Here is a 57,671-nt window from a genome sequence, read left to right on the forward strand (position 1 = left end):
GGGGGCCCGTCCCATCTGCCAGAGGCTGTCCCAAAGCTCTCTGCCTTTTGTTCGGCGGATCTCATGGGTAATTTTTCCCTTGGGAAAATAGTGTTCAACGCTGGCCTTCAAGGCTTTTTTATCGGCAACCTTTACCGCACCTGAACTGCAAACCGCGACCCCTTTGAGCTTTTTATACCCCATCAGGGCACCAAACCCGCAGCGGGCCGCCGCCCGGCCCCGTTTGCCGTCATTCATCACACATGCAAATTTAACCAGGTTTTCACCGGCTTGACCAATGGCGGCCGTACTGAGTTTACTGCCTTCCAGTTCCTTGAGCGCATCCTCGAATTCATAGCAGTCCATGCCCCAAAACGGTTCAGCGTCTCTGAGCTCAACGCGATCTGCTGAGATAAACAGATATTGGGGCGCACGGGCCTGCCCCCGTATAACAACGCCGTGATAGCCAGCGGATCGCAGTCGAAAGGCCCAGTGCCCGCCGGAATGCGCTTCACCGTATATACCGGTCAACGGCGACAGCCCCGCCACAATATGCCGGCCGCCATAGGGAACTGCGCCGGTCAAAGGGCCGGTCATGAAGATCAGCGGATTTTCGCCGGATAACGCCGGGGTTTCAGCGGAGGTTTCATGCCAGATGATCTTGGCTGCCAATCCGGCACCGCCCAGATATTTGCGGGCCACATCGGCTTTGACATAAACGGTCTCGATAGCGCCGTTGTCCAGGTCAACGATAAGCAAGCGGTGTGAAAATCCCTCACCCGGCTTCTCTGCATAAATTTGCTCTTGCGGTTTTGCTGCCATGGTTATTTCTCCTATTCGAAAGGCGACATTCAATAAGTAAAGTCCGGAGAGGTAATCGATAGCAGGCAGGAAAAATTTGGAAAGTCTATCTTTATTTAGGTTTCAGGTGTCAGGTGTCAGTGTTCAGCAATCGACCAGTAGACGTTTCAGCATTGTCAAACCTGACACCTGAAACCATAGACATGGCATTGTTTGTAACAATATAAAATAACTTTTGAAAAATTGATGCGGCACATGCCACCAAACGATCAGGTGGTTAGCCACCTCACCGTCGGATTATCCTTGTATTTGTCCACCAGATAGCGAAAAAACTGGGCCATCCCGCCGGCATAGAAGATCATGATTAAAATCAGGATGAGACCATAAATGAGCAAGTTGATCCCCGGCAGATAGTCAAAATTGGATCGCAGCATTTCCGTAAACCAGATAAACGGAAAGGAAACGGCAAATCCGCCCCACAGGGTTCCCCGGCCACCGATATAGGCGATCACCAGAAACTCAACCGTTTTGGCGGTGTGCAAGAACTCGGGCGTCAGAATACCGATGAAGTGGGCGTAAAAGGCCCCGATGAATCCGGCCAGCGCACAGGAGACAGTAAAATTGAGGATACGGTACTTTGTGGGATTGATGCCCGAGGTCTTGGCAGCGTCCATGTTCTGACCGATCGCCTTGAAGGCCAGGCCAATGTGGGAGCGCGCCATTCGCTTCAGAATAAACCATGTCAACAGCGACACACCCAGCACCGGATACCAATAATAAAGGTTGGAGACCCCGGGTTCAAAAAAATAAGGCACCGGCAGCCCCAACATGCCGCGTGTCAGCCAGACCATCTTGATGGCCAGACCCATCAGGGCAATCCCGATGAACCAGGTCAGGCAGATGGCAAACATTCCCCGCATGCGCAGGCTGATGGCACCGGTAAAAAAACCCAGCAGCGCCGATGCAAAGGCCCCGCAGAGCATGGCCACCGGAAGCGGAATGCCCCAATGGGTGGCTGTAAGGGCCGAGGTATAGGCACCTAAGCCAACGAAAGCGGCAAACCCAAAATTGACCACTGCAATGTAACCGGCACTGAAATCAAAGGCCATCGCCCCGGCGCCCATAATGGCCGCCAGGATGAACCATCGGACCAAATAATCCTGGTTAAAGGGCGGAAAGAGCGGAACGACCATCAGGATGATAAACCCGATAGCCCCCAGGGGGGTCAGGCACAGATAGTCTAAGAATTTAGCAATCCCCTTCTTTTGCACATCGTATTCATTGGCCATAATCACTTCCTCTTCTTATTGATCCCAGATCGTTCTGACTTTGGTCGCAAAGATGCCGGACGGTCGAAAAATGAGGATAAGCGAAATCAGCAACACCGGCACCACCGCCTCCCAGCCTTCACCGAAATAGCTGCGCGTCACCACCTGAAAAAGCGCAATCATAAAACCCCCCGGAATGGAGCCGGCCACATTGCCAAATCCCACCAGAATGATAATAAACCAGGAGTTATACAACGGCATGACGCCCACGGTCGGATAGGACGGAAACATAAACAGCAGGCTGGCGCCGGCCAGGCCGGCCAGGCCGCAACTCAAGGCAAAGGTCATGATATGAACGGCATCAACCGAAATGCCCACTATGCGGGCGCCGTCCTCATCCTGGGATACCGCCCGAATGGTTTTGCCGGAAGTTGAGAACATCATAAACATGTAGAACCCGATCATGGTCAGGATGGCGATGAAAAAGGCGCAGATCCGGTCCATCGAGATATAGACACCTAAAATCGGCACTGACGGTAAATCCCAGAAGGCCAGAATCCCTTTATAGTTAGCCCCAAAGCCAAGCTGATGGACGTTTTGAAAAATGATCGAAAGACCGATGGTAATCAAAAAGCAGTTGAGCAACCACCCCTCACGGTTGCGCATGCGCAGCTGTTTGAACACCAGCCGCTCAGTGAGAACGCCTAAAAATGCACACATCAATGCTCCGGCCAAGATAGCGATCAGGGGGCCCACATACACCATGAAGGATTCCGGGTTATCCAGCGTGTATTTGCTGATCGGCAGCATCACAAAATAGGCGGTCAACGAACCGGCCATGAAATATTCGCCGTGGGCAAAGCCGGCAATGTTCATGACGCTGAAGAGCAATGCCAGGCCGATGGCCATCAACGCCCACATCCCGCCGGTGATCACCGTATTCACCAGGATATAGGGTCCCTTGTGGATGGAAGCCACAAGGGCAACTAAAACGGTTATACTAATGGTCATACCCGCTGCCGAGAATAACCACCGAGTCACTTTCTGTGCCGTGGAATCGCTGATTTCTTGCTCAACTTTATCGATGGCCGATTCATCAATTGTTGATTCGGTTGCAGTATTTGCCATGAAACTGCTCCTCCTCATTTAATGTCCCAAGTAGATCTTTCTGACATGATCGTCGTCAGCCAGGTCCTCACTCTTGCCGTCTAATACAATTTTACCCTTCTCAAGAATGTAGGCCCGTGAGGTATTCTTGAGGGTTTTGCCGACGTTTTGTTCCACTAAAAGAATCGTGGCGCCCCGTTCGTTAAGGGCCCGCAGGGCTTTGAAAACCTCGTTGGTCAGCATGGGCGCCAGACCCAGGGACGGTTCATCCACCAGCAGCAGGCTCGGACCGGACATCATCCCCCGGCCGATGGCCATCATCTTGCGTTCGCCGCCGCTCAAGGTTCCGGCATACTGGTTTTGTCTTTCATAAAGCCGCGGAAAAAGCTCATATACAAATTCCAGGTGTTCTTCCTGCTTGGCGGGATCCTTGACCGTAAACGCCCCCATCTCGAGATTTTCCTTGACGGTCATGTTCACAAAGAGATTCAGTTCCTCGGAAATATAGGCAACACCCTTGCGGCAGACCAGGTGTCCTTCCAGCCCGCCGATATCATCACCCTTAAAAATGACGTTGCCCCCCTGAGGCTCGAGCAAACCCGATATGGTCTTGAGCGTCGTCGATTTTCCGGCTCCGTTCGGTCCGATCAGGGCCACAAATTCGCCTTCCTCGACATGAAAGGAGACGTCCCATAGCACCTGCAAAAAACCATAACCTGAATCAAGATGCTTGACTTCTAATAGCACTTTTCCCTCCCCTGCTTAGTCTTCCTCAACCCCGAGATAGGCTTCAATCACCTTTGGATCTTGTGATACCTCTTTGGTCGGTCCTTCGGCAATCTTGTTGCCGAAATTGATCACCGCCAATCGTTCGCATAATCCCATGATCACGTCCATGATGTGCTCCACCATCAGAATCGTAATGCCTTGATCGCGTATCTTCGCGATAATATTCATCAAGGGCTCGAGCTCGCGCTCGGTCAGGCCGCTGGCCAGCTCATCCAGCAGCATCACTTTGGGTTGGCTCGCCAGCGCCCGGGCCAGGTCCAAGCGCTTCAACTGGACCGTATTCAATTTCTCCGATATCGTATCTTCGGGCAGAGCAAACTCGACAAAGTTGAGTTGCTCACGGGCATGGGCGACCGGATCTTTGACTTTGGGATTATTGCCAAAAACTGCGGCCACCATAACGTTATCAAGGACGGATAATTTGGGAAATGGTACGGGGATCTGGAAAGTTCGGGACAGGCCCCGGTGGCACATCTCTTCAGGTGAGCAAGTTGTGGTTTCCTCCTCCATAAAATGAACCGACCCTGAAGTGGCGTTATTCAGCCCGGCGAGGGCATTGAGCAAGGTGGTTTTACCGGCGCCGTTAGGACCGATCAGTCCCATGATTTCACCCTCTTTAACAGTCATGGTGACCCGGTTAACTGCCACTAGACCGCCAAAGCGCTTGGTCAATTCCTTGGTTTGAATGACAACATTATTGTTAGCCATATGTCCCCACTACAATGTGCAGCATATTAATAAAAATAGGGGAGGGGCGATGATTTGCCCCTTCCCCGGGTCAATTATTGGCTTTTATTTGGGTACCATGAAGTCCATTTCTTTTTCGGCCAGCGGAAAGATGGTGTAAGCCTTGCCGCCTTTGTATTGGATAACCGGCATGAACCAATGGTCGCCATCCGTCACCGGATCCGGATAGAGATCAGGAGTGAACTTGTACTCCTTCATCATAATGGCGCCGTCGTTAACGCCATAGGTCAGCTTGCCGGTGGCCATCTCCTCAAGCATGACTTTGTGGATAGATGCGCTGTCCAGTTTGCCTTCTCTTTCAAGGGTACGGTTAAGAACCTTGAGAAACATACCGGCTGCATCGTAGGAAATACCACCAGCTGAGGCGGCTGGTTTAAACTTATATGTTTTCTCAAACTTCTGGCGATAGGCTTCGGAGCGGGGGCCCCATTTGACATTCATGTCAACGATGCCATTGGAGCTTCTGCCGGTCAGCTGGTACCATTCCCCTACCCATCCCAGACCATCGACGATCAGAAGGGAGTTCAAACCGACCTCGCGGGCCTGTTTGATAAAAGCGGAAACGGATGCGGCGGCGGTGTTGGTGATGGTCACCAGCGGAACGCCGGCCTTTTTATACTTGGTCAGCAGGGGATAAAAATCGGTCTGGCCAATCTGCATATAGTCTTCCTCTTTGATTGTCCAGCCATAATCTTTGATGTTCTGCTTGGCAGCCACAATCCAATCCCGTCCCCAGTCGGTTTCTTCGGCCGAAACACCCACGAGTTTATTACCGGGTTTCCAGGTTGTATTCTTTGAGGCCCAGTTGACGAAATCAAAATAGAGCTTCGCGGACAGCGCCGGATAGGACCAGAATTTGAACCAGTAACCTTTATATTGCTCATTGCCGCGGATCTTATCGGTGATGGTTTTGGCGGCACCCATGGAACCCATATGGGGAATCTTATATTTGACGGACTGATCGACACAGGCCATGGCCACCGAGCTGTGCCACCCGCCCAGACCGACCTGCATGCCTTTTCTTTCGATGGCTTCAACGTAGGCATTGGTCGCTTTGGCCGGGTCACTCTGGGAATCGATGAAAATGATTTTCAGTTTGTAGTCGCCGACCTTGTTGCCCGCCTCTTCCAGCTTCATCAGCAGGCTGTTTTTAATACTGGCACCGGATTGAGCCGCCGGACCGGTGAACGGTCCCATCAAACCAACCACGAGCTCCTTTTCCGCGCCTGCATTCACTGCCACAAATGACATCAGAAAAAATGCAGCAATAACGATTGATAGAAAGCGTTTTGTGCGCATCGTGAATCCTCCTTTTGCTATGTCCTCGGTTAATGAAATGTATGCTGAGCATCTATCCATCCCAAAACAAATCGCACGTATAATTAAGGATATGGCGGCTGAGCACATTTCTTTCCAAATTCAATATCAATGATTGCTGTGGGTATCACCTCCTTTTCATGATTTACTTTTATTCATTTTTGCGTCTCGTCACGTATTCGGTAAGCATCTGTTCGATATCTGAATCTATGTCAGGTTTTACGTATTCTGCAAGTCTTTGTTCTAGCAGCGCCGTGGCTGATTCCTTCAGCGTTTTTTTGCCGGCATTCGCCCAGGATTCGTAATCAACGCGGCTCATCAGACTGGGCAGATAAAATTCGGAGCGGCAGTGTTCGAAAGTTCGGTCATGGGTAAGATATTCGCCGCCGACGCCCACTTCTTTGATGGTGGGTAGATCGATGCGATCATTGCTCACATCAAGAGGTCTTAGGTATCGTCGCAGCATTCCGCACAATTCTTCATCCGCCAGAAACTTTTCGTAACTCATGGCAATGTACGAACCCAGGATGCCGCAGGCGTGTAAAATGAAATTGGCACCACTCAGGATGGTTTGGGAGAGTGCAAAGGTGGACTCGATGCCGGCTTGCATATCCGGGAAATGGGCATCGGTAAGGCCGCCGCTGCCCCTGCTGGGCAGGCCATAAAATTGGGCCATCTGCATAGTGGCATTTTGAATCATGGCCAGTTCGGGCGCCCCGATGGCCAGCGCGCCGGTTCTCATCTCGGTGATCGTCGACGTTGTCCCATAGACAACCGCAGACCCGGGATTCACCAGTTGCGCCAAAATGATACCGGCCAGAACCTCTGCATTTTGAACCGCCAGAAGACCGGGAAGCGTTACCGGGCCGGTGGCGCCGGCTTGCATCAAAAGGGCCACCATATTCGCCTGTCCGTGGCGTGCATATTCGATCAGGGCACCGGCCATTTCAGCGGAATATTGCAACGGCGAAAGCGAACTGATGATGCCCATCAGGACGGGCCGGTCTTTAATTTTGTCTTTCCCGCCCCAGGCGATACCGGCCATTTCAATGGAATCGATGGCCGCCTGGCGCGATACCGAACTGCCCAGACAGGGTTTGTCACATAGAACAAAATTCGAGAAAACCTGATCCAGGTGTGCGGTTTCGGCCGGTCGATCCGATGGCTCCACCATCAGGCAGCCATTCATATCAACGTATTTGGAGGTCTGCACCAGTTTACAAAAATTGTCATAATCGTCCATGACGGCTTCTCTTTGTTCGCCGTCCTTGCTGATCATAAATGGGCTGCCGTAACCGGGCGCTATGACAAGGTTATCGCCCCCGATAGTAACACTTTTATCGGGATTGCGCCCTTCGATCACAAATTCAGTAGGCGCTGATTCCAGTGCTTTGTCAACGAGGTCTTCTTCGAAAAAAACCACATTGCCATCGATGCGCGCACCGGCCCCCTTAAAGATTTCCAGTGCTTCGGGTTCATGGAAGGCAACACCCAAATCCTTGTAAATCTCAAGTGTTGCCCGATGCAATTTATTGAAATCTTCTTTACTTAGTAGATGCATCCGCTCATACATAGTACTCCACCTATCACTAATGCGACAATTTTTTCAAGGGAATTATAATTTTTATTTTAAGTTAAATGATTGAATGTTATTTATTTATCAAATTTTTACCTAATCTTTTATGTCACTGCAAAAAAGGAGCCACAGATATCGTTTATTGCTGACCCAAAAAAATTTGGACCGAAAGTGGTCCAAGACATTTTTCAACAAGATAAATCACGCGATATGAATGACTTAGCGAAGAATCGGTTTAGAGTCCGCGTTGATTTAAAGGATCAAATTTGAATACCTGAAACCATGTTTGCATAAAACTGATTCATAAATGCATCATCTTCTTTTTTGCTTTTGGCAAAATGCTGTAGGTAAAAGACTATCAGTTGTGTATTTTAAGAACTGAAGAACGATTAATGGTTTTATTTTAAAAATATAAAAATTGATTCAAAAATGAATCAATTCAGATTCATTTTGAGTCGCCGCCTTAGGGTTAATGCCTTTCTATATTTTGGACAGCCTGAGAAACAGGCGCCTATCGTTTGACCTGCAGCGTATTTGCTGCTACCCAGAATCTTTAGCGCCAAAAGGCGCTGCCAAACGCGGTCAACACCCAACAGCTAAACAATGGATTAGGCCATTTAGCTATAAAGGACATCATCATGCAGAATATCACCTACGAGCATATCTTTAACTCGACCAGCAACGGTGTCATCGCTATCGATGCGAGCGGACGCATTGTTTTAATCAATCATCAGGCCGCAAACATTCTGCAGTTGGATCAAAAAGATGTTATCGCTGCCCAGATTACAAATGTGTTACCGCTGACCGGGCGTCTGATGATCAAATGTCTCGAAAGCGGTCAGCCGCAATTGGGACGTCACATTGTCGGCAAAAAAATAAGTCTGGTTGTGAGCGTCACGCCTATCAAGGACGGAAATCGCATACTGGGCGCAATGGGGAATTTTCAGAAATTACAGGACTTTGAAGATTCGGCCCAGCAGTTGGAATCGTATCGCCGATTGAATGTCCAACTGGAGGCGATTTTTAAATCCTCATCCGATGGCATTTGGCTGTGTGACGGCAACGGCAAAATACTCAATATCAATAAAGCCTCTGAAAAGATCAACGCCATTAAAGGCAAGGATGTTGTCGGCAAAAATGTGCGTGAAATCGTGGCAGAAGGCCTGATAGATCGATCGGTAACGCTGGAGGTATTGGAGACCGGACGGCAGGTCAGTCTTTTGCAAAACCTCAAAAGGACGAACAAATATTTGCTGGTTACCGGCACACCGGTCTTTGATCAGCGCGGGCAAATTTCTCTGGTGGTGGTCAACGAACGTGACATGACCCAACTGAACACGATGAAAGAACAGCTGGCCCAAACACGCATGGAAACACAAAGATTTAAAGACGAACTTGTGGAATTAAGCTTGTTGGAACTGAAGGAACAGGAAATCATCGCCCAAAGCGAAGAAATGCGCCAGGTTCTAAGGGTCGCGATTAAGCTCGCTAAAATGGAGGCCTCTGATATTCTGATCTTAGGCGAAACCGGAACCGGCAAAGGACTATTGGCGAAATTTATCCATCACTACAGCAACCGGAAAGATAAAGCGTTTATTCAGATCAACTGTGCGGCGCTACCCGAAACCCTGTTGGAGGCCGAACTTTTCGGTTATGAAAAAGGGGCGTTTACCGGTGCCCGGGAAAGCGGCAAAATCGGGCTTTTTGAATTGGCCCATGAAGGCACCCTATTTTTAGATGAAATCGGCGAGCTGCCGCTTTCGGTTCAGGCTAAACTTTTAAAATACCTGGACGACCATGAAATTATGCGCCTGGGCGGCATTAAACCCAAAAAGGTAGACTGTACTATCATTGCGGCCACCAACCGTAACCTGGAAGCCCGTAGTCGTCAACGTAAATTCCGGCAGGATTTATTTTTTCGCTTAAATACATTTGTAATGCAAATTCCGCCGCTAAGAGAAAGGCCGGATGATATTTTTGAAATGGTCAATCATTTATTGGATAGATATAACCAGCAATACCGACTCAAACGCCGAATCTCCCCAAAAGCCATGCAGTATCTAAAATCACATTCTTTTCCCGGCAATGTGCGCGAATTGAAGAACATCATGAAAATGGCTGTTCTTATGAGTGAAACGGATTCTTTGGATGAATATATCTTGCGGAATTTAAAAATGCCTGTATTCGAACAGATCGAAAACGGTCAGAGGCCCGGGAGCCAGAAGAGTTTAATAGAGGAGACCAGCGCCTATGAAAAAAGATTATTGCAAAACGCCATGACCAGCTATAAAACGACGCGTGAAATGGCCCGTTTTCTGGGAATCAATCAATCGACGGTTGTTCGCAAAATGAAAAAGCACGCTCTGTCGTGGTAACCATACAGTCGGGCAAAATAAAAAAGTGTATCAAAATTAATTTAAAATAACTGAATTTTACAGGTTAAGCCCGTTACCCGCTTGTCCGCCTCAGGCGGGTTGGCCCGTTTGCCAGTTAGTTAAAAAACCTACAATTTCCCCTTTTCAATGCGCTCTACGTGCTCAATACCGTTTTGTGCGAAGATTCGGCCGGCTCAACCGGCTCAACGGGCTCAACCGGCCAACTTATAAAGTTGAACAAATAATTTATATCTTCTAATAGAAAAAACTAATCTCTAGAAACTATCTCCTAAAGTGAAAGAAAGGTTGAAATATGGACCACGTACTCTGGTGCAATAAACATCCGCTGTTTCTGCCCGATATTGCTAAAGGTGAGGGCTGTTACCTGTATGACCTTCAGGGCCGCAAATATCTCGACCTGGAATCGGGAATATGGTGCCTACCGCTGGGCCATTGCCATCCTCAAATTAATGCTGCCATCAGGGCGCAGTCCGATGAGATCATGCATTCCGGTTACACCTATGGCAATCCCATAATTGAAGAGGCATCGCAGGCGGTACTTGATATTCTAGATCTGCCGGACGGCAAGTGTGTCTTTTTGAGCTCCGGCAGTGAGGCTGTGGAATTCGGCGTTCAGGTTATCCGGAAAATTTCGGACAGGCCGCTGGTGCTCACCCTTTCCGACTCCTTTCTGGGGTCCTATGGATCAGCTGGCAAAAAGCAGATAGAGGAATGGGTCCTCTTCGACTGGCAGCGGTGCCGTACATGCAGTTCTTCAGAGGAATGTGACCCGCAATGTCCTTATTTTTCCGAAATTCCGTTCAGCCGCCTCGGGGGTTTTGTGTTTGAGCCCGGCAGTTCATCGGGTCTTGTGCGTTTTCCGCCAAAAGCATTTATTCAAAATGTCGTCAAATTTATCCGCCAGCACGATGGCTTCATCCAGATAAATGAAATCACAACCGGACTCGGACGCACCGGCAAATGGTTTGGATTTCAACACTATGACATCAAACCGGATATTGTTTCCATGGGCAAAGGATTGGGCAACGGCTATCCGGTCAGTGCCATAGCTATGACACCGGACATCATCGCGAAGTTAAGCGAAATGGGTTTTTACTACTTCCAATCACACCAAAACGATCCGCTCGGATGTGCCGCCGCAAAAGCCGTCATCACCACCCTGCAAAAAGAAAGCATCATTGAAAAGAGTAAATCCGTTACCGAATATCTCAACGACAGGCTGCAACAATTGGCTGAAAAACATGCCATTATTCAGGAAATCAGAGGCAGGGGATTGATGATTGCGATTGAATTCAGCGACAAGCTGCCAGATGATGTCTTATCGGACTTATATGCCCAATGTATTCAGCGGGGTCTTATTTTAGCAAAGCGCCCGGGATTGAATGTATTTCGCATCGACCCCCCCTTGATTATCCAGAAAGAAGATATTGATCAGTTTCTGGAAACCTTTGATCAACTATTGACGAACATGAGTTGATGATGGATCGTCGATGAGGCATTTTCATGCATGACATCGCGTCGATTGCCGGTAAATTAGCCGGCGTCATATCGCTTTCGGCATATGCTCCTTATATCCTGTCGATATTGCGAAAGGAGACAAAGCCCAACCGGGCGAGCTGGATCATCTGGGCGATTGTCAGCACCATCATTGCGTTGAGCTATCGAGAGGCCGGTGCCAGTTATGCTTTTCTGGCACCCGTCGGGTATGTGATTGGCTCGACTATCGTATTTATCCTTTCCATCCGACATGGTGTCGGCGGGTGGACACCTTTTGATCGCAGATGCCTGATCGGGGCGGCAATCAGTCTGGTGCTATGGTGGGTTTTTAATTCTCCGATGAGCGCCCTGTTGATCAATCTGTTCATTAACCTTCTGGGTACCCTGCCAACAATGCGCAAAGCCTGGTATCAACCCGAAACCGAAAGCAAGGTGGCATGGAGTTTGTTTTCCCTGGGAAGCATTATCAACCTGTTTGCCGTTGAAAGCTGGACTTTTTCCATGGCCGTCTATCCGGTATCAATGATTTTTTTAATTGGTATGGTGACGGTTCCTGTATTGTGGACGAGGAGGCCCCGGGTTATGGGCAATAATTTGGACTGGGAAAAATGTCCGTATCGTGCCGAAATGAATGCGGAAGGCGGAACGGTATGCAGATTCGGGTTCCCAACTTTTGAAGCGTCCGTAAAAAATGACGCGCCAAACGGCAGGTTGAATGCAGGCGATTGGGTCAAAAAGGGCGTCGATTTATATAAATCTGGTGATTATCAAAAAGCAATTCATGCCTTTTCAATCGCTATTGATTTAGATGTAGCTTTATCTGAGGCTTATTTAACCCGGGCAGTGGCTTACTACAAACTTGGGGATAAAAAACAGGCGATTAAAAACTTGGCGGTTGCAGCAAAGTTAGACAATAAGAATGCGCGCGTCTTGTTGAAGAAGCTCACCGGTTAGCCCATCATCTTTGCAATATACTGCTAATTAAAAAATACCCTAATTGAGACTAATAATGCAATAAGCTAATGATATTCTGTGACTTTATTTTTATTATATGCAGGGACCAAAGACAAGATCGTATAGGGGGAATTGACTAGAAGTGGTTTCAAAACCTCAGATCAGGTTCAAGGGCAAGGCGGCCCGCGAATTGAAAGTGGAGCGTACACGTTAGTACGTGAGCATTTCAATTTGCGGGGCAACGCAGCCATTGGGCCTTAGTCCGCCGGAGGCGGATTGAAACCACTTCTAAGCGTCAATACCTTTTTCTCTTTCATAAAGAGCCACGATATCCTGCATGCGATCGGCTGCACCCTCGGGCAGCGCCCTGGGCTCGTGATGAGATAGCAGTTCAGTCGCCTTTTCTTTAGCGCGTTCATACATGTCCTGCCTTCCTGCGCCGACCCACTGCTCAAATCCTGTGCGACAGAAAAGGCCACCTGGCGTCATTTCGCGCATGTGATTGAACGTATGATCATGGGTCAGAAAATTGCCGCCGGGTCCCACCTGATCGATCACATCAAGGGCCAGCGTCTCCTCGTTGATCTGGATGCCTTCGATCATCTTGCGGATGTAACGGAACATTTCATGGTCGATCACCATTTTGGCATAATCAAAGGTGAGAATGGAGTTGATGCTGCCGCCACCCATAATAAGGTTCCCACCGGCAAGGGCTAAAAACATAGCGTTCATGGTCCCTTCAAGAATCGCCTGGGCGTCAACGATCTTGCTATCGTTGTAGCCGGCACCACCGACCCAACAGGGCAAGCGATAGTATTGGGCCAGCTGGGCGCTGGCCGCATTGATCAGTCCGGTTTCAGGGGCGCCCAGCGCGCCGAGGCCGGTTTTAAGGTCCATCATCACGCTGGTCTGAGAATATGTATAAGGCGCCCCTCTTTTGGCCAGCTGGTTGAGCACCAGCAGGCTGAGAATTTCAGCATTGGATTGCACCAGCGTACCGGCCAGCGTCACCGGCGAGGTCCCGCCGGCCATCGTCATGGAAATACCGACCACATTAACGCCCTGGCGGGCAGCGGCTATGGTGATGTCCGAGCAGGTGGCTAGAATGAATAGCGGCGAGCTGACCGTTAGATTCATGGTAATGCAGGGCCGCTCGTTGAAAATCTCAGGTCCACCGCAACATGCTGCTGCCATCTGAACAAGACAGTTGAATTTTTCAACACTTCCGGCACAGCCCAAAATATGCTTGGAGGTGTTGGTCAGCATGGCTTCAAAATTATGCAGTTGGATGCTTTCATTCGGACAATCGGTGGGCAACCCCGCCCGCTCAAAAACCATTATTTCATCCAGCGCATCGCACAATCGGGCGACATCGGCGCTATCCTGCTTTGCAAACGGCCGCGTTTCACCGCTTTTCAGATCGACGACACTGGGGACCACGCCAACGTTTTGGAAACTGAAGCGGTTGGGTTCGGCTACAAAATCATCTTCAGGCGTACGGCCATAAAATGTGATGGTGCTCGGAGCGGACTGGATGCTGTCCTCCACCATGTGGGCTGGAATTTTTACCAGGGCATGCCCATCACTTTGCTGCACTTCAGCACCACCGGATTGAAATAAGTCGGTTGCCTGTTGGCTTTCGACTTTGATACCCGTTTTTTTGAGTACCTGCAGCGTGGCATAGTGCAGGGTGTCGAGCTCATCATTGGATAACAATTTTAATCCGCTGGTTGTCATTGAATCAAACCCTGACTTTGTTCCGTATTTGGCCATGGTGATTTTCCTTTCTTTGGGTTTTACCTCCGTTAAAGTGCCAACTGGAGCAAAAATCAATTAAAAATCGGCCTAAAAATGGGCTTTATACTACAAAGCGTTAACGGTATTTCAAGGTCAAAATCACAAGATATCGATGCCATATTGCATCATAACATTATTAACTAGCTAAAAATAAGCAAGTTAAGAATTTTTACCATTGATGCCATATTGCATCATAGGAATATAGCAGCATTTTAAAGCCTTATTTCATCATTGATGCGAATTCGCATCAAAACTCAGGTTGCATGTTTGTTAAGTAATATTATAACTATATGAAATTATATTAAATATTTAATTAGCTGCCCCTTGGCATGTATTTTGTTTATAAATTTGTTGCCAGCATCAACATTCACATTTTTCCTAATATCAAATAATGGGTTTTTCGACAATGAACCAGAAAGGCTCCCGTAAACGCCGAAAGCATTTAATCATCGGCAATAGTGCGGCAGCCTTGAATGCGGTTAAGGCCATCCGCGAAACCGATTCTGCCAGCCACATTACACTGGTTTCCGCCGAGAATCATTACGCCTACTCACCGGTTCTACTAACCTACTATGTTGCTCAAAAAATCAAGCGCTCAGCACTGTTTTTGGCAAATGAGGACTTTTATAAACAAAATGGCGTCGAGCTGATCCTGGGTAATCCGGCCATGCAAGTCGATCCGCAAAACCAGCAGGTGCACCTTGCCAGTGATGACATTCTGGCATACGACAGGCTACTGATTGCAACCGGATCTTCCGCCAAACCGCTGGGCATACCGGGTGAAGATTTAGCGGGCGTATTTACCTTAAAAACCATCGACGATGCCGATAAACTGGTCAAAGCCGCCGCTAAGATGAAGGACATTGTCATCATGGGAGGCGGCCTGATCGGCTTGCAGGCGGCCAATGCGCTATACCGGGAAGATCGCAACATTAAAATTATCATCGGCTCCAAACAGCCCCTTTCGCGCAACGTTGATCCATCCTGTGCGGAAAATGTCTGTCAGGGTATTCGGGAGTGCGGTATGTCCATTTTATTTGAAACCCAAGCCGTATCCATTGATAAAGCCAAAAATAAACTAGCCGTTACGCTAAGTTCAGGTAACCATCTCGAGGCTGATGCCGTTATTATCGGCAAAGGTGTCAGCGCCAACGTGCAGCTTGTTGCCGAAAGTGAAATTGAAGTCAATTACGGCATTATCGTGGATGAAACCATGCGCACCAATGTCCCCAGTATCTTTGCCGCCGGTGATGTCGCCGAGGGCCTCAATTTGATCACCGGCCAAAGACAGGTGATTGCCACCTGGCCCAACGCCTGTTCCCAGGGCCGCACCGCCGGCATCAACATGGCGGGCGGCCTGGAGCGTAACGAGGGCCTCAGCAGTAACATCTGTGGCTTTTTGGGAAGTGCCGTCGCATCGGTGGGCATCACCAATCCGGATAATGGCGACTTTGAAGAAGTGGTCTGCGAGGATCCAATCAAAATGCGGTATCGCAAACTGGTCTGGAACAAAAAAGACGAATTGGTCGGCGCCGTTTTAATGGGCGCGGTTGCCGATATCGGGGTGATCACAAACCTGATCCGAAATCGCGTTAAAATTCCCAGAGAAAAGCGGGATCTAATGGTTCGTTCGCCCGTCAGATATGGGGATTGGTTTTCAGAAAAAACCGGACACTTCTTTTAGTTTGGCTGCTGGCCTCTCGCTTCTGGCTTCTGGCCAGTAGCCAGTGACCAGGGGCAGGAACCTGATGACTGAACCATAATGTAACGTTTCTTCAGGTTCTACGATATACGGAACCAGTGAAAAGAATAAGATGATCTCAATCAGCGTGAAAATCCACCACGGTTTTAAAAAATTATTACCGGCCGGCATCAAAACGGGTGAATCTTTTAACGTATCCATTGAGGACAATACGGCTGTGGGGGATTTGTTGCGGGATAATATCAAATTCTCAGCCGATATTCCGAAGATGATTTTGATCAATGGCCTGCACAGCAAAGAACAGCAAACCCTGAAAGATGGTGATAAAGTCAGTTTATTCATGCCGATGGCGGGGGGCTAAAGGCAGATTTGCCATCTGATTATCACCATTAATACTTGGGCACAGCAGTGACAAATTCAACTTCTCATTAAGTATCATGGATATTCTAGAATTAATTTTAGATAAAAGTGGTTTCAAAGCCTCAGATCAGGTTCCCCGCTTGAAAGCGGGATTTCACGTCTGATTTCTTAAACTTGATGTGTTCAACAAAGCAAGGCGCCCCGCAAATTGAAAGTGGAGCGTACACGTTAGTACGTGAGCATTTCAATTTGCGGAGTAACGCAGCCATTGGACCTTTGTCCGCCGGAGGCGGATTGAAACCGCTTTTTAATGAAAGGAGTGTAAACATGTCAAAGGCGCTGATCGTTAACCTGGATAAATGCACGGGCTGTAGATACTGTGAATTAGCCTGCTCGTTCGCACATCACCGGGAATACAATCCAGCCAAATCCAACATTCAGGTCAGTATCTTTACCGAAGACGCCTTCTATGTCCCCATGGTTTGTACCCAGTGCAACAGGCCCTTCTGTGGTGAAGTGTGTCCGACCGGTGCGATTTCTGCGGATGAAGTCAATGGGGCTTATGTGGTTTTGGTGGATCCGGAAAAGTGTGTCGGATGCAAGATGTGCACGATGGCCTGTCCTTTTGGTGCGATTACCTACCAGAGCTCAGGAATCGTGCAAAAATGCGATTTGTGCGGCGGCAAACCCGAGTGTGTCGAATTTTGCGTCCCCAATGCACTGGAATTTAAAGACGTTGAATTGACCAATGTTCGCAAATGCCGGGCATATGCCAAAAAAATCTACCATCAGAAGGAGGAAGACTAATGGACGCATGGGTGGGTAAGATTTTAAGAGTGAATTTAACCAAGGGCGCTGTATCGGTTGAGGATTTAGATCAGAAAAGTGCTCATGATTATATCGGCGGACGCGGCTTAGGGATCAAATACCTTTACGATGAGATCGACCCCAAGGTCGACCCGTTGAGCCCCAGCAACAAGCTCATCATGGTCACCGGCCCGATGACCGCAACGGGCGCCTTGGCGGGCGGTCGCTATACCGCCGTAACCAAATCACCTTTAACCGGAGCGATCGCAAACTCCAATTCAGGCGGGTACTTTGGGGCTGAATTGAAGTATGCGGGTTACGACATGATCATACTGGAAGGCAAGGCCAAAACGCCTGTTTATCTGTGGATCGAAAATGACAGCATCGAAATTTGCAAGGCCAAACATCTGTGGGGCCTGGAAACCCAGCAGACCACCGAAGCGATACTATCCGAAACGGATGCGGAAGCCAAGGTGGCCTGTATCGGGCCGGCGGGTGAGAAGCTGGTCAAATTTGCATGCATTATGAACGACACGGGTCGCGCTGCCGGACGATCGGGCGTCGGCGCGGTGATGGGATCAAAGAATCTTAAAGCCATAGCGGTCAGAGGCACCCAAGGCGTGACAGTTGCCGACCCTGAGGGATTCAGGGCCGCGGTGTTGGATGCCATCAAGGAATTTTACGACCCGTATATGTCCGAAGTTCTGGGGCAGTATGGCACTTCAGATGTGGTCGAGTTTTCAAATGAGGTCGGCCTGCTGCCCACGCGCAATTATCAGACCGGTGTATTTGAGGGGGCCGCTAAGATCGGCGGTGCAGTGATTGCCAAATACAATCTCAGAGGGGCCGCCAAAACCAAGGGCTGTTTTGGCTGCCCGCTGGCCTGTGGCCGGGTAACGCGTATTCCGGAAGGAGAGTTTAAAGGCGCGGGGGAAGGACCCGAATATGAAACATTGGGCGCTCTTGGCTCTGCTTGCGGAGTCGATAATCCTGAAGCCGTCATCCAGGCCAATTATCTTTGCAACCGCATGGGCATGGATACCATTTCCACCGGCGTCACGATTGCCTGTGCCATGGAACTTTTTGAAAAGGGCTATCTGACCAAAAAAGATGTCGGTGGTGAGCTGGCTTTTGGTGACGGCAAAACGGTGGTTGAACTGGTGGAAAAGACCGCCCGGCGTAAGGGATTTGGTGACGCGCTCGCCGAAGGGTCCTACCGGCTGGCGACAAAGTACGGCCATCCCGAGATGTCCATGACTGCCAAAAAACTTGAATTTCCCAGTTACGACCCTAGAGGCGGACAGGGTTTTGCCCTGGCCTATGCTACCTCAAACCGGGGTGGTTGTCATATCCGCAACGAAGTGCATTGTGTCGAATTTTTCGGCATCTCGCTGATGGGTATCGTCAAAACAGGGGATAATTTGGATCGTTTCACAACTAAAGGCAAGCCGGCGGTGGCCAAAAAGGTCCAGGATTTTTACAGCATGATCGATTCATCCGGAATCTGCAACTTTATCGTTATCGGTTCACCGGATGCCAAGGTCTTCATCAATCTGATGGAAAAAGGGACTGGCATGAAATTCGGCGGATTGAAGGGTTTTCTCAAAACCGGTGAACGCATCTATAATCTGGAAAGGCTGTTTAATCTCAAGGCCGGCCTGACAGCCAAAGATGACACCCTGCCCAAACGCATGCTCAAAGAACCGATGCCTGAAGGCCCCGGCAAAGGCCAGATAGTGCGCTTGGATAAAATGCTGCCGGAATATTACAAACTGCGAGGCTGGTCCGCTAAAGGAGTTCCCTCTGCCAAGAAGCTGTCAGAGCTCGGAATCGCTACTTAGCCGGAGGCGAAGAATTGACTTGTTAAACATCGACATAGAAGAAGACTCGAAGAAAGGAGGTGAAAGAGGACTCGCGTATTAGGGGACAAGTGATCAGAGACACTTTCAAATGAGCAAATACTGATTTTAGGGGCAGCTGACTGATCATTCATTTGATTGTAAATTTTATCCTTTGAATAAGAAAAACCTAAAAAGGAGTACAAACCGATGAAAGCAAATCGTCTTTTTATCATTGCGAGTTTAGCTGTTGTGGTTCTATTTAGCGTCCAGGTAATGGCGGCGGAGCCGATTAAAGTGGGCGCACCCAATCCGCTTACGGGTTATTATGCTTCTGACGGCAATGTGATGTTGAACGCTACAGAGATGGCCGTGGCCGATATTAACGCCCGGGGTGGGCTTTTGGGGCGACAACTCAAAGTGGTCTCGTTTGATGTTGAAGATATGTTGCCTGAAAAACTGATATCCGCTGCGGAAGTCCTGGTCGTAAAGGAAAAAGTTGATGTGGTTGTCACCGCCTGCAATGCCATGGGCCCGGATGTACAGGCCTTTGGCAAGTACGATGTCCCTTACATCAACAATAATGCTTCCACCGTTGCCACGGGTATGGTGAAAGATGATCCCGCTCAGTATTGGAATGTCTTTCAGGCCGGTGATAATGAGCCGGCTTATGTTTCAAAAACCATCGAAACCTTCATGGGGTTTGGTTACAAACTGCCTAACAAGAAGATGGCCGTGGTTTACAGTGAATACGATTGGGACAAAAAAATCGCGGCTGCTCTGAAAGAGCAGGCCAAACAATACAATCTAGACCTGGTCATATATGAACAAACGCCTGCAGCCACCAATGCCTGGGGACCCATTCTGACAAAAATTCGGGCCCATGACCCCGCGCTGGTATTTTTGAGCATTTACGCTCCTGAAAGCATTGCCGCTTTTGCAGATCAATACCTGCAAAACCCGACCAATTCTCTGGTGGACCTGGGTTATGCAGTCTCCATTCCCTCCTTTATGGAGGTCGCCGGCAAATATGCCGATGGGTTTAGCGGTTACGCGGCCCTGGCGATTCCACCTGAGGCGACGCCCGAAGGGCGCGCCCTTGAAGCCCGATACAAAAAAATGTTTAAAACCGATAGCATGCCAATCAGCGTTGTGCCCTGCGTGTATGACGGCGTAATGGCTTGGGCGGCGGCGGTTGAAAAGGTTGGCGATGTAAAAGATTACAAGGCCGTTTCCGCCACCATGAAGACCAACCGCCATAAAGGCATCGGCGGGGTATACGACTTCAACAACCCGCGCCAGGCGGCCAGAGCGGGGGATGATCTGCTACCGGTCAATCTATTTCAAGCCGAAAAAGGCAAACTCGTGCTGCGCAATCTGGGTAGCAAGCAAATATCGCTCTATCAGCTGCCGCCGTGGTTAAAAGAAACCTGGCCAAAGGCTCAGTAATGGCGAGCACTGCAGATTTCAACTCGCAAAACGAAGGCGTGGGGGCGCAAGCCCCCATCCTTCAAGTCCGAAACCTCACCAAGGCATTCGGGGCCATGCTGGCCGTCAATGATTTAAGTTTTGAGGTCCCTGCAGGCGAGGTGTTTGGTATTGCCGGGCCCAATGGTGCCGGAAAAACAACGGTGTTCAATTTGATTACCGGCTTTCTGCAGGGGACCGGCGAGGTGCGCTTCGAAGATAAAAATGTGACCAACCTTAAACCCTATCAGATTTGTCACCGCGGCATCGCCCGGACACTTCAAATTCCGCAGGTCTTTTCCAGCCTTGATGTGTTCAACAATGTCCGATTTGGTGCGCATTTTGGTAACAAACACCTAAAGGATGGTAATGAAGCGGAGATTATCCATCGGGTTATAGATTTCGTTGGTTTGCAGGATGATAAAACAACCATCGCTGAGAATATGGACCTGTTTCATAAAAAGCTGATTATGATTGCGGCAGCGCTTGCGACCCAGCCGCGCCTATTGTTGCTCGATGAGCCCATTGGTGGTCTGAGCCCGGCGGAGATTGATCCACTCATCGAACTCATTCGCAAGATCAATCAGGAATTGAATATCACCGTCATTATCATCGAGCATCTGATGAAAGTGCTCAAAGAGCTTTCTGATCGTCTGATGATCCTGCACTACGGGGAAGAAATTCGCACTGCCCCCCCGACGGAAGTCATGGAAGATGAAAAAGTAAAAGAAGTTTATCTGGGTTAGGAGAACCGTTTTGCTCGAATTGAAGAACATCAATACCTATTATGGTGAATTCCATGCCATCCGAGACGTTTCTTTTACAGTCGCTCCGGGTGATTTTTTCCTGGTGATCGGACCCAACGGCCACGGAAAGAGCACTTTACTGAAAACGATCTGCGGCTTACTCCGCACAGCCTCAGGGCAAATCGTTTTCAATTCAACCGAAATTAACGGATTCGCGACGGATAAAATCGTGGAGATGGGCCTGGTGTATGTGGCCGAGGAGCGACATCTTTTCCCCCAGATGACTGTTCTGGATAATTTAAAGCTGGGCGCCTATAACACCAATGCCCGGGCTAAAGAACGCGAAACCCTCGAATACGTCTTTCATTTATTTCCACATTTAAACAAATTTAAAGATAGATATGCAGCCACACTCAGCGGCGGAGAAGCACGCATGCTAACCCTCGGCAGAGGTATTATGTCATGTGCCAAGCTGTTGGCCATTGATGAACCGTCCTTCGGATTGGCTCCCATCCTCAGAAACGAAGTATTCGACAAGATCAATGAGATCAACTCCAGCGGCATGACCGTCCTTTTGGTGGAGCAGAATGTCAATCAGGTGGTGAACTTCGCAGACCGAATCTGTCTGATCGAAGACGGATGTATCGTCTTTAATGGCCCAAGAGAAGAGGCCCTGCTCAACGAACACGTTAAAGATGTATTTTTAGGTGGATAATACCGATGAATATTTGGGTTCAACAGATCATTCAAGTGATTATTAGTGGGATTGTGACGGCTTCAGCATACGCGATTATGGGTATCGGATTATCGGTTATTTACGGCATATCGCGGGTATTCAATTTTGCCTACGGATCCTTTTTTACCTGGGGCGCTTATTTTGCCTGGATTTTATTTGCCACATTTTCATGGATGAATTATCCGCTGGTTTTTTTGATTGTAGTGCCGGCAATGTTTTTTTTGGGTATGGGTACCGAAAAGATTGTGGTGCGGTCCCTGCGCTGGCGCAAAAACTGGCAGGTGACCACGATGATGGTGACGCTGGGATTGGCCTTTTTAATGGATAATCTGGCGCTGGTTATTTTTGGCGGATTTGCCAAGCCGCTGCCGCCGATGTTTCGTGGTTCCATAAATCCGTTTGGTTTCACCCTGAGCGTGCAAGATCTGGCTATGATGATTATCGCCGTAACGGTGATGATTGCCTTTGGTTTATTTCTGTCCAGAACCCGGATCGGAAGATGCATGCAAGCCATCTCGCAAGATATGACCGGCGCCGAAATTGTCGGCATTCCAATCAAAAAAGTATTTAGCTATACCTTTGGGCTGTCCACCGCACTGGTGGGAACCGGTGGTATTCTGCTGGCACCCCGCTATTTCATCACGCCTCATGGCGGCTGGGCCCCATTTTTCCGTGTGTTTGTCATCGTGGCATTTGGCGGCCTGGGCAGCATTCGGGGAACACTCTATGCGGCCTTTATCCTGGCGATTTTTGAGTCCTTTGTTTCCTGGGGGCTGGGTGCCACCTGGGTCATGCCTTTTTGGTTTTTGGTCTTCTTAGGGGTACTGGCATTTCGTCCTTCGGGATTAATGGGCACTTGGGGTTAGATAGAAAAATGAAAATGGAAATCAGACAAGAGCTAATCATTTATTTGGCCATATATCTCGTTTTGCTGTTTTTGCCCGTGTTTCTTTACAAGGATGCATATATCATCGGGATCCTGATTACCTGCATGGTCTGGGGCGCGGTAGCATCCGTATGGAATTTCACGATGGGGTATGCCGGTATTTTTACCTTTGGTCAGTTTGGTTTTTTTGTAGTGGCCGCCTATACATCCGGCATGGTGACCAAATACCTGGGGATCTCCCCCTGGCTGGGCATTTTGATTGGCGGATTGATGGCCGCACTGGTGGGTGTTCTCATCGGCCTGCCGTGCATGAAATTAAAAGGCGCCTACATTGCTTTAATCACCTTTGCACTTCATCTGGTTGTGGCACCGATGATTAAGGTGGCCGACCCACTGGGCACCGGCGGTAGCACGGGTCTGATGTCCATTCCAAAATTAAGTTTAGGCGCATATACGTTTTCACGTACCGATCTGATTCCGTGGTATTATACCGCTTTGGTAATATCCTTTTTGGTCCTTTTAGTTGTCTATAAAACCATTTTTTCCTCAATTGGTTTAGGATTCATCGGCCTGCGCGACTCAGAGGACTTTGCCAAAACCCTGGGCATAAATGAATATAAGTATAAATTGATGGTATTTGGCCTTTCGGCATTTTTGACCGGAATCATGGGTGGATTTTATGCTCATTATGCCGGCATTATCTCTCCCCGATTGTTGGGTCTTGATATCTTCCTTTTGGTCATGCTCATGATGATCATCGGAGGCATGGGAATCTTTCCGGGCGCCTTTTTAGGCGGTTTTATTATTCTTTTTTTAAATGAGTTTTTGCGTCCGTTAGAAGCCTATCGTTTCCTGATTTTTGGCGCGATTGTCGTCGTTGCCATCAAACTCATGCCGGAAGGCATACTGGGGAATCTCAACTTTTTTAAGAATCGAATGGGTAAGCGTTTGCTAGGCAGAGCAGCGGAGGTGAAATCGACCACCGGCCAAAATGTTTAAATGACGCTGCTCGCAGCGTCAGCGGATGGCTAAAAACCTATTATCGCTGGCGCGCATCATAGCGCAAAGCAAGGTTCAAGCATTATTTCTTTTTTAACGTTTACAGAAGAGGAGCAAATCTATGAGTCTTCAAGCAAAAAACGAAGTGTTGCACGAACAAAGGAGCCGCTATGTCTCCGACGGGGTGGCAAGTGTGACGCCCTTATATGTCGAATCCGCCAAAGGGGCCATCATAAAGGATGTTGAAGGCAGAGAATATATTGATTTTGCCGGTGGCATCGCGGTTATGAACATCGGGCACAGCCATCCCAAGGTGGTGGCGGCGATAAAGGATCAGGCCGAAAAATTTACCCACACCTGCTTTATGGTCAACCCGTACGAATCGGTGGTAATGCTGGCTGAAAAACTCTGCCAAGTGACCCCCGGCGATTTCCCCAAAAAAGCGGTTTTTCTCAACTCCGGTGCGGAAGCGGTTGAAAATGCGGTTAAGATTGCCCGCTATTACACCAAACGGCCTGCCATTATCGTCTTTGAAAACGCTTATCACGGCCGCACGTTGCTGACCATGACGATGACCAGCAAGGTCAAGCCCTATAAATTCGGATTCGGCCCCTTTGCGCCGGAGGTATACCGGATGCCTTTCGGCGACGAGGTGGGGCCGGAGAAGCTTCATGATTTTTTTGTCCAACACGTCAACCCAGAAGCGGTGGCAGCGGTTGTGATCGAACCGGTACAGGGTGAGGGCGGCTTTATTGCGCCACCGCCCGGCTATTTTCAGGAGCTGGCCAAAATTTGCCGAGAAAACGGCATTCTTTTCGTGGCCGATGAAATTCAGAGCGGCATGGGTCGGACCGGCAAGATGTTTGCCATCGAACACTGGGATGTAGAGCCGGATTTGATTACGGTCGCCAAAAGCCTGGCAGCCGGTATGCCGCTGGCAGCCGTCATCGGCAAGCAGGAGATCATGGATTCCATCCATCCCTGGGGTCTGGGCGGAACGTATGGGGGCAATCCCGTGGCATGTCGGGCTGCACTGGCCGTGCTGGAGGTTTTCGAGGAAGAAGGCCTGGTAGAAAAAGCGGCGGTTTTAGGGGAAAAGATGAGAGCGCGGTTTGAAAAGTGGCAGCAGCAATTCGCGATGATCGGAGAAATCAGAGGTCTGGGCGCCATGCTGGGGCTGGAGCTGCTCAAGGGAGACAATAAAGAACCCGCTACCGATGAAGCCAAACAACTGGTAAGTTTCTGCTACGAAAGAGGTCTGGTGATCCTGGCCTGTGGCAGCTTCGGCAACATCATACGAATTTTGGCGCCGTTTGTGATTACGGATGAACAACTGGAACAAGGCTTTGCCATCATGGAGGAAGGGCTGGCAGCCCTCTCGAGTGCCAATGAATAAGAACAATAATGCCATATTGGCAAACTTCGCAGAGATCAAACAGAATCTGGATCCGTCTTCTGATTACATCATTTTCGAAAAGACCGGAACCATGGAAAACAGATCAGATTTCAGCGAGGCTGATGCGTTTATCATGCGGTATCAGAAATCCGTCATCACCCAGGAGGTGCACCACGACCCTACCGGAAAGCACCACTTACTTATTGTTAAATTAAAGGTGGATGAGTTGGATGAGATTTCACAGGAAATTTTAAATCTCACGCTCCCGGAGAATATCACGGTTTATGTTTACGGACGTCGCCCGAGCATTGAAACCGCTTGAGCGAAAAAAGAATAAGGGAGGATATTATGGGAAAGATTCTTACCCGTTTCGGTGACGGAACGCCCACTGAAATGAGCGAAAGTGAGCTGCGGGCGGATTTGGAAGCCGGCACCGAGGACGCGGCGGATCGTGGCAAAATACCGCCGCTAACCGAAGATGAGCTAAACCATCTATTCGATATTTTTAGCTCGCCCTATAAATTTATCAGTGTGGAGCCCGGGCAGGAAATCGTTCTGACCTACGATGGCGCCCATGTGAAAATCAGGCGCCATGGGCTCAATCTTGAGCGCATCCAGGGCCTGCAGGTATATGAAAAGGTCATGGGCGCCGACACACTGGAGCTCTGCCACGTGGATTATAGCTTCAAACCCATCAAACCCATCGTTACCTTTGAGCAACCGGTCATGGAACAGGCCCTTTTAACCACGCATGCGCCCATGTTTTATGGCGCCATGCCCAATTTGGGCCTTTACTCCCAGCCTGACGGCCCGTTTCCGAATCCGGCCGAGCTCATGCCGGCGGGCAAAATAGAAGAGGCGCAGGCATCCCACGAACTGGCGGTCAAAGAGGCTGTCAGAGATATCGTCTTTGTGGGCAGCTGCATGATTGAATGCGGGGCCGACGGGATAAATATCGACTCCACAGGTGCAGCCGGCGATGCTGATTTTCTGGCGGCCCTGTTGGCCACCCAACAGTTGAAGGAGAAATACCCGCATACGTGTGTCGAGATCGGTATGGCCGGTGAATTCATCCTCGGCATGCACGCCGGTCTTGAATTTGAAGGCACCCGACTGGCCGGACTCTACCCTCACGATCAAGTCAAACTGGTCGAAAAAGCCGGGGGCACGATCTATGGCCCGGTTGTCAATACCAATACGACCGAGTCCACCCCCTGGAATGTGGCGCGGGTGGTGACCTTCACCAAAGCGGTCGGCGAAGTCGCCAAAATTCCCATTCACCCGAATATGGGTATGGGTGTCGGGGCCGTCCCAACCTGCGATCATCCCCCCATCGATACGGTTTCCCGGGCGTCCAAAGCCATGGTGGAAATCTGTCGATTGGACGGGTTGTAGGTTGGCGTCGGCGATCCGTTCGCCATGGCGCTTGCTCACGCACACGCCTCGGGCATGGGCGGAATGCGGACCTCCGGAGATCTGGTCGCCCGCATGCAAATGTCCCGCGGCATGAAAATTAAGGAAGCCAAAGAGTATGTCGCCAATAAATTAAGTTTATCGGTAGCCGAAATAGCTGACCCGGTCATTATGACTGAAGTCCGCCAGGATCTGAACCTAGGTGTTATTTCACCGCAGGCCGGCGATGCTCTGGGCATTGAAGCCAAATGCCGCATTGCCGAAGTTCTGGATATCGATATCAATTGCGTCAACCGCTTTAAAGCCAAAGCTGGGATTTAAGATTAAATTGTAGCCGTAGAGGAGATAGGTTCATGATAGATGAAAAGATCATTGAGGAAGCCAAACAGTTGATTGTTCAGCAAGACAAAGAGGAAGCGGCTAAATTCGCCGAAAAAGTCATTGCCGAAGGCACCGATCCGCTTGAGTTATTAAAGGAAGGATTTATTCCCGGAATCAATCATGTGGGCGATTTATTCGGACGCGGCCAATTGTTTTTACCGGAATTGATTAAAGCCGCCGATGCCATGAAAACGGTCACCGACCTGGTAAACGAAGCCATCGCCGACGAATCGCAAAAGCAGGCCAGCCCGGCGACAGTGCTTATTGCCACAGTCAAGGGTGATGTCCACGATATCGGCAAGGCAATCGTGGTTTCATTGATGAAGGCCAACGGATTTACCGTACATGATTTGGGTCGCGATGTTGAGACCGACAAAATTATCGAAGAAGCCGAAAAATTAAATGCGGACATCATTGGCACAAGCGCCCTGCTAACGACCACCATGCCGAAGCAAAAAGAGATTGAAGAAGCACTCAAAAGCTCAGGTCTTAGGGATCGCTTTAAAACGATCGTCGGTGGCGCTCCGGTAACACCCCGCTGGGCGGCCCGCATCGGTGCAGATGCCTATGCTGAAGATGCCCAGGACGGTGTTTTAAAAGTCAAAGAGCTCCTGATGCAAGATTAATTTTGCATGCCGTTAATTTCGGTCTCGGTATCTAATGGATTCCATTCCGCGGCGTGTCATTGATGAACATGCCGCCAATGACAGGGGGAAGACATGCACGGGTTTTACAACCGCATATTAAAAATCGATTTAAGCAACAAGCGTTTTTCCATCGAGGCCCTCGACGAAGACGCCAATAATCTGCTGGGCGGCAAAGGTTTATGCGCCCATCTGTTATCGAGCCTCAATCCACCGGGTGTTGATCCGTTGTCCCCGGAAAACTCTTTAATTTTTGCCACTGGGCCCAGCGGGGGAAGCACCATCTGGGGATCGTGCCGCTATGGGGTTTTCACCAAGTCACCTCAGACCGGATTCTATTCGGAATCGTATTCCGGCGGCAAGGTGCCTGAGGCCATCGACAGCACCGGGTTTGACGCCATTGTCATCCAAGGAAGGTGCGCCGAGCGCACCATCCTGGTGATTCATCCCGAAGGAGTAGATTTTCATGAAGCGGGTGATATTTGGGGAATGGAAACTTACGCTGCTGAAGATGCCGTTATGCAGCGCTTCGGCAAATCCGATAATCGGTATCGACGCAAAGGCGCGGTGGTAATTGGACCGGCTGGTGAAAATCAGGTCTGCTTTGCGGTCATTGAAAACGATTACTGGCGATCCGCTGGAAGAACCGGTGTCGGCACAATCATGGGCGCCAAACAAATCAAAGGCATTTTATTTCAGGGCGATCAGAAACGTTCGTTTTATGATGACAAAGCGGTGCGCGAATTTTCCAAGAATCTCGCGGCAGAGGCCAAAGACAGCCCGGCGACCAATGCTTATAAGTCACTGGGAACCCCCATGATGGTCAAGCTGATCAACACCGCCGGTGCGTTTCCAACGCGCTACTGGGCAGAAGGCGTCTATACGGATTGGGAAAAAATCAGCGCCGATGCCCTGCATGAAAGATGCGATGTCAAGCCCCATGCCTGCCTAAAGTGTTTTATGGCCTGCGGGCGCATGAGCACCGTCCAAAAGGGTCGTCATGCCGGCCTCAAGATCGAAGGACCGGAGTATGAAACCATTTATGCCTTCGGGGGACTGTGCCTAATCGACAGCATCGAAGAAATTGCCTATCTGAATGATATCTGTGATCGTCTGGGCATGGATACGATTACAGCCGGCAACCTTTGCGCCTTTACGATTGAAGCTGCCAAACAGGGCCGCATCGATTATCCGATCGACTATGGTGATGTCGACGCCATCGCCGACTTGCTTCATAAAATCGCCGCCAGAGAAGACATCGGTGAAGTGCTGGCTGGTGGCATAAAAGCGGCGGCCCGGCAATGGCAAATGGAAGACCAGGCGGTTCACGTTAAGGGACTTGAGCCGGCGGGATATGATCCGCGTTCTCTCAAAGGCATGGGCTTGAGCTATGCCACCTCGGATCGGGGGGCGTGTCACTTGAGAGCCACTTTTTATAAACCGGAAATCAGCGGCATGATCCCACCGGAGCAAATTGAAGGTAAAGCCGAGCTATTTTTGGATTTTGAAGATCGGTTGACCCTTTTCGACACGTTGATTCTTTGCCGGTTTTACCGTGATTTCTACGACTGGGATAAGCTGGCAGAAATGATCCGGGCCTTAACCGGCATCGATGAAGGTAAAGCAGGACTGCAGCAGAGGGCCCGGCAGATTGCTGACATCATCCGGCGGTTCAATTTGCGGGAAGGGTTAAAGCCCGAGGATGATCGGCTGCCGAAAATCTTTCACCGCAAACTTGAAGATTCCGGGCTGGTCATCACCGAAGATGAGCTTGAAACCATGCTGCAGGATTATTATCGACTGCATGGATGGGACGAAATGGGTCAGCCTCAAGGCTGATCATTTGATGTATTTTGATATTTGGTGCTTGAATTTGCATGAAAATTAATGAGAAGCAATCATAAAAATATACAATAGCGATGCAACGAACCGGCGGAGTATAACAATAGCAGATCATTCTTAATGGATGTGTATCATTCTATCTCATTAATTTTCACCCTGGAAACAATGCGGCGAGCCTCAGGCTTCCATCGGTCCGCCTGAGGCGGATTATTCAGAGCGAAGCATAGTTCACTATAGCTTCGCCCTGAAATGCCTTGCATATGAAAGCCTGCGACTCGTGCAAAATTCATGCACATTTATTGAGAAATATCGTTTTGCAAAAAATGTAAATCATCATTAAAATGCGGGGGGTGGATCGCAATGTGATCGTGTGGACTCTAAATCCACATAGGCGGGTGCAACTCCCGTACTCCCCGCCATTAAACTTTAGATTCTGCCAGAGTTGAGGATTCATATGGTTACGTGGACCGAAACACAGCTAAGACGATTGCAGGAGCTGGAAGCATCCGAGTCTGATTTGAACCAGGAATTTGAGAATACGGCTGCTCGGGAAAGTGCTTTCCAGAAAATCGAAAATAAGCAGGCGCAGCAATTACGGCAGCGCCTAAAAGCGTTTCGTGAAAATGAAATGAGGCCCGGACTATGCAGGCTTGAAACCAAGCTGGCAGAGGAGCTGATCAAACAGGGCTTCGTCCAAGTCACCACACCGATATTAATGTCGCGGGGCCTATTGCAGAAAATGTCGATTGACGCCGACCACCCGCTGAATTCCCAGATATACTGGCTCGATAAAAATAAGTGTTTGCGACCCATGCTGGCACCCCATCTGTATTACGTTTTGGTGGACCTGCTGCGCCTGTGGGATAAACCGGTCAAGGTTTTTGAGATCGGTCCCTGCTTTCGCAAGGAATCTCATGGTGCCCAGCATTCCAGTGAGTTCACCATGCTCAATTTGGTTGAAATGGGGCTTCCCACCGATCAGCGAAAAAAGAGAATTTCAGAATTAGGCGCTTTGGTTGCTGAGACCGCCGGCATCAGTAGTTATCGCTTTGAGAAGATAAAATCCGAAATCTATGGTGATACCATCGACATGGTGGCTGGAAAGGATCCGGTTGAGATCGGTTCGGCCGCTATGGGCCCGCATCCGCTGGATCGGCCCTGGAAAATAACGGATACATGGGTTGGCATCGGTTTTGGGCTCGAACGGCTGCTCATGGTGGCTGCTAGCAGTAGCAATCTGGCAAAGATGGGGCGCAGCCTCACCTATTTGGATGGTATCCGCTTAAATATTCAATGAGAATTAAAGTGAACGATGCAGACAAAGGGCAAGTCTTTGAAGCCCTGCTTTCCAAAATAAAAGCAGAAGAAAACCTGTCAACAGCTGAGATGTCATTTCTTCTGAACCTGCAGGATGAAGGTCAGATCGAGGCGCTTTTTGAAAAGGCCCGCAACGTGCGTCGCAATTATTTCGGTAACAAAATTTTCATGTACGGATTTATCTACGCCAGTACCTATTGCCGTAATGATTGCCGCTTTTGTCTTTTTCGCCGCTCGAATGTGCAAACCACACGATACCGCAAAACAAAACAGGAAATTATGACTGCCGCCACCCGCTTGGCGGATTCCGGTGTTCATCTGATCGATCTGACCATGGGTGAAGACCCTGATATGTTCAACGGCCCTGGGGCTGGTTTTGATCGGCTTGCGGATCTGGTGGCATCTTTACAAAAACAAACAGGGCTGCCGATAATGGTCTCTCCGGGGGTGGTGCCCGCGGGGGTTATGCAGCGGCTGGCCGCAGCAGGCGCGGTTTGGTATGCGTGCTATCAGGAAACCCACAATCCATCGTTGTTCGAAAAACTGCGACCCAGTCAGGATTATCATCGTCGCATGCAAAGTAAAGTTGACGCCCACCATTGCGGTATGCTCGTAGAGGAAGGTTTGCTGTGCGGGGTGGGCGAAACCCCGGATCATATCGTTCAATCGCTAAAGGTAATGAATAAAGTGGGAGCGGATCAAATCAGAGTAATGAACTTTGTTCCGCAACTAGGGACACCCATGGCACAACAAGCGCCACCGGACCCCCTCAGAGAGACCCTCATGATTGCGATCATGCGACTTGTCTTTCCTGATCGCCTTATCCCGGCATCATTGGACGTGGCAGGCATCGCCGGGTTGAGAAGCCGTCTAAATGCGGGCGCCAATGTGGTCACATCCATCGTACCCCCTGGTGAAGGCCTTTTCGGTGTCGCTCAGCATTCGCTGAACATAGAAGAAGGCGGTCGCACAACAGCGGCCGTGCAAAACGTTTTGCAGCCCCTTGGGCTGCAACCGGCTAGCCGCAAAGTTTACCAGAGCTGGCTCAAAGGCCGCCAACAATTTGTCGCCAACCCTCAAATCCGCACGGAGGCTGCATGTTAGTCGCCGTCGCCGGCGGGAATCTCCAGGGTGTTGAAGCAGCTTACCTGGCTCACAAGGCAGGCTGGGACGTTCTCGTCCTTGACCGCAAGCCGGTCGCTCCAGCCGCCGGTCTTGGTAACTCCTTCACCCGCATAGATGTTACCTCAAAAAAGGATCTAACTCAGGCACTGGATGGTGTCGACCTTGTTATACCTACCCTGGAAAATCCAGCCGCCCTGGACTGTTTACACCGGGTAACCCGGAACATGGAAATCCCGTTTGCTTTTGATCCCACCGCGTACGGCATTTCCTGCTCTAAAATCACATCCGATCAACTTTTCAAATCTGCCGACATATCCACTCCCGCCGGTTGGCCGGAATGCAACTTTCCGGTGATTGCCAAACCCGGTATCGGAAGCGGAAGCCGGGGGCTAAAAATCTATAAAGAGCGAGCCGACCTGCCGGACGCCATCATCGCTGATAACCGGGAATGGCTTATTCAGGAATTTGTTACCGGGCCGTCATATTCTTTAGAGATCGTCGGGTTGCCGGGACAATATGTGACACCGCAGGTCACCGAACTGGAAATGGACAGCCGCTATGACTGCAAACGGGTAACAGCACCATCGAATCTGGCCGATTCGCTGATTGATGAATTTGAACGGCTTTCGCTGACACTGGCGAATACCTTAAATTTGAAAGGCATCATGGATGTCGAAGTCATTTTACATAAAAATGAACTGAAAGTGATTGAAATCGACGCGCGTCTGCCCAGCCAGACCCCGACGGCTGTCTATTGGTCAACCGGCATAAATATGGTTCAATTGCTGGGGGAGCTGTTTATAGACCGCTGGCCTTACACTGATCCCGTACCTGCTCGTGAATCCGACGTGATATACGAACACCTTAGGGTAACATCTGATCGCCTTGAAATCGCCGGCGAACGCATCATGACGATAGAGGATCCCCTGCATATCGAGCCGGGTTTTTTCGGTGCCGATGAGGCTATAACCAACTACGCCGGAGGCCGTCAGGAATGGGTTGCCACCCTGATTGTGACGGAAGAAAATATGATGGCCGCTCGGGAAAAACGCAACAGCATCATTGATGAAATCCGCAAAAGCTTAAATCTTGACAATTATCAAGATTCCACCCCTGCAGGATTCGGATCAGGAGAAAATTTGTGACCCGACTGATCAACACTGACATTAGCGATATTGCTGCTAATTTGAAGAATTATGATGCGGAATTGGCTGCCCGGACGGGTCATACCCTGAGCAGCATCGCCTGTCGTGCCGTTGACACCGGTGAAGGACGCATCAAAAACGTACTGCCCGATCTTCAGGTATCCGTCGTCCCCATATCCAGCGGCCAAGGCATCATTGGCGGTTTCTGCGATGCTGTTTTAAGCATCCTTGCACACATGGGTGCAAACGCTTTTGTGACTCAGTCCACGGATGTTGCCGGCATTGCAGAGGCAGTTCAAAAGAAGGCGGATGTGATGATGCTGGCCGATGATGAACGCTTTGTGGCGCTGCATATTCATAGCCGGAAAATTGCCGACAATGCGGTTTGCACTGGGCAGGTCTATGCCACAGGTCTCAATCTGATGACCGGCGGCTTGAAAGACAAGACAGTGCTGGTGATCGGTTGTGGTCCGGTGGGCGGCAGTGCAGCGCAATCTTTGGTTCATATGGGTGCCCGGGTTTCGGTTTATGATATCAACGGGGAAACCGCACAGAATTCGGTTGAAGCGATCCGTCACAAATTGGATACGCATATTCAGCTTGTCGATACGTTGGACGCCGCGCTTGTGCAGCACAGATTGATCATAGATGCCTCACCGGCCGGCAACATTATCCATGCACAGCATATTACGCCGCATACCTATGTGAGCGCTCCTGGAATGCCGTACGGTCTGGATGATGAAGCCCACACCGCGATATCCAATCGAATTCTGCATGATCCCCTTCAGCTGGGGGTGGCCACGATGCTGGTCAGCGCCGCCAGGCACCACTGTGAATACCTTTCAGAAAGCTAAAATGATGGCGAAACGATATTACCGCAAACGCGTTGATCTTTTTCGGCTGATTGATAAGATTAAATTGTGGCCTTCGCGCAAAGGAGTTTTACACGGTATCCGGAATATTCAACTGATAGGGGACCAGGCTCAGATTACCACCCATTGCAACAAAACCTTTATGGCCAACGATTCCCGCAACAGCCGCGCGGCCCGCTGGCTGAGAAATAAATGGTTTAAGGATGTGTGCCCAATTTGTCAAGTTCCCGCCTGGAAGCTGGAAAAATATTCATCCACCCAGTTTAAGCGTCACTACGGCTCAGCCCTGCTTTCTGAGGACGAGTTGGAAGATAAAAATAGCGGTTAAATATGAAGATGCAAGATACTTGGTTTCTATTGATAATATCTGCTATTTAAGCGCACCTGTGATATGTTGGTACCTGAAGATTCCGTCTAAATTAAAACTGATGATTAAGTTTACAGCTCAAAGACTAATTCTCAGTCGGTTCGCTCCTCATCGATTTACCAAATAAAGCCCCCCACCCACACAAGCTAATCCTACCCAAACCAATAAAGTTATCGGCTCATTCAAAATCAACCCGCCCAGAATAACCCCAAAAAGTGGTGCCAAGAAAGTAAAAGCCGCCAACCGGCTCACTGTATACCGGTGAATCAACCAAAACCAAACCAGAAACGAGGCAAAAGCTACAATTACGCTCTGATAAAAAAGCGAGGCCAATACTAATGGAGTAAGATTTAAGTCTGCAGGTAACTCGAACACAACTGACCCCATGGCCAGTAATGGAAAGGAGTATATGAGCTGAGCGAAGAGGGTTTGATAATGATTCAGATTCACCTTCTCGGTGATGCGCTTAACGTACAAGGTGGTGGCGGCCCAGAAAATGGCCCCAGATAGCGCCATCAGATCCCCTACCCAATAAAGGGGGGGCAGTTCAGGCGAGCGAGCCCGAAACACCGCCGCCACCCCGCAGAAAGCAAGTACCAAACCGAAAAGCTTGGTCGGGGTCAGACGGTCGTCTTTCAAAAAAAAATGCGCACCTAACGCCACCCAAAAAGCATGGGTGTAAAGAATGATAAGTGAACGTGAGGCTGGGGTAAAAGTGAGGCCCCAGTATATAAACAAAAAATCCAGACCGAACAGAAGACCGATCACCAGGGCGTGACGGGTTTGTCCTGGAGGGAAAGCCACCGTATGTCCATTCATGCGGGCATAGGCCCATAGTAAGGCCCCGGAAACCAAAGAGCGCAGGGCGGCGGCCATGAGTGGCGGCATTCCCTGGTTGCTGAACTTGATGCTCACCGCATTGGCGCCCCACACAAAGCAGAGCAGAATCAAAATAAGTCCGGCGCTCACTGGCAAACGCCCTGTGGTCTGGTTATCCTGCAGAGATATGATCCTCCCCATGCGGCGGCATTATCAATACTCCGCCAATAATCGCTAAATTCCAGATATATTGAAAGTATCTTCAAAAATCCACGCTCATGAAAATCTATGATACCATTAAATATCACAAATTGCCCAGGCGATGGTATTGAGCAAGATATCAAATTCCTGGCCGCTGGTTACTGGTCACGACTCGGCTGAGCCGTTCGGCTCTGCTTGACGAAAACGATCTCAAAAACAAAAATGGTACTTAGTCCATTTTGCCACAACCTATAGACGCTGAAACTAAATTAGCTGTTGTAGAATACATCTCTAATCCATAACCCAAAACCTATTCTCAAAATAGTAGATCACGTTTTCCGGTTGGCCAGTTGAGTCCGCCTCCGGCGGATTGAGCCCGGAAAAAGGGGGAAACTGCGTAAATTTATTTTTTAACCGGCAAACGGGCTAACCCGCCTGAGGCGGACAAGCGGGTAACGGGCTCAACCTGTAAAATCCGAGCATTTTGAATCGCTTTATAATCCGCCACGAATATTGGCGGATTAGATGCATTTTGAGGATAGGTTTTAAATGTAGCCCTTGAAAGATCGGCGGACTACGGCGCTGTATACCCAATCGATCAGCGTGACAAAATCATAAACCGGCATCTTGATAGCATCCTGGACGGCCCGGCCGTGAGTGGGAAAGAGCGTGCACTCTAAAAGCATGGATCCCACCTCCGGTTGTTCTTCCACCATATTGCGCGCCAGCTGCACCAGTCCCTTTTCGAGTTGATAAACATTGTAATGCCCCTCGCCGGCCAGGATTTTCTGCATCTCGGGCAATACCTCTGCGCCGCTGATAATCACCCGGGAAGGATCCGCTATCCCACAATTTTTAAGCACCGGGGCACCGTTGAGAACCTCGCCATTGGCAGTGAGCACCCCGACTTTTTGCTCCGGCTTCAGAGAGTTGAGGATCAGCGGAACCTGCATCAAGCTCGAAAAAAAGCAGGGTACATTCAGCTCACTGACCACCTGCGGCAAATAGTTGCCGAAAAAGCCACAAGCACCGATAATGGCCCGACAGCCCTGCCGCTGCAGGTGCTTTCCGGCTTCGATCAGCTGGGATAAAACCGCCGCATCCAGCTCGGGCGAAACAACGCTTTCCACCGAGGCCGCCTCGATAGATGTATACAGCACCGGGTATTTAAAGGAGGTGGCGTTTTCAACGCTGCCCGGGGGCATGGCATAACCGGCCTGGCCAAAAAGGATGATCCCAATGGCCACACCGCTGACAACCTGTCCATCGATACTGTGAACCTCTTCATCTTTCAAATGGCTTGTATATGTGTACATACTGTCCTCCCATATAAAAAAGGTGTCAGGTTTCAGCCAAAAAAAGTGTTCAGGTGTCGGGTGTCAGGTGTCAGGTGTCAGGTGTCAGCAAAAAAATGACTGTGAGTAGAATTTGATAATCATTGTGTCAACGCTTTCGCTATCCTGACACCTGAACACTGACACCTGAAACCTAAAATAAAAAAGTGTTTTGAAAATCGTTGGCGGTACCCAACGCTATACCAACTTTAGTCGATTCAGCGTCTCCTTGAGGGGCACACCGGCTGAATCCCAGCCGCGATGTTCATAGTACTCTTCAAGCATTGTCGCCAGATCAACCACCTGGCCCTTGGCCGGTCCCTCGGGCATAGGCTCTTTGAGCATTCGCGGCGGCAGGCTGTCGTCTTCCCTGGTAAATCCCGCCTCCGTCAAAAAGAGTCGTTCCAGGTTGTAAATGCGTTCACCGGCTTCAAGCAGCCCGGCCGGATCATAGCCTATTCCGGTGGCAGCACTCATGGCCTCGGTCATACGGTCAAGCTCCAGGCTTTCATCATGTTTCATCAAATGCCGCATGGCCACAAAGGCGCATACCCCGACCGAGTCGACTACAGCATAGATATCCTGCATCTGCTTGCAATAGCGGGCCTTGTCCTGCTCAGTAAGAGGATCGAGTCGAAAATCAAAATAGCCAAACTCCAGGTAGATCATATCGCCTTTCATATGGGAGGCGCCAATGTTGGAAGTCGCATAAAGAATGCCCATGCCTTTGGCCCCTCGTGGATCGTAACCTGGAAGCTCCAGCTTTTTGGCGGTTATGGAATACTCCGGGTGGCCGTATTTCTGGGCCAATCGATAGCTGCCTTCGGCCAGCTGGTTGCCGAATCCTTCCCGCAGACCCGTTTGTTCGGTCAGTGCGACCATAGCTTCCGCATCACCGAAGTTCAGGGTTCGACCTACGTCCTCCTGGGGCAGCAGGCCTTTTTCGAACAGCTCCATGGCGCAGCCGATGGTCATGCCCATCGAAATGGTATCCAGCCCCAGCTCATTGCAAAGGTAGTTGGCCTTGATGATCGCCTCCAGCTCATCCACGCCGCAAGAAGAGCCCAGGGAGGCCAGGGTTTCATATTCCGGTCCTTCGCCCTGTCCCTGCCAGCGGGGATGATCCATTTTTGTGATGCGGCCGCAGGCAATCGGACAGCCCCAGCAGGCGCCGGGACGAACCAGATATTTCTCGGTCAGAACAAGTCCTGAGATCTTATCGGCCCCTTGAAAGACACCGGTCTGAAAGTTGCGCGTTGGGCACATACCGGCCCCGGAGGTCACCGGCGGCATGTAAGCGGTTCCGTAATCTCTCAGAACCAATTTGCCGGCGTCGGCTGTCGCCTTGACTTCATCTCGAATTTTGCGTGAGAGCGCTTTGACGCTTTCCGGTTCGGCCAGGCTTACTTTCTGGGATCCCTTTATCACCACGGCTTTAAGTTTTTTGGCGCCCATCACAGCGCCCACCCCGGCTCTGCCGGCAGCCCGGTGTTTGTCATTCATGATCGCAGCAATACGAACCTGGTTTTCACCGGCCGGTCCGATGACGGCTGTTTTGGCTGATTCGGTGGTCTCATCCCGCAGGATTTGGTCGGTTTCCGGCACAAGCCGGCCCCAGAGATGATCTGCCGGCCGCAATTCAGTCTGCCCATCTTCAACATATAAATAGACCGGTTGCGCCGCTTGGCCCTCGATGATGATCATGTCAAAACCTGCTTTTTTCATCTCGGTCGGGAAATAGCCACCGGAATTTGAGCAGGTCAGGGCGCCGGTCAAAGGGCTTTTAGTAATGACCATGTAGCGGGCGCCGGTGGGAATTGGCGTGCCGGTAAGGGGCCCATTTGCCATGATCAGTTTATTTGCAGCTGAAAGGGGATCGACCTGTGGATCGACCTCATCCATCAGATAGCGAACAGCCAGCCCCCGGCCACCCAGATAATCTTTCAGCTTGCTCCGGGGAATCTTCTCCTTTGCAACAGTGCCGGCCGTCAGGTCAACCCGCAATAATTGCCCTCTCCAAGCATGCATGTCATTTACCTCCTTGGTTATGGGTGTTATTTAATGCCGGCCGCGCAACAAGGCACCGGGCGCAACCGAGACCCCTTCATCGAAACGGGACAGGCGCAGGGGGTTGTCCGCAGGCTTCATCCGGCCAATGATCATGTCCGCCGTCCAGCGGCCTGCGGCCGGTGAGAGCATGACCCCGGGCCAGTAGGCACAGTTGAGAAAAAAGCCGGGAACGCTTTCGACCGGCCCAAGGATGGGCTGGTCATCCGGAGCGTGCACATACTGGCCGGCGTGAACAACGAGGTCGGGTTTCTTGAAATCACCGATGATGTCATTCCAAAAAGGAGACAGCACACCGACTTTGTCAAAGGTATAAGCCGGAAACTCATAATCTCCGAGAGGTTTTCGCATCGGCTCGGTTTTGGGCTCTTCTGGATCATGCCAACCCATCAGGGCGCCGCCGGTTTCCGGCCGCCAGTACGAATCGTTGTCGATATCAATAGTCAAGGGTGCATCCTGGGGTATGCGTGGATGGGGCGCGACAAAGACCCTTTGCCGCCTGACCTGGAAAACCGGCAACTCAACCCCGGCCATCTCGCCGATCTTGATGGCAAATGGGCCGGCGGCGTTGACGACGGTTCGGGTAGAAATCGTTCCCCGATTGGTCACCACTGCACTGATCCCCTTCGCATCCACGACAATATCCTGCGCCTCAGTCTCGAGGAAAAATTGCGCCTTTTGAGAGCCCTTCGCCAGGCCCTGGGTGGCTTCATGTGCTGAAAACCAACCATCTTTGGCGCGAAAGGCGCCGGCGATCACATCGGCCGAAACCCAGGGATAGCGAGCCCGGACATCATCGCCGATCCAGAACTCGGAATCAGTGACACCGACCGCATGATAGCCGTCGACTGTCTTCTTGATCTCTTCGAATTTGCTTTCATCTTTGCTGATAAACAGATAGCCGCCGTGACGCAGGTTGATTTGATAGTCCGAGATGCCGACCACTTCGGCAAAGTTCTCCCAGACCTCGATGGATTCCCTGGCCAAAGCCGCCATGGCCGGTTCGGTGAACTGGGCCCGAAACGATTCGATCGATGCCGCCGTTGTCAGTGTTGATAGCCCATCACGTATCTCAACCAGGATGGTTTTCAAACCCGCTTTAGAAAGCCAAAAAGCCGTTGCCACGCCTACGATCCCGCCTCCGATCACAACAGCATCCGCCGTGCGATCGGCCGTATCCGGCACAAAAATTTTACCCATACCCTCTTCCCCCCTTTTTTGATAGTTTCAGTTCGGCTTTATAAACCGTTCTAAAAATTATCTCAATAATTCATCAGGTTGAGCCCGTTACCCGCTTGTCCGCCTCAGGCGGGTTGGCCCGTTAGCCGGTTGAAAAAGATAGAGTAAGACATCTTTCCTTTTTTAACGGGCTTAATCCGCCTGAGGCGGACTCAACCGGCTAAATCCAGAAAGCTAGTCGAGTGGCAGGCGCCGGAAGTACTCAGGATTTTCCGGATTATAATAATGGTCTACCGGCCCATTTTCCTGGTAATGCTGGTGCCACCGCTTGAGGGCCTCTCTATCCAACTCGACACCCAGACCGGGGCCTTCGGGTACATCCACTACATTGTTTTTGGGTTTAAATGGGCCGCCCTTGATGACATCGCCGATCTGCCAGCGTTTTAAGGATTGACTGGGCTCGTATATCCATTGCATGGCTGCGCTGACATGTAAATATGCCGCCGTACAGATTCCCGCATCGCCGCTGTAGCACCAGAAACCGACGCCCATAGCTTCACAGGCACCAATGAAGCGAATAGCCCGATTGATCCCCCCCAGCACTGCAAAATTGGTTACAAAGGTATCCGGCACCCCCAAAGCCACCGCCCGCCGAATGTCGGGCACGTGGGAGGAAAACGGTATGCTTGAATGCTGACGCAAGGCCGCCATTTCCTCAAAGGTCGCCACCGGGTCTTCATAGTTGCGGATGTTATAGGGTTCGATCTCGCGCAAAATCTGGCGGGCGGTCGACAAAGACCAGGCCATGTTTGAATCCAGACGAAGCATCACTTCGGGGCCGAGTTTTTCACGCAGGCATTTGACCGTGGCAACTTCAAGATGGGGATCTCCGAGCGTTAACTTGCCTTCAAACATGGAGGAGCCGTGTTCTTCCCGCATCTTCATACAGTAATCGGCAACCGCCTCAGGGGTAACCTCACCACCACGTCCATCTTCTTCTACCCGAAAACAAAAGTATTCGGTAAATGGAATTTTCTTGCGCACAGCACCGCCCAGCAATTCATACAGCGGTTTATTCCACGCCTTGCCCCGAATATCCCACAACGCGATCTCTATACCGCCGAACGCCTTGACCACAGAGGCGTCGTCGGTGTTTTGAACGACGCACCACTCCGGCAGGCAGCGCATCTCACAGGCGGCGATATCGATGGGATTATAGCCGATCAATCGCGGCGCCATGTCATTGTTGATCACCTCGGCGCAGTCTCCTGACGGGGATTCACCCAGGCCGACAATGCCTTCATCGGTTTCGACTTCGATAATGGTTTTGGTCGTACCCGGATAGGTCCCCACCGACCAATAAAAAGGCGCCTCGAGGGGGATGTTGACAGGGGTTGCCCGCACTTGGGTTATTTTCATTAGCAGTCCTCCTTCCTACCTTGCATAAAATTAATGAGAAATAGAAACTACATTAATAAAACCAAGTCAACTGTATAGGTCATGCAAGGTATCAATATTTTTTTTAAAAGGATCAGATCATATTATCTCATTAATTTTCCCCTTGCGGGCGAGCCAGAAGCCTCCATCGGTCCGCCTCAGGCGGATTATTAAGGACGAGACATAGTTCAATATAGTCTCGTCCTTAAATGCCTTGCATATGAAAGCCTCCGGTTTGTGCAAGAATTATCTCTCAAACTGTTTAGAGCAACAATCGACAATGGCGGAATGAATTATCAGCAGCGGAATCGTGCACTGTTTGAATGCATTAGGGTGCGTTGCGAAAGAACAGCTCCTAACCCAAAAGCTGCTGATGAGCGTGAAGCTGATTTTATCGTTTGCCCATTATTTTATATTTGATAGCCGGTCTTTCGTTACGCCCCCTTATGCATGAGTTTGCACGATGCAGTCGCTGATTATTCATGCAGCGATCGAATCAACAAAACTCTCTGATCCTCACCTAATTATGATGTCGTCAATCTTGCTCTTTGACAACTTCACCCAGGCCCAGACGTTCAAGCGTCTCCTCGGTGGGGATTCCGTTTTGATCCCAGCCCCGGGCGCGGTAATATTCATCCAAAAGCGTATCAAGCTCCTTTTTGTTGAGATAATGACCTTCATTGGGGCCGCTGGGAGTCGGCTCCGTGTAAAACCTGGCGGGTGGGTAATCCAGGCGGCGCCCGAAATCTTCGACTTCACGGGCACTAAACAGCCGCGTCAAATTCCATATCCGTTCGGAGACTGTTAGCAACTCCTGCCAGGTTTTCTTTTTGCCGGTGATCAGATAAAAAAGTGTTTCGTAATTTTCCTGCTCAAAACCCAGCTCCATGTATTGCAACCGGCAAATCCCAAGGACATCAAACAGTGGGCGGGTGTGCTGGCTATCGATCACATATTGAGCACAATCCGGCTTTACAATGGCCTTGGGCATTTTTTCCGAATCGCCGCCACTGCTGATCAGGTCATGAACACTGGTCCAGGCACCAGCCACATCGTACCCCAGCACCCAGGCACGGTTGTGGTGAGCACCGATATCGGCCGTCATATAAGCCAACATCATCGAAGGCGCATTGCGGGTTTCATAGCCGGTCCATTCGAGTCCTTTGACATGGATGGCGAAAGCATCTGATCCTTTTCCGATTTTTTCGGATGCGACCTTAACACCCTCGGCCAATAGATCGCCAATGCCTTCACGCCGGGTGATCTGATTGAGCAAAAAATCGACGGTTGGCAAATCAGCAAACTTAATCTCACGACCCACCTCAGCGGTACCGATAAGTTTCTTTTCGAAGCATTCAATGGCCCAGGAAATGACTGCGCCGGCGGAAATGGTATCGAGGCCCAGTTCATCACACAGATAATTGGCATAAGCTACCTCTGAGATGGTTTGCAGCAGGCAGTTGCCACCGAAAAGCGCGATAGTCTCATATTCCGGCCCTTCCACATATGCGTTGCCCAGATCGGTTTTGGTGTGACCGTACTTGCCACACGGCGTGGGGCAGCAGTAACAGCCTTTGTCGGTAATTTTTAGCTGTTCGAGAATGGCTTTGCCGTTGATATCCTGGTAGTGGTCGGCATAGGAGGTCTGAAAATTCCGGGTCGGAAAAACACCGACCTCGTTGGTCCAATTGGTGATACCGGCGGTGCCTTCGGGTGTCCATTCTTTAAATCCGGGTTTAGCAAATACCTTCTGATAGGCATCCTTGCCGGCGGCATAGGCCCCTTCAACATCATGGAGCGGAAGGCTGCCGGTGCCTCTGACGGCGATGGCTTTGATATTTTTGGATCCCAACACAGCCCCCACACCGGTACGCCCGGCCTGTCGGCCGAAATCATGAGAAATGCAGGCAAACCGGACCCGGTTTTCGCCGGCCGGCCCGATGGTCATAATTTGAAAATCTTCACCCAGGTCTTTTTTAAGCTGTTCTTCACACGATAGGGCGCCCATTCCCCAATAACCATCTGCCGGACGGATCTCTACCCGCTCATCATCGATAAACAGATAGCTTGGAGTTTCTGATCTGCCCGTTAGCACCAACACATCATATCCAGCATACTTCAACGCCGGGCCGAAATGGCCGCCCATGTTGCTGTCGGCATACCCGCCGGTGGCCGGTGATTTGGTGGCAAAATGAACTTTTCCGCTGGCCGGCAAAAAGTATCCTGAAAGGGGCCCGGTGGCCGCCATAAACATGTTTTCGGGACCATAGGGGTCCGTATTCGGTGGCAGCTCATCATAAAGCAGTTTGGCCAAAAAACCCCGGCCACCGATATAGTCTTCAACCAGATCGTCGGGCAACGGTTTTTTTTCAACCTCTCCGCGGCTCAAATTTACTCTTAAAATTGCTCCGGCATATCCGTTACGCATATCCAACACTCCTTTTCTAATGTATTACCTGAATCTTGACACCGCTAAGCTTGATCGACAGCAACCATTTCCAGGGCTTGACGGGGACAAATCTCAGCACATTCTCCGCACAGGGTGCATTTGATGGGAACTTCCATTTGCTTATGTTCAAAAAGAACATCATGCGGGCAATCTTCCACGCATTGCAGGCATCCTGTGCATTCCTCCGCATCAATGATAAAGGCATCGTTTTTGCGTTCGATGGCCTCCACCGGGCAGACCTCGGCACAGACGCCGCACTGATCGCATAAATGAATGTGGTAATCTCCCGGAGCGGGAAAACGCCCTTCGATCCGCAGGGCCGCTTTGGCAGGATTAACCTCGCGGAAATTTTCCAGGGCGCAAACCACCCGGCAGACCCCGCAGCCGGAACAGTTTTCATGAATTGCTTTAAGCTCCATTGCCATTCTTAACTCCTTTGCGTTGTTCATTGTCTGTTTGTATTTATCCCAGCGTATCTATGAACCGTTTTAAATCTTCGTCGGCATCAGCCGGCAGGGCCGGTTCGCTATACTCGCCCAATATCTGCTTAACCTTCTTGTTCGCTGTTTGCAAAATTTGTTGCGAACCATTTGCCAACCAAGTATCGAAGTTGTCACGATTGGACAGCATTGGTTGATAAAACTCTTGGCGAAAATGTTCAAAAGTATGATCCTGGTCCAGAAAATGACCACCGGGACCAACCGCTTTGATCACATCAAGGGCCAGGGTGTCGGCGCTCACCGCATATGCATTTTTGATGCGTTTGACCATACCGCAGATTTCATCATCGATAATGAATTTCTCATAGGACATACAGCTGTAGGATTCCAGGATACCGGCGCTGTGTAAGACAAAATTAACGCCACTTACCTGAGCCATCAGCAAACTCATCATTGATTCATAAGCCGCCTGGGCATCCGGCACCTTGGCGTCACTGACGGCACCACCGCCTCTGACAGGCAGATTGTAAAACCGTGCCATTTGCGCCGTAGCAGCGGCATTGACCGCCATTTCCGGTGAACCGATACTCAAGGCACCCGAACGCATTTCAGTATTGGAAGAAGAGCCCGAAAAAACCACGGGCGTCCCTTCCCGCACCAGCTGGGCCAAAACAATCCCCGCCAGAATTTCAGCGTTTTGCAGCGCCAGGGTACCGGCCAGGGTGGTGGGCCCGGTGGCACCGGCAATCACCAATGATGAAATCAACTGCGGCTGTCCGGCACGGGCATATTCGATGATTGCCCCCAGCATACGCTCATCATATACCAGCGGCGTCAGGGAAGTCAGAATACTGATCATGCGTGGTTTTTCGACCAGCTGGTCTTGGCTGCCGAATAAAATGGACGCCATTTGGATACTGTCTTTTGCCCCCTGCGCCCCCATGGCACTTCCCATAAAGGGTTTTTCAGAATATTTCAGGGCCGCATAAATCATCTTGGCATGTCGGATATCATGGGGCACATCGTTGGGCTCAATAACCATGCCGCTGCAGATATCTTGATACGGGCTGGTTTGGGTTAGTTTGACGAAACTTTCAAAATCCTGCAGGCTGCCTTCCCGCCTGCCGCCGTCCAGATCGGTGACAAACGGTGCGCCATAACCCGGAATATAGGCCATGTGATCGCCCCCCAGCACAACATCGGCATCGGAATTGCGTGCATAGAGAGTAAACTCAGCCGGTGCCTTTTTGATCTGCGCCTCAACCAGTTGTGCAGGAAAAAATGCCCGCTCACCATCGACCCGGGCTCCACCCTTTTTCAAAATCTCCAGCGCCGGTGGATAGCGAAAATCAATGCCAACCGATTCCAGGATATTCAATGAGGCTTGATGTATTTGCTCAACCTGTTGTTGTGTCAAAAATTCATACCATTGCATGTTGAAGAATTCCTTTCAAAGCACCTGCAATTTGCCGGTCAGAGGTCAGCTGCGAGTATTGACCACCCGCTGCAGCTCGATTTCTACCAGCCCCAGGTGTTTCTGCATGTATTCGGAGGCTTTTCGGCCGTCACCGATCTTGAGACAGTCAACAATTCTTGAAGCGGTAAAAATCGCCTGCTCCGGCGGGCACAAACGATCCGGCATAAACTTCTCATAATATTCATGGGATTTTTCAACAACCAGCTTCATCATTTCGCAGATCATCTCATTGTGGGTGGCCTCCGCGATGGCCACATGAAATTCAAAATCCGGATCATAGAATTTCTTGATATCCGACTGACAGGCCCGCATGCGCTCCAGCGCTTGAGTGATTCGCTCAATGTCTTGCGCGCGCGCGCGTTGTGCGGCCAGTTTGACCGCATTGCACTCTAAGATTATTCTGAGCTCCATTAACTCTATGATTTGTTCAGCCACTAGGGTATTTTGAAGATGGGTTAAATCTAAATCATTTACGGGAAGGTCTTTTCTGACAAAGGTACCTTTTCCCTGGGCAGACTCTAAATAACCTGAAAGGACCAGGCCTTTGATGGCTTCCCGGATGGATGAGCGCCCAACACCAAACATCTGAGACATGTCACGCTCTGTCGGCAGTTTATCGCCCGGCTTAAGTTGACCCGATTTTACGTGTTCAACAATTTCGTTAATGATAATTTCAGGGGTTGAGCTTTTCTGAATGGTTTTAAATTTCATCAACTGACAGTTCTCCTTGATATATGTTATCGGCCAAGGCTGACCAAGGGGACACTGGGCGTTTTCATTCGCTCGCAGATTCCTGACCCACACCTAGCTCTTCGCGGGTGAATCGGATACTATCGACAACGGCCTGGTACTCCCTTTGGCGGGCTTCCTCGGGGCCGTCGTCTTCTGGATCAAACTCCACTTCAATATTCAGACGCTTCATATTCGGATTGGCCCGGATGATCTTGTAAGCCTCTCGCATGGGGACATCTCCGGTTCCGGTGGCTACCCCCACGATACGGCAGCCGTATTGATCAAAGACAATGCGATGATCGGAAAAATGGTTGGTGAAAGACACCGGAGCCAGCTTTCGGATGGCCGTCAACGGGTCTTCGCCCACCATGAGCGAGTTGTTGGTATCCACACATGCGCCTACATAGGGGTGGTTTACCCGATTGATAATCCAGAGCACTTCATCGCTGAAGGCCTCGGTATGATTCTCCAGACACAGCCGTACCCCCGCATTCTGGGCCACAGGAGCAGCGGTTTCAGCTTTGCGGGCAATTACTTCCAATTGGGGGATCACTGCCGGATGAAAGGCAGAGCCGCACACCGGGTGCGGTCTGTTGACATCCATGCTAATTTTTCCGATATCCGAGCCAATTTTTTCGGCGATGGCGATACCTTCTTCCATGGTATTGGTCAGGCGGTCATCGTATTCAGATGCATCTAAAGAAAAATTGTACTCCAGGAATAGTCCTCTTTCTTCCGCCGCTAGGCGCACATCGCGCAGGTGGGCTTCATCGGTTTTGCCCAGATCGGCAGCCGTTAGATGCAGCCCGTCGAGCCCTAGCTTTTTAGCCTCATCCATCAAACCAAAGACATCCCAGACCGAATCCCATTGCAGTTTATAGCCGCCCCAGTTTTGTCCCATGCCGTGCAGATGAAAACTATATGTATGTAGTCCCAATAGCATAACAAGCCCTCCTAACCCGGTAAAATCACAAAATTTCCAATGTGTTCTTTTGCTAAAAACGCTTCTTGTGCTTTTTTGATGTCATTGATTGAAAATTGCTTGGCCAGCAAAGGACGAATTTCACCATTTTCGATGTAGTTAACAAGATCTTCAAATATCCCGACCGGCATGACAGTGGCACCATGCATCTCAATATCTTTTAGGTACAGGGTGCGCAGATCTAGCTCGACAAGAGGTCCGGCGATAGCCCCAGAAGTAACGTAACGCCCGCCCCGGCACAAAAGGTTAAAACACGTTGAAAAAATAGCCCCTCCGACGACATCGGCGACGACATCGGCTTCGCCACTTGGCAAAATTGTTCGGATCTGATGTTCAAGATCTTCTTGGCTTCGATCCAATACGGCATCGGCTCCCAATTCTCGAATTGAATCCATTTTTGACTTGCTCGTGATGGCCAATACCCATGCACGCCTTCTTTTCGCTAGCTGTACCAGGGCTGAACCCACCCCGCCAGAAGCGCCCGGAATAACGATTTTTTCACTCTCACTTAGCCTGACACGATGCAGCATATGTTCTCCGGTCGAATAAGAGCAGGGAAATGTGGCTAATTCGGCATCAGTTAATTTGGATTCAATCAAGAAAGCATTTTCCGCGGGCACATTGGTAAATTGAGCAAAGCCGCCATCACGTTCGCTGCCAAGATAGGTTGCCAGATTCCGATCCTCCGGCTCCGATGGATCGCGCAGCCAGGGGTCAACAATGACGCGTTCTCCGATGCGTTTTGAAGAAACATCACCACCTACCGCCACAATGCGACCGACAACATCAGCACCTTGAATACGCGGAAAGGCAAGCGTCCCTCCGCTCCAGGAGGCATCTTTTCCCGATAACCTGTCTAATCCATCCGAACCGCCTGTTGAAGTTGTTCCGCTGTTGACCCGTTTTGAATACCAACCAATCCGGGTGTTGATATCTGTGTTATTCATTCCACAGGCACCCACTTTGATGAGCACGTCGTTGGCTTTTGGTTCAGGCACAGGCATATTGTTATGAACAATTAGTTTATCGAGCCCCCCATGTCCCTTAAGAACAGCTGCAGTCATGTACTTCGGAAGGGACATTTCACTTTTCTCCTTTTTCTCGTTTGTCTGCGTAATTTTTGACAGATTCGGAACAGTTTAATGGCTCATCAGTGTCTTGCCTTCTTTTTTACCCAGCCCCTCCTTGTAGCGCGTCGGTCGCAGCGGATTATCTTTGGGATCCATCATACCGGTTACCAGATCGCTGATCCATTTGCCGGCCTGGGGTGAGAGCATCACACCGGCCCAATAGCCGCAGTTGACATAAAAGCCGGGAACTTCAGGCACCGACCCAATCAACGGTTGGTCGTCGGGTGTATACATATAGAATCCAGCTGAGGTATCCATGTCGGGCTGGCGGACAGTTTTCTCAATTTCTTCAAAAAAAGGTGTTAAACGTTTGACTTTGTCCAGCGTTAAGGCCGGAAACTCCCAATCGGTGGGGACTTTTTCAACCGGCTGGCTGACCGGCTCATCTGCATCCACCCAACCGATGATGGCCCCGCCGGCTTCCGGGCGCCAGTAGCAATTGTTATTGACATCAACCGTAAAGGGCGCATCTGGCGGAATGTCCACCGAGGTTTGGATGTACACTTTTTGGCGGCGAACCGGCTCCAGGGGCAATTCCAGCCCGACCATGCGCCCCACCTCCCCGGCGAAGGGGCCGGCGGCATTGACCACGGTGCGGGTTTGCAGGATACCCCTGTTGGTTTCCACACCGCACACGCCTTTTGCATCCATTTGAATCCCGCTCGCTTTGGTGTTCAAAAAGAATCTGGCATTGCTGCCTTTGGCAAATCCCTGGGTGGTTTCATGGCAGGACAGCCATCCGTCCCGCTGCCGGAAGGTGGCCGCCAGAGCTGTGGGCGCCACAAAAGGAAATCGTTTCAGGATTTCTTCACGTTCTAAAAATTCAGAGTCGGTTACCCCCAGTTTGTACTGCTGGGCGATATTTTCCTTGAGATCGTCAACCGTTTCGACGTTATCGGTCAGAAACAGATACCCCTGCTGCTTGATCGAAATATTATAGCCCGGCATCCCGATAACCTCATCAAAATTTTCGAACATCTCGATGCTGGGTATGGCCAAAGCCGCCATGGCCGGCTCGGTAAACTGGGCTCGAAAGCATTCGGCTGACGCTGGCGTGGTCAAGGTGGAAAGGCCGTCGCGCATCTCGACCAATACAACATCCAACCCGGACCTTGAAAGCCAGAAGGCCGTGGCGGTGCCCACAATTCCACCACCGATCACAACCGCATCGGTGGTCCCAAAATCATTGTCAGTCGGGGTAAAAATTTTTCCCATCTCAATAACCCTCCTTCCATTCAACCGTTGCGCCTGATTGATCAAAATTCAAGCACCCATCGATGTCATGTATAATCCGATACATATGGTATGTCAATATGTTTATCAGATGGTCTGACCAATTCTAGTTTTTATGTTTAATTTTTGAGCTCATTTGCCAATTTAAGGCTTGGATGAAGCAGCCAGAGCCACCACCGATGATTACCGGATACAAATTGGGGTGAAGGTTTTTGCCACCCTCATTATGGGTTTTATTTCTAATTTTTAGTGGTCATTTGCCAATTTGATCTTTGGATGATGCAGTGGCCATTAGTCCATGTCAGCCAAATTGAACTGCGTTGGTGACTTTTTGCACCATGTTTGGGTGGGAATATTTGTCGTTTTATAGGGTTGTGTTCTGAATACGAACTTGTTAATGACAATTTATTCCTATTGCCCGCATAGAACGCCAAACCAGTCGACTCAGTTGCTTTATTTGATGGCGAATTTTGTTAGCCTTTTGGCACAGATTGCTATTGATTTTTCCCTGACTTTTTTTTTATGTCATCTTAAGTGGACCTATTTCCATTATTTTAAATACATCTGGTTTTCTCATACGGATCTAATGGTGGAATGTTTTAAATACACAACCATCAATTATAAAGGGAGGACGCATGTTTTCATTAAAAGTTAACGGGAAAATATATACCATTGATGCGTCGACGGAGACACCGCTCATGTGGGTCCTGCGGGATCAGCTGGGATTTACCGGCGTCAAGTATGGCTGCGGGATCGGAGAGTGCGGTTCCTGCACGGTGCTGATCGATGGCGAGGCCGTAAGGTCCTGCACCGTCACTGCGGACAGCGTCCAGGGCAGCGATATTCTGACCATCGAGGGCATGCCTGAAGACCACCCGCTCAAACAGGCCTGGATCGCCGAGCAGGTTCCCCAGTGCGGTTATTGCCAGCCGGGCATGATCCTGCAGGCAGCCGACTTTTTAAACCGCGAGCCCAATGCATCCGGGGAAGAGATTGCCGAAGCCATGGATGATGTGATCTGTCGCTGCGGGACCCATCCCAGGGTAATGAAAGCCATGAAGATCGCGGCCAAACAGATGAAGGCCAAAGGAGGTGTCTCATGAAAAAAGAAATGACGCGCCGGACATTTATCAAGAGCACTGGCCTGATGATCGCCGTCTGCGCGGCGCCGGGCGGCCTGGTGAATGTGTCCCTGGGCCTGGCCGGGAAGGCCGCGACCTTCAAACCCCATGCCTTTTTGGAGATTGCCACCGATGACACCGTGACCGTCTGGGTGGGCCAAACAGAACTGGGCCAGGGCACCCACACCGGAATTGCCATGATTTTGGCCGACGAGCTGGGCGCAGCTTGGGAGCGTGTGCAGGTCAAACAGGCCCTGGCCGGCGAACCGTTCAAGGATCCTCTGTGGAAAAGTCAGTTTACCGGTGGCAGCACCAGTTTGCGCCACCGCTGGGATCTTTTCCGAAATGTGGCGGCCTCTGCCCGCGAGATGCTCATCGGGGCGGCCGCCCAGGAATGGGGCGTCAAGCCTTCAGAGTGCCGGACTGAAAACAGCAAAGTGCTGCACCCGGACGGTCGCAGCTTAAGCTTTGGCCAACTGTGCCAGAAGGCAGCTGCCCTTCCGGTCCCCCAGAAGCCACCGCTTAAAGATCCGAAGGACTACCGCATCATCGGCAGCAAGAGGGCCCGGCTGGACATACCGGATAAGGTCGCCGGCCGCACGCAATTCGGCATCGACTTTAAAGTGCCCAACATGATTACGGCAGCAGTGGCCCGCCCGCCGGCCTATGGCGCCAGGCCGCTTTCTTTTGATGAAAAAGCGGCCAGGGCCGTACCAAGCGTATTGGCAGTGGTGCCTCTGGGAGACAAAATGGCGGTCTGCGCCAAGACCACCTATGCCGCCCTGCAGGGCCGTGATGCGTTGAATATCAAGTGGGCCGGTGGCACCCATCCCGACCTCAACGATGAGAACCTGGACAATTGGTACAATGGGTTTCTCGCCAAGACCGGGGCCATTGCCGAAGCCAAAGGCGATGCCAAAAAGGCTTTAGGCCAGGCGGCCAAAACCCTGGAAGCCCGCTATAAGTTTCCTTACATTGCACATGCCACCCTGGAGCCTATGAACTGCACGGCGCATGTGGAAAAGGATCGGGTCCGGATCTGGGCCCCCACCCAGGGCCAGACCAATACCCTGATGACCACCGCCAAAATCACCGGGCTACCGCCGGATAAGATCGAAGTCATGACCACCTATTGCGGCGGTGGTTTCGGGCGTCGCAACGAAGTCAGCGTGGTAATCGACGCGGTTTCCCTGTCCATGCGGATGAAACGCCCGGTCAAAGTGGTCTGGACCCGTGAGGACGATTTTAAACACGATTTCTACAGGCCCGGCAGCTTAAGCCATGTCCAGGCCGGTCTGGACTCATCCGGCAATCTAATTGCATGGATTCACAAGCTCGCCACCCCGTCCATCATGAGCCGCGTATTTCCCCAGGGCATGAAAAACGGGGTGGATAGCTGGTCGGTGGAAGGCGTAAACAACATGGATTACGAGCTGCCCAACCGGCTGGTGGAGTGCGTGAACGTGGACCTGCCCATCCCGGTAGGTTTCTGGCGCTCGGTGGGCAACACCTTTAATCCCTTTGCGGTGGAAACCTTCATGGATGAGCTGGCTGCAGCAGCCGGCAAGGATCCGGTGGATTTTCGTATGAACCTGTTGCCCAAGGGCTCCCGTCCCTACCGCACCCTGCAGCTTCTTGCCGAAAAATCCGGCTGGGGCGGAACGGTACCGGCCGGCCGCAGCCGCGGTGTCGCCCTGCGATCCTGTTTCGGCTCCACCGCCGGTCATGTGGCCGAGGTCTCGGTCAATCAAAAAACCGGTGCGGTCACGGTGCACAAGGTCATCTGTGCAGTCGATTGCGGCCCGGCAGTCTATCCCGACGCCATTAATGCCCAGATGGAAGGCGGGGTGGTCATGGCCCTGAGCGTGGCCTTTTACGAGCAGATCCGATTTGCCAATGGCGGGGTAAAGACCGCCAACTTCGATGAGTACCCTGTTTTAACCATGACCGCTGTGCCCGAAATTGAGGTGCATATCGCCAAAAGCCATCACAAAATCGGTGGTATCGGCGAGTTGGGTATTCCCACGGTGGCGCCGGCGGTGGCCAACGCCATTGCCAGTGCAGTGGGCGTGCGCTTGCAGGGACTGCCCTTTGACAGCGAGCAACTCAAAAAAACCTAAAGGGGATATTGCGTATAAAAAACCAGGGGCAGGCTCAACATCATAATGAGATCAAACGCAATGATGGAAGGCCGCGCATAGGGTTTCATGCCGGTCCTTTATTCTTCATCAACCTCGGTTTGGTGTTTACTTACGTTATTAGTTAATCACCTGAAACAGATGTTGAGGCCTTCTTTTTTTTCCGAACTTTCATTACCCGCTTCACCAGCCAAATCAGCGGTTTGGTCATAAACCCTTCCATGTCCTCCTGCACATCGTTGAGCAATTCCGGTATGGGAAGATGCTGGGGACATTTTTCCAGACATTCTTCGCACTGCACGCACACGGAAGCCATCGATGGCTTATCGGTTACGATACCACCATTAAAGAAATGATACATCATTTTCGCTGCTTTATCCTTGAACACATGCCTGGAATTATAAAATTCGAAACAGCTGGGAATATTCACCCCTGCTGGACAGGGCATGCAATACTGGCAGCTCGTGCAGCCGACCTTCATCACCCGTCTAAATTCAGCTGCCGCTTCATCGACCAATTGGTTTTCTTTTTCAGAAAAGGAATTTGGTTGGGCTTTCTCAGCCAGGGCCAGGTTTTCTTTGATATGGCCATCGTCGTTCATCCCTGAAAGAACCACCGTGACCTCTGGATGGTTCCAGATCCAACCCAGCGACCAATCCACTGGCGTTTTCTTATGTTCGGCCTTGGCCCAGATGTCCTTTATGCTTGGTGGCGGTGTTTTGGCCAGATTCCCGCCCCGCAGGGGCTCCATAATAATCACGGCCAGGTCTTTGGATGCTGCATATTGCAGCCCGGCGGTCCCGGCCTGATTCTGAGTGTCCAGATAATTGTACTGAATCTGGCAAAAGGTCCAGTCATAGTCATCCACAATGCCGTTAAATTCTTCGGCCAGCCCGTGAAACGAAAACCCGGCATTGATGACCTTGCCCTTTTGCAAGGCATCATCCATAAATTCGATGACGCCGTGACGCTTTGCCGTTTCCCAGAGCTCGCCGTTCAGTGCATGGATCAGATAATAATCGATACGGTCGGTTTTCAATTTTGACAGCTGCTCATCCAAAATATGGTCCATGTCCGCTTTGGAATGGGCTCTCCAGTGGGGAAGCTTGGTGGCGATCTTTACATTGTCCCGACATCTGTTTTTGGATAAAACCTTACCCAGAAACGGCTCACTTTTGCCGTTATGATAAGGAGCTGCCGTATCAAAATAATTGATCCCTTTATCAAACGCATACATGAGCTGTTTTTCGGCAAGTTTTTGATTAATGGATCCCATCCGCACCGGAAACCGCATGCACCCATAACCCAGCACCGATAGTTTATCCCCGTTTTTGGGTACATCTCGATAAAGCATCGTACTCCTCCACTCCTGAGTCGAGCGTTTTAAATATCAAAAATTATCTAAAAAAGTAAGCCCCCAATCTTTATGCTGATTGAGGGCCTAAAATCCAGATCTACATATATGTCAAGATGTTATAATCTTTATGGGTGACTCAAATTTTTTACAATTTGTTCATATTTGGGGTCAAAACGGAATATCGTCATCCTCGGGTGCCTGAATGGGCCCACCGGGTGCACCTCCGGCTGCCGGACCACTCGGTTTATAGGCATCACCGGCATCCCTTGAACCCAGCATGAGCATCTGAGAGGCAACGATCTCGGTGGTATATCTTTTAACGCCATCCTTGTCTTCCCAGTCCCGGGTCTGAATACGTCCCTCGATGTAAATCTGTTTGCCTTTTGAAAGGTATTCGCCGCAAATTTCGCCCAATTTGCCGAAGGCGACAATCCGGTGCCATTCGGTGCGGGTTTCTTTTTCGCCCTCCTTGTTGGTCCAGGTCTCCGAAGTAGCGATGCTGAAATTAGCAACCGCCAGGCCGCTGGGCGTGTATCGCACCTCCGGGTCCCGACCTAGATTTCCGATCAGAATGGCTTTGTTCAAACCGTTGGCCATTTGTACCCTCCCCCCTGTTGATATTTAGTGTGATTGATTTTTGATACAGCAAAGGTAGCACAATGTCAATCCACCTGGATTTTCGTTTCTGGATGGACCTTTTTCCAATGAGCTGCGTTCTCCGCGGATTTCAGCCTTCAGCGTACTTCAAGTACGCTGAAAACTAAAATCCTTGTGCGGCCTGGCTCATTGAAAAAATTTCTCACCCAGAAAAGAAAATCAAGTTAGTATTTCTCTTTAAGCATTGCATCTCAGTTCAATTTGCTCAATAAAAACTGAGCTCCAGCTTCGGCGATAGCTGTTGCATGCCCTCTTAGAATGTGATTGTTTTAAAAACGGCACATTCACCCAATTGGAAAAACACCTAGCTTGAGCAGTAAAATGCCTGCGACATCCCCTCTATACAAACGCATTAAGCGCCATGTCATTGGACGGGAGCACCTCTTTTTTGCAGCCACCTCTCCGGGTTTTGAAAACAGTTGTCATCAGGAGTTGCTCAATCGTCTGCCCGACATCCGTCAGGTCAGTACCATCCCGGGTGGGGTGGAATTTATGGGCAGGCTGGAAGACTGCTTTTATGCGAATTTACACCTGCACCTGCCCAATCGCATATTGATGCGCATCAATACCTTCAAAGCTACCAATTTCAGGCAGCTTGAAAAAAAGGCAGGCGATATGGCCTGGGAGTTGTATCTGCCTCTCCAAACCCGCTTGAAGGTGCATGTAGCAGCCCGGCATTGCAGACTGCATCACACCAATGCAATAGCCGAAAGAATTGATCGGGCCATCAGCGAGCGAATGTCCGACTTCACATTTGAACAAGAAATTTCTGCGACTACAGGCGCCGATCAGCATATCTATGTGCGCGGTGTTGACGATCATTTTAGCGTATCGATCGACAGCAGCGGTGACCTTCTTTACAAACGTGGTCTCAAAGCTCACAGCGGCAAGGCACCGCTGCGTGAAACCCTGGCAGCCGGCGCCTTGGTGCTGGCCGGTTACGATGGCCGGGAACCTTTACTGGATCCGCTGTGCGGCAGCGGGACCTTCTCGCTGGAAGCTGCCCTGATGGCCAAACAAATACCGGCTGGCTGGTTTCGGGATTTTGCCTTTACCCGCTGGCCCTCTTTTATCGAAAAACGCTGGAATTACATCAGACGCCAGGCCGCATCCAGAATTTTGCAGCCCCAACAGCGATTGATCTTTGCCTCAGATACTGACAGCGAGGCTTGCCATAAGCTGGAAAGCTGCATTCAGAATTACAACCTGAACGATACCGTTGCGGTTCGCCAGATTGATTTTTTTGAGTTTGATCCGCGCGATGTGTCCGACCGGACCGGAACCGTCTGCATCAACCCGCCTTACGGGCGCCGCCTCGGTGGGAAACAAGAATCCGAAGAATTTTTTCATGCTGTAGGTGAAAAGCTCAGGCAGGCATACCGGGGGTGGAAGCTGGTGTTAATAGCGCCCAGCAGACAAACAATGAAATCGTTCCAATTTCAAATGCAATCTATCCCCATATGGCATGGTGGTTTGAAATTGAGGTTGTTGATCGGAAAGATTAAATGATTGTTGAGAAGATGGTGACATTTAGCGAGAAAAGATTTTTTTAACCACAAAGAGCACGAAGAAACACGAAGAAAAACATTAAAGTTTTAAGTGTTACGCTTCGTGGCCTTCGTGAGCTTCGTGGTAAAGATCGCCGCACGGAAACATTAGGATACTTATTATCCACCACTAAGAGCACGAAGAAGCACGAAGATTAACTAAATTAATATTTAGCTTCTTAACTTTGTGTCTCTGTGTCTCTGTGGTTAAACTACAGAGGATCCGGTCCGCAAAGATTTTCTGCATTGGCGGCGGCCCGACCGCAATTTTTGCAGACAAACTTGGCGTTGCGAACATAATTTTTGTATTCTTCAAGATTATTCTTTACAAAGCCCACGTTGTCGGCCATGCACAGATGGGCTTCATGCCCCGGATGGGGTTCAGTCAGATGTTGGGGGAGTGGAAACCATTCAGCCATTTTTACACCTCCAATATTTTTAAAGATTTACAAAACACTTTTTATCTAAAATATATATTAAGAATAAGAATCATAGAATTGGTGTCAAATGATAATAAATTCGCTTTTAATTTTTGGGTAAAATAATATAAGTGAAAAGCTTATACGAACTTGATTTAAGAAACGAAAAAAACTATTCTCACCTATTTTTATGCTTGAATAATTCATTTAGTGGAGGTGATATATGGATAACAAGGACGTACGTGTCAACGGCAAGCGCCTGCAAACCTCGCTGGAGGAGATGGCCAAAATCGGGGCCACACCGGGAGGGGGTGTTCAGCGTCTGACCCTTACAGATGAAGACAAAAAGGCCCGCGATCTTTTTGTCTCATGGCTTAAAGAATTGAACCTGGAAATTACCATCGACGAAATGGGCAACATCTTCGGAAAACGCCCGGGAAAAAACAATGACCTGCCGCCGGTGATGAGCGGCTCGCACATTGATTCCCAGCCCAAGGGTGGGCGCTTTGACGGGATTCTGGGGGTGATGGGGCCGTTGGAAGTATTGCGCACTTTGCATGAAAACAACATCGAAACCGAGCGGCCGATTACGATCGTCGATTGGACCAACGAAGAAGGATCGCGTTTTGCACCGGCGATGGTTGCATCCGGGGTATGGGCAGGAGCGTTGGAGCGTGATTG

Annotated in this window: 48 protein-coding genes and 1 pseudogene (2 of these 49 cut by a window edge); 26 read left to right on the top strand and 23 right to left on the bottom strand. The window is 50.3% G+C overall.

Annotated features, from left to right (window positions below; translation table 11 throughout):
• From QNJ26_13615 to QNJ26_13645, 7 genes are all read right to left on the bottom strand, one after another.
• A protein-coding gene (locus QNJ26_13615; GenBank protein MDJ0986574.1) for an aldehyde ferredoxin oxidoreductase family protein crosses the window boundary here: on the bottom strand, window positions 1–801 show its 5' end (the start). It extends 1,098 nt beyond the left edge of the window; only the first 801 of its 1,899 coding nucleotides appear in the window; the start codon lies at window positions 799–801; its stop codon lies off the left edge, out of view.
• Between the two features lie 248 nt (window positions 802–1,049).
• Window positions 1,050–2,069, bottom strand: coding sequence for a branched-chain amino acid ABC transporter permease (locus QNJ26_13620; protein MDJ0986575.1), 1,020 nt, complete (start codon window positions 2,067–2,069; stop codon window positions 1,050–1,052).
• A gap of 15 nt (window positions 2,070–2,084) precedes the next feature.
• Entirely contained in the window at window positions 2,085–3,176 is a 1,092-nt protein-coding gene (locus tag QNJ26_13625; protein MDJ0986576.1) for a branched-chain amino acid ABC transporter permease, read from the bottom strand.
• A gap of 18 nt (window positions 3,177–3,194) precedes the next feature.
• Window positions 3,195–3,902, bottom strand: a complete 708-nt coding sequence (locus QNJ26_13630) for an ABC transporter ATP-binding protein (protein MDJ0986577.1) — start codon at window positions 3,900–3,902, stop codon at window positions 3,195–3,197.
• Between the two features lie 15 nt (window positions 3,903–3,917).
• A complete protein-coding gene (locus QNJ26_13635; GenBank protein MDJ0986578.1) occupies window positions 3,918–4,652 on the bottom strand; it encodes an ABC transporter ATP-binding protein in 735 nt (244 codons plus the stop codon).
• Window positions 4,653–4,736: 84 nt separating this feature from the next.
• Window positions 4,737–5,990 carry an ABC transporter substrate-binding protein gene (locus QNJ26_13640; protein ID MDJ0986579.1) on the bottom strand — a complete coding sequence of 418 codons (1,254 nt, stop codon included), beginning with the start codon at window positions 5,988–5,990 and terminating at the stop codon, window positions 4,737–4,739.
• Window positions 5,991–6,159: 169 nt separating this feature from the next.
• Window positions 6,160–7,581 (bottom strand): trimethylamine methyltransferase family protein, encoded by a 1,422-nt coding sequence (locus tag QNJ26_13645; GenBank protein ID MDJ0986580.1) that lies wholly within the window; start codon window positions 7,579–7,581, stop codon window positions 6,160–6,162.
• A gap of 641 nt (window positions 7,582–8,222) precedes the next feature.
• Between QNJ26_13645 and QNJ26_13650 the strand changes: the two genes are divergently transcribed.
• The 3 genes from QNJ26_13650 to QNJ26_13660 all read left to right on the top strand — a co-directional run bounded on the left by QNJ26_13650 (window position 8,223) and on the right by QNJ26_13660 (window position 12,431).
• On the top strand, window positions 8,223–9,959 hold the full coding sequence (locus QNJ26_13650) for a sigma 54-interacting transcriptional regulator (GenBank protein ID MDJ0986581.1): 1,737 nt from the start codon (window positions 8,223–8,225) through the stop codon (window positions 9,957–9,959).
• A gap of 313 nt (window positions 9,960–10,272) precedes the next feature.
• Window positions 10,273–11,457, top strand: a complete 1,185-nt coding sequence (locus QNJ26_13655; GenBank protein ID MDJ0986582.1) for an aspartate aminotransferase family protein — start codon at window positions 10,273–10,275, stop codon at window positions 11,455–11,457.
• A 26-nt stretch (window positions 11,458–11,483) separates the two neighbouring features.
• Window positions 11,484–12,431 (top strand): tetratricopeptide repeat protein, encoded by a 948-nt coding sequence (locus tag QNJ26_13660; GenBank protein MDJ0986583.1) that lies wholly within the window; start codon window positions 11,484–11,486, stop codon window positions 12,429–12,431.
• Between the two features lie 288 nt (window positions 12,432–12,719).
• Here QNJ26_13660 and QNJ26_13665 read toward each other — a convergent pair whose 3' ends face one another.
• Window positions 12,720–14,204 carry a trimethylamine methyltransferase family protein gene (locus QNJ26_13665; protein ID MDJ0986584.1) on the bottom strand — a complete coding sequence of 495 codons (1,485 nt, stop codon included), beginning with the start codon at window positions 14,202–14,204 and terminating at the stop codon, window positions 12,720–12,722.
• A gap of 430 nt (window positions 14,205–14,634) precedes the next feature.
• Between QNJ26_13665 and QNJ26_13670 the strand changes: the two genes are divergently transcribed.
• The 19 genes and pseudogenes from QNJ26_13670 to pylSn all read left to right on the top strand — a co-directional run bounded on the left by QNJ26_13670 (window position 14,635) and on the right by pylSn (window position 34,232).
• Window positions 14,635–15,912 (top strand): FAD-dependent oxidoreductase, encoded by a 1,278-nt coding sequence (locus QNJ26_13670; GenBank protein MDJ0986585.1) that lies wholly within the window; start codon window positions 14,635–14,637, stop codon window positions 15,910–15,912.
• Between the two features lie 130 nt (window positions 15,913–16,042).
• The gene (locus QNJ26_13675; GenBank protein MDJ0986586.1) at window positions 16,043–16,291 is read left to right on the top strand and encodes a MoaD/ThiS family protein; all 249 of its coding nucleotides are present in this window, start codon (window positions 16,043–16,045) and stop codon (window positions 16,289–16,291) included.
• A gap of 326 nt (window positions 16,292–16,617) precedes the next feature.
• Window positions 16,618–17,097, top strand: a complete 480-nt coding sequence (locus QNJ26_13680) for a 4Fe-4S dicluster domain-containing protein (GenBank protein MDJ0986587.1) — start codon at window positions 16,618–16,620, stop codon at window positions 17,095–17,097.
• On the top strand, window positions 17,097–18,938 hold the full coding sequence (locus QNJ26_13685) for an aldehyde ferredoxin oxidoreductase family protein (GenBank protein MDJ0986588.1): 1,842 nt from the start codon (window positions 17,097–17,099) through the stop codon (window positions 18,936–18,938). The genes QNJ26_13680 and QNJ26_13685 overlap by 1 nt, the downstream gene beginning before the upstream one ends.
• A gap of 207 nt (window positions 18,939–19,145) precedes the next feature.
• On the top strand, window positions 19,146–20,384 hold the full coding sequence (locus QNJ26_13690) for an ABC transporter substrate-binding protein (protein ID MDJ0986589.1): 1,239 nt from the start codon (window positions 19,146–19,148) through the stop codon (window positions 20,382–20,384).
• Entirely contained in the window at window positions 20,384–21,148 is a 765-nt protein-coding gene (locus QNJ26_13695) for an ABC transporter ATP-binding protein (protein MDJ0986590.1), read from the top strand. The genes QNJ26_13690 and QNJ26_13695 overlap by 1 nt, the downstream gene beginning before the upstream one ends.
• Before the next feature lie 10 nt (window positions 21,149–21,158).
• Entirely contained in the window at window positions 21,159–21,863 is a 705-nt protein-coding gene (locus tag QNJ26_13700) for an ABC transporter ATP-binding protein (GenBank protein ID MDJ0986591.1), read from the top strand.
• A gap of 5 nt (window positions 21,864–21,868) precedes the next feature.
• Window positions 21,869–22,750: a branched-chain amino acid ABC transporter permease gene (locus QNJ26_13705; GenBank protein ID MDJ0986592.1), complete on the top strand. Its 882-nt coding sequence runs from the start codon at window positions 21,869–21,871 to the stop codon at window positions 22,748–22,750.
• 14 nt (window positions 22,751–22,764) lie between these two features.
• A complete protein-coding gene (locus tag QNJ26_13710) occupies window positions 22,765–23,769 on the top strand; it encodes a branched-chain amino acid ABC transporter permease (protein MDJ0986593.1) in 1,005 nt (334 codons plus the stop codon).
• A gap of 121 nt (window positions 23,770–23,890) precedes the next feature.
• Window positions 23,891–25,165, top strand: coding sequence for a 4-aminobutyrate--2-oxoglutarate transaminase (gabT, locus tag QNJ26_13715; GenBank protein MDJ0986594.1), 1,275 nt, complete (start codon window positions 23,891–23,893; stop codon window positions 25,163–25,165).
• Complete coding sequence (locus tag QNJ26_13720; protein ID MDJ0986595.1) at window positions 25,158–25,487, top strand: hypothetical protein; 330 nt, start codon at window positions 25,158–25,160, stop codon at window positions 25,485–25,487. The genes gabT and QNJ26_13720 overlap by 8 nt, the downstream gene beginning before the upstream one ends.
• Window positions 25,488–25,513: 26 nt before the next feature.
• A pseudogene (gene mtbB, locus QNJ26_13725) lies at window positions 25,514–26,899 on the top strand ([dimethylamine--corrinoid protein] Co-methyltransferase).
• Window positions 26,900–26,931: 32 nt separating this feature from the next.
• Window positions 26,932–27,585 carry a corrinoid protein gene (locus QNJ26_13730; GenBank protein ID MDJ0986596.1) on the top strand — a complete coding sequence of 218 codons (654 nt, stop codon included), beginning with the start codon at window positions 26,932–26,934 and terminating at the stop codon, window positions 27,583–27,585.
• Between the two features lie 93 nt (window positions 27,586–27,678).
• Entirely contained in the window at window positions 27,679–29,442 is a 1,764-nt protein-coding gene (locus QNJ26_13735) for an aldehyde ferredoxin oxidoreductase family protein (GenBank protein MDJ0986597.1), read from the top strand.
• A 457-nt stretch (window positions 29,443–29,899) separates the two neighbouring features.
• The gene (gene pylSc / locus QNJ26_13740; GenBank protein ID MDJ0986598.1) at window positions 29,900–30,742 is read left to right on the top strand and encodes a pyrrolysine--tRNA(Pyl) ligase large subunit; all 843 of its coding nucleotides are present in this window, start codon (window positions 29,900–29,902) and stop codon (window positions 30,740–30,742) included.
• A gap of 8 nt (window positions 30,743–30,750) precedes the next feature.
• Window positions 30,751–31,866, top strand: a complete 1,116-nt coding sequence (gene pylB / locus QNJ26_13745; protein MDJ0986599.1) for a methylornithine synthase PylB — start codon at window positions 30,751–30,753, stop codon at window positions 31,864–31,866.
• Window positions 31,860–33,032, top strand: a complete 1,173-nt coding sequence (gene pylC / locus QNJ26_13750; GenBank protein MDJ0986600.1) for a 3-methylornithine--L-lysine ligase PylC — start codon at window positions 31,860–31,862, stop codon at window positions 33,030–33,032. The genes pylB and pylC overlap by 7 nt, the downstream gene beginning before the upstream one ends.
• Entirely contained in the window at window positions 33,029–33,886 is an 858-nt protein-coding gene (gene pylD, locus QNJ26_13755) for a 3-methylornithyl-N6-L-lysine dehydrogenase PylD (protein ID MDJ0986601.1), read from the top strand. Before pylC ends, pylD begins: the two co-directional genes overlap by 4 nt.
• Window position 33,887: 1 nt before the next feature.
• Window positions 33,888–34,232: a pyrrolysine--tRNA(Pyl) ligase small subunit gene (gene pylSn, locus QNJ26_13760; protein MDJ0986602.1), complete on the top strand. Its 345-nt coding sequence runs from the start codon at window positions 33,888–33,890 to the stop codon at window positions 34,230–34,232.
• A gap of 147 nt (window positions 34,233–34,379) precedes the next feature.
• Here pylSn and QNJ26_13765 read toward each other — a convergent pair whose 3' ends face one another.
• From QNJ26_13765 to QNJ26_13820, 12 genes are all read right to left on the bottom strand, one after another.
• Window positions 34,380–35,240 (bottom strand): DMT family transporter, encoded by an 861-nt coding sequence (locus tag QNJ26_13765; protein ID MDJ0986603.1) that lies wholly within the window; start codon window positions 35,238–35,240, stop codon window positions 34,380–34,382.
• A gap of 596 nt (window positions 35,241–35,836) precedes the next feature.
• Window positions 35,837–36,607 carry a hypothetical protein gene (locus QNJ26_13770; GenBank protein MDJ0986604.1) on the bottom strand — a complete coding sequence of 257 codons (771 nt, stop codon included), beginning with the start codon at window positions 36,605–36,607 and terminating at the stop codon, window positions 35,837–35,839.
• Between the two features lie 216 nt (window positions 36,608–36,823).
• Window positions 36,824–38,653, bottom strand: a complete 1,830-nt coding sequence (locus QNJ26_13775; protein MDJ0986605.1) for an aldehyde ferredoxin oxidoreductase family protein — start codon at window positions 38,651–38,653, stop codon at window positions 36,824–36,826.
• 30 nt (window positions 38,654–38,683) lie between these two features.
• Window positions 38,684–39,892, bottom strand: coding sequence for an FAD-binding oxidoreductase (locus QNJ26_13780; GenBank protein MDJ0986606.1), 1,209 nt, complete (start codon window positions 39,890–39,892; stop codon window positions 38,684–38,686).
• 213 nt (window positions 39,893–40,105) lie between these two features.
• Window positions 40,106–41,290, bottom strand: coding sequence for a mandelate racemase/muconate lactonizing enzyme family protein (locus QNJ26_13785; protein ID MDJ0986607.1), 1,185 nt, complete (start codon window positions 41,288–41,290; stop codon window positions 40,106–40,108).
• A 553-nt stretch (window positions 41,291–41,843) separates the two neighbouring features.
• Complete coding sequence (locus QNJ26_13790) at window positions 41,844–43,736, bottom strand: aldehyde ferredoxin oxidoreductase family protein (protein MDJ0986608.1); 1,893 nt, start codon at window positions 43,734–43,736, stop codon at window positions 41,844–41,846.
• 44 nt (window positions 43,737–43,780) lie between these two features.
• A complete protein-coding gene (locus QNJ26_13795; protein ID MDJ0986609.1) occupies window positions 43,781–44,182 on the bottom strand; it encodes a 4Fe-4S binding protein in 402 nt (133 codons plus the stop codon).
• A 37-nt stretch (window positions 44,183–44,219) separates the two neighbouring features.
• Window positions 44,220–45,632, bottom strand: a complete 1,413-nt coding sequence (locus QNJ26_13800; GenBank protein ID MDJ0986610.1) for a trimethylamine methyltransferase family protein — start codon at window positions 45,630–45,632, stop codon at window positions 44,220–44,222.
• Window positions 45,633–45,677: 45 nt separating this feature from the next.
• A complete protein-coding gene (locus QNJ26_13805; protein ID MDJ0986611.1) occupies window positions 45,678–46,385 on the bottom strand; it encodes a FadR/GntR family transcriptional regulator in 708 nt (235 codons plus the stop codon).
• 64 nt (window positions 46,386–46,449) lie between these two features.
• Complete coding sequence (locus QNJ26_13810) at window positions 46,450–47,349, bottom strand: sugar phosphate isomerase/epimerase (GenBank protein ID MDJ0986612.1); 900 nt, start codon at window positions 47,347–47,349, stop codon at window positions 46,450–46,452.
• 11 nt (window positions 47,350–47,360) lie between these two features.
• Window positions 47,361–48,470 (bottom strand): alcohol dehydrogenase family protein, encoded by a 1,110-nt coding sequence (locus tag QNJ26_13815; protein ID MDJ0986613.1) that lies wholly within the window; start codon window positions 48,468–48,470, stop codon window positions 47,361–47,363.
• Between the two features lie 57 nt (window positions 48,471–48,527).
• On the bottom strand, window positions 48,528–49,733 hold the full coding sequence (locus QNJ26_13820) for an FAD-dependent oxidoreductase (GenBank protein MDJ0986614.1): 1,206 nt from the start codon (window positions 49,731–49,733) through the stop codon (window positions 48,528–48,530).
• A 653-nt stretch (window positions 49,734–50,386) separates the two neighbouring features.
• Between QNJ26_13820 and QNJ26_13825 the strand changes: the two genes are divergently transcribed.
• Window positions 50,387–50,854 (top strand): (2Fe-2S)-binding protein, encoded by a 468-nt coding sequence (locus QNJ26_13825; GenBank protein MDJ0986615.1) that lies wholly within the window; start codon window positions 50,387–50,389, stop codon window positions 50,852–50,854.
• Window positions 50,851–52,992: a xanthine dehydrogenase family protein molybdopterin-binding subunit gene (locus QNJ26_13830; protein MDJ0986616.1), complete on the top strand. Its 2,142-nt coding sequence runs from the start codon at window positions 50,851–50,853 to the stop codon at window positions 52,990–52,992. The genes QNJ26_13825 and QNJ26_13830 overlap by 4 nt, the downstream gene beginning before the upstream one ends.
• A gap of 142 nt (window positions 52,993–53,134) precedes the next feature.
• Here the strand turns inward: QNJ26_13830 and QNJ26_13835 are convergent, their stop codons facing one another.
• Both QNJ26_13835 and ssb read right to left on the bottom strand, forming a co-directional pair.
• Window positions 53,135–54,364, bottom strand: a complete 1,230-nt coding sequence (locus QNJ26_13835; GenBank protein ID MDJ0986617.1) for an aldo/keto reductase — start codon at window positions 54,362–54,364, stop codon at window positions 53,135–53,137.
• Between the two features lie 171 nt (window positions 54,365–54,535).
• Window positions 54,536–54,964 (bottom strand): single-stranded DNA-binding protein, encoded by a 429-nt coding sequence (gene ssb / locus QNJ26_13840; GenBank protein ID MDJ0986618.1) that lies wholly within the window; start codon window positions 54,962–54,964, stop codon window positions 54,536–54,538.
• A gap of 381 nt (window positions 54,965–55,345) precedes the next feature.
• Here ssb and QNJ26_13845 point away from each other — a divergent pair, with 381 nt between their 5' ends.
• Window positions 55,346–56,533: a hypothetical protein gene (locus tag QNJ26_13845; GenBank protein ID MDJ0986619.1), complete on the top strand. Its 1,188-nt coding sequence runs from the start codon at window positions 55,346–55,348 to the stop codon at window positions 56,531–56,533.
• A 250-nt stretch (window positions 56,534–56,783) separates the two neighbouring features.
• Here QNJ26_13845 and QNJ26_13850 read toward each other — a convergent pair whose 3' ends face one another.
• Window positions 56,784–56,990, bottom strand: a complete 207-nt coding sequence (locus QNJ26_13850; protein ID MDJ0986620.1) for a hypothetical protein — start codon at window positions 56,988–56,990, stop codon at window positions 56,784–56,786.
• Between the two features lie 223 nt (window positions 56,991–57,213).
• Between QNJ26_13850 and QNJ26_13855 the strand changes: the two genes are divergently transcribed.
• A protein-coding gene (locus QNJ26_13855; protein MDJ0986621.1) for a Zn-dependent hydrolase crosses the window boundary here: on the top strand, window positions 57,214–57,671 show its 5' portion. Its footprint extends 784 nt past the window's final position; the window shows 458 of its 1,242 coding nt (coding positions 1–458); its start codon is at window positions 57,214–57,216; its stop codon lies beyond the right edge, outside the window.

The sequence above is a fragment of the Desulfobacterales bacterium genome (genome assembly GCA_030066985.1).
In the GTDB taxonomy this organism is placed as follows: Bacteria; Desulfobacterota; Desulfobacteria; order Desulfobacterales; family JAHEIW01; genus JAHEIW01.

What these genes read in the sequence shown, in the direction of transcription:
- QNJ26_13705 (MDJ0986592.1), top strand. Translation starts at nt 21,869, where the DNA reads ATGAATATTTGGGTTCAACAGATCATTCAAGTGATTATTAGTGGGATT.
- QNJ26_13810 (MDJ0986612.1), bottom strand. Translation starts at nt 47,349, where the DNA reads ATGCTATTGGGACTACATACATATAGTTTTCATCTGCACGGCATGGGA.
- QNJ26_13710 (MDJ0986593.1), top strand. Translation starts at nt 22,765, where the DNA reads ATGGAAATCAGACAAGAGCTAATCATTTATTTGGCCATATATCTCGTT.
- ssb (MDJ0986618.1), bottom strand. Translation starts at nt 54,964, where the DNA reads ATGGCCAACGGTTTGAACAAAGCCATTCTGATCGGAAATCTAGGTCGG.
- QNJ26_13625 (MDJ0986576.1), bottom strand. Translation starts at nt 3,176, where the DNA reads ATGGCAAATACTGCAACCGAATCAACAATTGATGAATCGGCCATCGAT.
- pylSn (MDJ0986602.1), top strand. Translation starts at nt 33,888, where the DNA reads ATGATGGCGAAACGATATTACCGCAAACGCGTTGATCTTTTTCGGCTG.
- QNJ26_13640 (MDJ0986579.1), bottom strand. Translation starts at nt 5,990, where the DNA reads ATGCGCACAAAACGCTTTCTATCAATCGTTATTGCTGCATTTTTTCTG.
- QNJ26_13635 (MDJ0986578.1), bottom strand. Translation starts at nt 4,652, where the DNA reads ATGGCTAACAATAATGTTGTCATTCAAACCAAGGAATTGACCAAGCGC.
- QNJ26_13770 (MDJ0986604.1), bottom strand. Translation starts at nt 36,607, where the DNA reads ATGTACACATATACAAGCCATTTGAAAGATGAAGAGGTTCACAGTATC.
- QNJ26_13695 (MDJ0986590.1), top strand. Translation starts at nt 20,384, where the DNA reads ATGGCGAGCACTGCAGATTTCAACTCGCAAAACGAAGGCGTGGGGGCG.
- QNJ26_13680 (MDJ0986587.1), top strand. Translation starts at nt 16,618, where the DNA reads ATGTCAAAGGCGCTGATCGTTAACCTGGATAAATGCACGGGCTGTAGA.
- QNJ26_13660 (MDJ0986583.1), top strand. Translation starts at nt 11,484, where the DNA reads ATGCATGACATCGCGTCGATTGCCGGTAAATTAGCCGGCGTCATATCG.
- QNJ26_13845 (MDJ0986619.1), top strand. Translation starts at nt 55,346, where the DNA reads ATGCCTGCGACATCCCCTCTATACAAACGCATTAAGCGCCATGTCATT.
- QNJ26_13835 (MDJ0986617.1), bottom strand. Translation starts at nt 54,364, where the DNA reads ATGCTTTATCGAGATGTACCCAAAAACGGGGATAAACTATCGGTGCTG.
- QNJ26_13780 (MDJ0986606.1), bottom strand. Translation starts at nt 39,892, where the DNA reads ATGGGTAAAATTTTTGTGCCGGATACGGCCGATCGCACGGCGGATGCT.
- QNJ26_13815 (MDJ0986613.1), bottom strand. Translation starts at nt 48,470, where the DNA reads ATGTCCCTTCCGAAGTACATGACTGCAGCTGTTCTTAAGGGACATGGG.
- QNJ26_13720 (MDJ0986595.1), top strand. Translation starts at nt 25,158, where the DNA reads ATGAATAAGAACAATAATGCCATATTGGCAAACTTCGCAGAGATCAAA.
- QNJ26_13825 (MDJ0986615.1), top strand. Translation starts at nt 50,387, where the DNA reads ATGTTTTCATTAAAAGTTAACGGGAAAATATATACCATTGATGCGTCG.
- QNJ26_13655 (MDJ0986582.1), top strand. Translation starts at nt 10,273, where the DNA reads ATGGACCACGTACTCTGGTGCAATAAACATCCGCTGTTTCTGCCCGAT.
- QNJ26_13850 (MDJ0986620.1), bottom strand. Translation starts at nt 56,990, where the DNA reads ATGGCTGAATGGTTTCCACTCCCCCAACATCTGACTGAACCCCATCCG.
- QNJ26_13690 (MDJ0986589.1), top strand. Translation starts at nt 19,146, where the DNA reads ATGAAAGCAAATCGTCTTTTTATCATTGCGAGTTTAGCTGTTGTGGTT.
- QNJ26_13670 (MDJ0986585.1), top strand. Translation starts at nt 14,635, where the DNA reads ATGAACCAGAAAGGCTCCCGTAAACGCCGAAAGCATTTAATCATCGGC.
- QNJ26_13620 (MDJ0986575.1), bottom strand. Translation starts at nt 2,069, where the DNA reads ATGGCCAATGAATACGATGTGCAAAAGAAGGGGATTGCTAAATTCTTA.
- QNJ26_13675 (MDJ0986586.1), top strand. Translation starts at nt 16,043, where the DNA reads ATGATCTCAATCAGCGTGAAAATCCACCACGGTTTTAAAAAATTATTA.
- QNJ26_13790 (MDJ0986608.1), bottom strand. Translation starts at nt 43,736, where the DNA reads ATGCGTAACGGATATGCCGGAGCAATTTTAAGAGTAAATTTGAGCCGC.
- pylSc (MDJ0986598.1), top strand. Translation starts at nt 29,900, where the DNA reads ATGGTTACGTGGACCGAAACACAGCTAAGACGATTGCAGGAGCTGGAA.
- gabT (MDJ0986594.1), top strand. Translation starts at nt 23,891, where the DNA reads ATGAGTCTTCAAGCAAAAAACGAAGTGTTGCACGAACAAAGGAGCCGC.
- QNJ26_13685 (MDJ0986588.1), top strand. Translation starts at nt 17,097, where the DNA reads ATGGACGCATGGGTGGGTAAGATTTTAAGAGTGAATTTAACCAAGGGC.
- pylC (MDJ0986600.1), top strand. Translation starts at nt 31,860, where the DNA reads ATGTTAGTCGCCGTCGCCGGCGGGAATCTCCAGGGTGTTGAAGCAGCT.
- QNJ26_13820 (MDJ0986614.1), bottom strand. Translation starts at nt 49,733, where the DNA reads ATGGGAAAAATTTTTACCCCGACTGACAATGATTTTGGGACCACCGAT.
- QNJ26_13795 (MDJ0986609.1), bottom strand. Translation starts at nt 44,182, where the DNA reads ATGGCAATGGAGCTTAAAGCAATTCATGAAAACTGTTCCGGCTGCGGG.
- QNJ26_13830 (MDJ0986616.1), top strand. Translation starts at nt 50,851, where the DNA reads ATGAAAAAAGAAATGACGCGCCGGACATTTATCAAGAGCACTGGCCTG.
- QNJ26_13735 (MDJ0986597.1), top strand. Translation starts at nt 27,679, where the DNA reads ATGCACGGGTTTTACAACCGCATATTAAAAATCGATTTAAGCAACAAG.
- QNJ26_13730 (MDJ0986596.1), top strand. Translation starts at nt 26,932, where the DNA reads ATGATAGATGAAAAGATCATTGAGGAAGCCAAACAGTTGATTGTTCAG.
- QNJ26_13645 (MDJ0986580.1), bottom strand. Translation starts at nt 7,581, where the DNA reads ATGTATGAGCGGATGCATCTACTAAGTAAAGAAGATTTCAATAAATTG.
- QNJ26_13650 (MDJ0986581.1), top strand. Translation starts at nt 8,223, where the DNA reads ATGCAGAATATCACCTACGAGCATATCTTTAACTCGACCAGCAACGGT.
- QNJ26_13785 (MDJ0986607.1), bottom strand. Translation starts at nt 41,290, where the DNA reads ATGAAAATAACCCAAGTGCGGGCAACCCCTGTCAACATCCCCCTCGAG.
- QNJ26_13665 (MDJ0986584.1), bottom strand. Translation starts at nt 14,204, where the DNA reads ATGGCCAAATACGGAACAAAGTCAGGGTTTGATTCAATGACAACCAGC.
- QNJ26_13775 (MDJ0986605.1), bottom strand. Translation starts at nt 38,653, where the DNA reads ATGCATGCTTGGAGAGGGCAATTATTGCGGGTTGACCTGACGGCCGGC.
- QNJ26_13805 (MDJ0986611.1), bottom strand. Translation starts at nt 46,385, where the DNA reads ATGAAATTTAAAACCATTCAGAAAAGCTCAACCCCTGAAATTATCATT.
- QNJ26_13800 (MDJ0986610.1), bottom strand. Translation starts at nt 45,632, where the DNA reads ATGCAATGGTATGAATTTTTGACACAACAACAGGTTGAGCAAATACAT.